Source organism: Modestobacter lapidis (genome assembly GCF_054780755.1).
Genome location: NZ_BAAGVS010000007.1, coordinates 1 through 56519 on the forward strand (window position 1 = coordinate 1; position 56519 = coordinate 56519).

General features: G+C 72.7%; 56 protein-coding genes and 1 riboswitch (1 of these 57 running past the window's edge). Of the genes, 31 read left to right on the forward strand and 25 right to left on the reverse strand.

What is annotated here, in order from left to right; translation table 11 throughout:
* The first annotated feature begins 922 nt into the window (after positions 1-922).
* Positions 923-2074: an RHS repeat-associated core domain-containing protein gene (locus ACYVG5_RS10000; protein ID WP_460683148.1), complete on the forward strand. Its 1152-nt coding sequence runs from the start codon at positions 923-925 to the stop codon at positions 2072-2074.
* Positions 2075-3410: 1336 nt separating this feature from the next.
* On the opposite strand, the gene ACYVG5_RS10005 is transcribed toward ACYVG5_RS10000, so the two are convergent.
* Genes ACYVG5_RS10005 through ACYVG5_RS10015 form a run of 3 tightly spaced genes read right to left on the reverse strand, consistent with a single transcriptional unit; the run spans position 3411 to position 5508 of the window.
* The gene (locus ACYVG5_RS10005) at positions 3411-3812 is read right to left on the reverse strand and encodes a hypothetical protein (protein ID WP_222048647.1); all 402 of its coding nucleotides are present in this window, start codon (positions 3810-3812) and stop codon (positions 3411-3413) included.
* Positions 3813-3832: 20 nt separating this feature from the next.
* A complete protein-coding gene (locus tag ACYVG5_RS10010) occupies positions 3833-5077 on the reverse strand; it encodes a glutathionylspermidine synthase family protein (RefSeq protein ID WP_222048649.1) in 1245 nt (414 codons plus the stop codon).
* Positions 5074-5508, reverse strand: a complete 435-nt coding sequence (locus tag ACYVG5_RS10015) for a hypothetical protein (protein WP_222048651.1) — start codon at positions 5506-5508, stop codon at positions 5074-5076. The genes ACYVG5_RS10010 and ACYVG5_RS10015 overlap by 4 nt, the downstream gene beginning before the upstream one ends.
* Positions 5509-5719: 211 nt before the next feature.
* On the opposite strand from ACYVG5_RS10015, the gene ACYVG5_RS10020 reads away from it, so the two are divergent.
* Together ACYVG5_RS10020 and ACYVG5_RS10025 are read left to right on the forward strand one after the other, a co-directional pair.
* Positions 5720-6712, forward strand: coding sequence for a transglycosylase domain-containing protein (locus tag ACYVG5_RS10020; protein WP_222048653.1), 993 nt, complete (start codon positions 5720-5722; stop codon positions 6710-6712).
* Between the two features lie 84 nt (positions 6713-6796).
* Positions 6797-7747 carry an EamA family transporter gene (locus tag ACYVG5_RS10025; protein WP_222048655.1) on the forward strand — a complete coding sequence of 317 codons (951 nt, stop codon included), beginning with the start codon at positions 6797-6799 and terminating at the stop codon, positions 7745-7747.
* 30 nt (positions 7748-7777) lie between these two features.
* Here ACYVG5_RS10025 and ACYVG5_RS10030 read toward each other — a convergent pair whose 3' ends face one another.
* Together ACYVG5_RS10030 and ACYVG5_RS10035 are read right to left on the reverse strand one after the other, a co-directional pair.
* Positions 7778-8272, reverse strand: a complete 495-nt coding sequence (locus ACYVG5_RS10030) for a glutathione peroxidase (protein WP_222048657.1) — start codon at positions 8270-8272, stop codon at positions 7778-7780.
* Positions 8273-8307: 35 nt separating this feature from the next.
* Positions 8308-8736: a DUF2237 family protein gene (locus ACYVG5_RS10035; RefSeq protein WP_460683149.1), complete on the reverse strand. Its 429-nt coding sequence runs from the start codon at positions 8734-8736 to the stop codon at positions 8308-8310.
* 128 nt (positions 8737-8864) lie between these two features.
* Between ACYVG5_RS10035 and ACYVG5_RS10040 the strand changes: the two genes are divergently transcribed.
* Both ACYVG5_RS10040 and ACYVG5_RS10045 read left to right on the forward strand, forming a co-directional pair.
* A complete protein-coding gene (locus ACYVG5_RS10040) occupies positions 8865-9803 on the forward strand; it encodes an NAD(P)H-binding protein (protein ID WP_222048662.1) in 939 nt (312 codons plus the stop codon).
* The gene (locus tag ACYVG5_RS10045) at positions 9800-10567 is read left to right on the forward strand and encodes a CPBP family intramembrane glutamic endopeptidase (RefSeq protein WP_222048664.1); all 768 of its coding nucleotides are present in this window, start codon (positions 9800-9802) and stop codon (positions 10565-10567) included. The genes ACYVG5_RS10040 and ACYVG5_RS10045 overlap by 4 nt, the downstream gene beginning before the upstream one ends.
* Positions 10568-10606: 39 nt before the next feature.
* Here ACYVG5_RS10045 and ACYVG5_RS10050 read toward each other — a convergent pair whose 3' ends face one another.
* From ACYVG5_RS10050 to ACYVG5_RS10090, 9 genes are all read right to left on the reverse strand, one after another.
* Positions 10607-11956: a glucose-6-phosphate dehydrogenase gene (locus ACYVG5_RS10050; RefSeq protein ID WP_222048666.1), complete on the reverse strand. Its 1350-nt coding sequence runs from the start codon at positions 11954-11956 to the stop codon at positions 10607-10609.
* A gap of 130 nt (positions 11957-12086) precedes the next feature.
* Entirely contained in the window at positions 12087-12716 is a 630-nt protein-coding gene (locus ACYVG5_RS10055; protein ID WP_222048668.1) for a TenA family protein, read from the reverse strand.
* The gene (locus ACYVG5_RS10060; RefSeq protein ID WP_222048670.1) at positions 12713-13303 is read right to left on the reverse strand and encodes a thiaminase II/PqqC family protein; all 591 of its coding nucleotides are present in this window, start codon (positions 13301-13303) and stop codon (positions 12713-12715) included. Before ACYVG5_RS10060 ends, ACYVG5_RS10055 begins: the two co-directional genes overlap by 4 nt.
* Entirely contained in the window at positions 13294-13920 is a 627-nt protein-coding gene (locus ACYVG5_RS10065) for a thiamine phosphate synthase (RefSeq protein WP_222048673.1), read from the reverse strand. Before ACYVG5_RS10065 ends, ACYVG5_RS10060 begins: the two co-directional genes overlap by 10 nt.
* Positions 13917-14744, reverse strand: coding sequence for a thiazole synthase (locus tag ACYVG5_RS10070; protein ID WP_222048675.1), 828 nt, complete (start codon positions 14742-14744; stop codon positions 13917-13919). Before ACYVG5_RS10070 ends, ACYVG5_RS10065 begins: the two co-directional genes overlap by 4 nt.
* 4 nt (positions 14745-14748) lie before the next feature.
* Entirely contained in the window at positions 14749-14949 is a 201-nt protein-coding gene (gene thiS / locus ACYVG5_RS10075; RefSeq protein WP_222048677.1) for a sulfur carrier protein ThiS, read from the reverse strand.
* Positions 14940-16085: a glycine oxidase ThiO gene (thiO, locus tag ACYVG5_RS10080; RefSeq protein WP_460683150.1), complete on the reverse strand. Its 1146-nt coding sequence runs from the start codon at positions 16083-16085 to the stop codon at positions 14940-14942. The genes thiS and thiO overlap by 10 nt, the downstream gene beginning before the upstream one ends.
* 35 nt (positions 16086-16120) lie before the next feature.
* Positions 16121-16762: a thiamine phosphate synthase gene (gene thiE / locus ACYVG5_RS10085; RefSeq protein ID WP_222048681.1), complete on the reverse strand. Its 642-nt coding sequence runs from the start codon at positions 16760-16762 to the stop codon at positions 16121-16123.
* Entirely contained in the window at positions 16759-18093 is a 1335-nt protein-coding gene (locus ACYVG5_RS10090) for a purine-cytosine permease family protein (protein ID WP_222048683.1), read from the reverse strand. The genes thiE and ACYVG5_RS10090 overlap by 4 nt, the downstream gene beginning before the upstream one ends.
* Positions 18083-18194: riboswitch (TPP riboswitch) on the reverse strand. (Overlaps the previous gene by 11 nt.)
* A gap of 89 nt (positions 18195-18283) precedes the next feature.
* Between ACYVG5_RS10090 and ACYVG5_RS10095 the strand changes: the two genes are divergently transcribed.
* Both ACYVG5_RS10095 and ACYVG5_RS10100 read left to right on the forward strand, forming a co-directional pair.
* Entirely contained in the window at positions 18284-20287 is a 2004-nt protein-coding gene (locus ACYVG5_RS10095) for an acetoacetate--CoA ligase (RefSeq protein ID WP_222048685.1), read from the forward strand.
* Positions 20284-21549: an amidase gene (locus ACYVG5_RS10100; RefSeq protein WP_222048686.1), complete on the forward strand. Its 1266-nt coding sequence runs from the start codon at positions 20284-20286 to the stop codon at positions 21547-21549. The genes ACYVG5_RS10095 and ACYVG5_RS10100 overlap by 4 nt, the downstream gene beginning before the upstream one ends.
* Before the next feature lie 100 nt (positions 21550-21649).
* Here the strand turns inward: ACYVG5_RS10100 and ACYVG5_RS10105 are convergent, their stop codons facing one another.
* The 3 genes from ACYVG5_RS10105 to ACYVG5_RS10115 all read right to left on the reverse strand — a co-directional run bounded on the left by ACYVG5_RS10105 (position 21650) and on the right by ACYVG5_RS10115 (position 25981).
* A complete protein-coding gene (locus tag ACYVG5_RS10105) occupies positions 21650-22756 on the reverse strand; it encodes an MFS transporter (protein WP_222048687.1) in 1107 nt (368 codons plus the stop codon).
* A gap of 126 nt (positions 22757-22882) precedes the next feature.
* Positions 22883-23263 (reverse strand): VOC family protein, encoded by a 381-nt coding sequence (locus tag ACYVG5_RS10110; RefSeq protein WP_222048688.1) that lies wholly within the window; start codon positions 23261-23263, stop codon positions 22883-22885.
* 39 nt (positions 23264-23302) lie between these two features.
* Entirely contained in the window at positions 23303-25981 is a 2679-nt protein-coding gene (locus ACYVG5_RS10115) for an ATP-binding protein (RefSeq protein WP_460683151.1), read from the reverse strand.
* A gap of 224 nt (positions 25982-26205) precedes the next feature.
* Here ACYVG5_RS10115 and ACYVG5_RS10120 point away from each other — a divergent pair, with 224 nt between their 5' ends.
* Positions 26206-26583 carry an FKBP-type peptidyl-prolyl cis-trans isomerase gene (locus ACYVG5_RS10120; protein WP_222048690.1) on the forward strand — a complete coding sequence of 126 codons (378 nt, stop codon included), beginning with the start codon at positions 26206-26208 and terminating at the stop codon, positions 26581-26583.
* A 59-nt stretch (positions 26584-26642) separates the two neighbouring features.
* Positions 26643-27308, forward strand: a complete 666-nt coding sequence (locus ACYVG5_RS10125; protein ID WP_222048881.1) for a DsbA family oxidoreductase — start codon at positions 26643-26645, stop codon at positions 27306-27308.
* Here the strand turns inward: ACYVG5_RS10125 and ACYVG5_RS10130 are convergent, their stop codons facing one another.
* The gene (locus tag ACYVG5_RS10130; RefSeq protein ID WP_222048692.1) at positions 27309-28271 is read right to left on the reverse strand and encodes an NAD(P)H-dependent flavin oxidoreductase; all 963 of its coding nucleotides are present in this window, start codon (positions 28269-28271) and stop codon (positions 27309-27311) included.
* A gap of 118 nt (positions 28272-28389) precedes the next feature.
* Positions 28390-28680 (reverse strand): hypothetical protein, encoded by a 291-nt coding sequence (locus ACYVG5_RS10135; protein ID WP_222048902.1) that lies wholly within the window; start codon positions 28678-28680, stop codon positions 28390-28392.
* Between the two features lie 86 nt (positions 28681-28766).
* Between ACYVG5_RS10135 and ACYVG5_RS10140 the strand changes: the two genes are divergently transcribed.
* From ACYVG5_RS10140 to ACYVG5_RS10160, 5 genes are all read left to right on the forward strand, one after another.
* Positions 28767-29096 carry an ArsR/SmtB family transcription factor gene (locus tag ACYVG5_RS10140; protein ID WP_222048694.1) on the forward strand — a complete coding sequence of 110 codons (330 nt, stop codon included), beginning with the start codon at positions 28767-28769 and terminating at the stop codon, positions 29094-29096.
* On the forward strand, positions 29093-29605 hold the full coding sequence (locus ACYVG5_RS10145; RefSeq protein WP_222048695.1) for an SRPBCC family protein: 513 nt from the start codon (positions 29093-29095) through the stop codon (positions 29603-29605). The genes ACYVG5_RS10140 and ACYVG5_RS10145 overlap by 4 nt, the downstream gene beginning before the upstream one ends.
* A gap of 9 nt (positions 29606-29614) precedes the next feature.
* Positions 29615-30010: a VOC family protein gene (locus ACYVG5_RS10150; RefSeq protein WP_222048696.1), complete on the forward strand. Its 396-nt coding sequence runs from the start codon at positions 29615-29617 to the stop codon at positions 30008-30010.
* A 224-nt stretch (positions 30011-30234) separates the two neighbouring features.
* A complete protein-coding gene (locus ACYVG5_RS10155) occupies positions 30235-32049 on the forward strand; it encodes a phosphoenolpyruvate carboxykinase (GTP) (RefSeq protein WP_222048698.1) in 1815 nt (604 codons plus the stop codon).
* A 158-nt stretch (positions 32050-32207) separates the two neighbouring features.
* On the forward strand, positions 32208-33422 hold the full coding sequence (locus ACYVG5_RS10160) for an MFS transporter (RefSeq protein ID WP_222048700.1): 1215 nt from the start codon (positions 32208-32210) through the stop codon (positions 33420-33422).
* 98 nt (positions 33423-33520) lie between these two features.
* Here ACYVG5_RS10160 and ACYVG5_RS10165 read toward each other — a convergent pair whose 3' ends face one another.
* Positions 33521-34282 (reverse strand): SDR family oxidoreductase, encoded by a 762-nt coding sequence (locus tag ACYVG5_RS10165; protein ID WP_246630287.1) that lies wholly within the window; start codon positions 34280-34282, stop codon positions 33521-33523.
* A gap of 276 nt (positions 34283-34558) precedes the next feature.
* A complete protein-coding gene (locus tag ACYVG5_RS10170; RefSeq protein WP_222048702.1) occupies positions 34559-35983 on the reverse strand; it encodes an aldehyde dehydrogenase family protein in 1425 nt (474 codons plus the stop codon).
* 406 nt (positions 35984-36389) lie between these two features.
* On the opposite strand from ACYVG5_RS10170, the gene ACYVG5_RS10175 reads away from it, so the two are divergent.
* The 14 genes from ACYVG5_RS10175 to ACYVG5_RS10240 all read left to right on the forward strand — a co-directional run bounded on the left by ACYVG5_RS10175 (position 36390) and on the right by ACYVG5_RS10240 (position 49248).
* A complete protein-coding gene (locus ACYVG5_RS10175) occupies positions 36390-37586 on the forward strand; it encodes a cytochrome P450 (protein ID WP_222048704.1) in 1197 nt (398 codons plus the stop codon).
* Between the two features lie 304 nt (positions 37587-37890).
* The gene (locus tag ACYVG5_RS10180; RefSeq protein ID WP_222048706.1) at positions 37891-38943 is read left to right on the forward strand and encodes a tripartite tricarboxylate transporter substrate-binding protein; all 1053 of its coding nucleotides are present in this window, start codon (positions 37891-37893) and stop codon (positions 38941-38943) included.
* A 140-nt stretch (positions 38944-39083) separates the two neighbouring features.
* Positions 39084-40592, forward strand: coding sequence for a tripartite tricarboxylate transporter permease (locus ACYVG5_RS10185; protein ID WP_460683152.1), 1509 nt, complete (start codon positions 39084-39086; stop codon positions 40590-40592).
* The gene (locus ACYVG5_RS10190) at positions 40589-41113 is read left to right on the forward strand and encodes a tripartite tricarboxylate transporter TctB family protein (RefSeq protein ID WP_222048710.1); all 525 of its coding nucleotides are present in this window, start codon (positions 40589-40591) and stop codon (positions 41111-41113) included. The genes ACYVG5_RS10185 and ACYVG5_RS10190 overlap by 4 nt, the downstream gene beginning before the upstream one ends.
* A gap of 10 nt (positions 41114-41123) precedes the next feature.
* Positions 41124-41687 (forward strand): GNAT family N-acetyltransferase, encoded by a 564-nt coding sequence (locus tag ACYVG5_RS10195; RefSeq protein WP_222048712.1) that lies wholly within the window; start codon positions 41124-41126, stop codon positions 41685-41687.
* A 152-nt stretch (positions 41688-41839) separates the two neighbouring features.
* A complete protein-coding gene (locus ACYVG5_RS10200) occupies positions 41840-43300 on the forward strand; it encodes a Rieske 2Fe-2S domain-containing protein (protein WP_222048714.1) in 1461 nt (486 codons plus the stop codon).
* Positions 43297-43938, forward strand: a complete 642-nt coding sequence (locus ACYVG5_RS10205) for a 3-phenylpropionate/cinnamic acid dioxygenase subunit beta (RefSeq protein WP_222048716.1) — start codon at positions 43297-43299, stop codon at positions 43936-43938. The genes ACYVG5_RS10200 and ACYVG5_RS10205 overlap by 4 nt, the downstream gene beginning before the upstream one ends.
* A 73-nt stretch (positions 43939-44011) precedes the next feature.
* Complete coding sequence (locus tag ACYVG5_RS10210) at positions 44012-44395, forward strand: hypothetical protein (protein WP_222048718.1); 384 nt, start codon at positions 44012-44014, stop codon at positions 44393-44395.
* On the forward strand, positions 44392-45207 hold the full coding sequence (gene hcaB / locus ACYVG5_RS10215) for a 3-(cis-5,6-dihydroxycyclohexa-1,3-dien-1-yl)propanoate dehydrogenase (protein ID WP_222048720.1): 816 nt from the start codon (positions 44392-44394) through the stop codon (positions 45205-45207). The genes ACYVG5_RS10210 and hcaB overlap by 4 nt, the downstream gene beginning before the upstream one ends.
* A gap of 17 nt (positions 45208-45224) precedes the next feature.
* Positions 45225-45422, forward strand: coding sequence for a ferredoxin (locus tag ACYVG5_RS10220; RefSeq protein WP_222048722.1), 198 nt, complete (start codon positions 45225-45227; stop codon positions 45420-45422).
* On the forward strand, positions 45419-46687 hold the full coding sequence (locus ACYVG5_RS10225) for an NAD(P)/FAD-dependent oxidoreductase (RefSeq protein WP_222048724.1): 1269 nt from the start codon (positions 45419-45421) through the stop codon (positions 46685-46687). Before ACYVG5_RS10220 ends, ACYVG5_RS10225 begins: the two co-directional genes overlap by 4 nt.
* Complete coding sequence (locus ACYVG5_RS10230) at positions 46687-47415, forward strand: class II aldolase/adducin family protein (protein WP_222048726.1); 729 nt, start codon at positions 46687-46689, stop codon at positions 47413-47415. The genes ACYVG5_RS10225 and ACYVG5_RS10230 overlap by 1 nt, the downstream gene beginning before the upstream one ends.
* A gap of 77 nt (positions 47416-47492) precedes the next feature.
* The gene (locus ACYVG5_RS10235; RefSeq protein ID WP_222048727.1) at positions 47493-48287 is read left to right on the forward strand and encodes an IclR family transcriptional regulator; all 795 of its coding nucleotides are present in this window, start codon (positions 47493-47495) and stop codon (positions 48285-48287) included.
* A gap of 46 nt (positions 48288-48333) precedes the next feature.
* On the forward strand, positions 48334-49248 hold the full coding sequence (locus ACYVG5_RS10240; protein WP_222048730.1) for an EamA family transporter: 915 nt from the start codon (positions 48334-48336) through the stop codon (positions 49246-49248).
* Between the two features lie 71 nt (positions 49249-49319).
* Here ACYVG5_RS10240 and ACYVG5_RS10245 read toward each other — a convergent pair whose 3' ends face one another.
* Positions 49320-49532: a hypothetical protein gene (locus ACYVG5_RS10245; RefSeq protein ID WP_222048731.1), complete on the reverse strand. Its 213-nt coding sequence runs from the start codon at positions 49530-49532 to the stop codon at positions 49320-49322.
* Positions 49533-50168: 636 nt separating this feature from the next.
* Positions 50169-51749, reverse strand: coding sequence for an FAD-dependent monooxygenase (locus ACYVG5_RS10250; RefSeq protein ID WP_222048733.1), 1581 nt, complete (start codon positions 51747-51749; stop codon positions 50169-50171).
* A 250-nt stretch (positions 51750-51999) separates the two neighbouring features.
* On the opposite strand from ACYVG5_RS10250, the gene ACYVG5_RS10255 reads away from it, so the two are divergent.
* The gene (locus ACYVG5_RS10255; RefSeq protein WP_246630325.1) at positions 52000-53295 is read left to right on the forward strand and encodes an ethanolamine ammonia-lyase reactivating factor EutA; all 1296 of its coding nucleotides are present in this window, start codon (positions 52000-52002) and stop codon (positions 53293-53295) included.
* 49 nt (positions 53296-53344) lie between these two features.
* Here the strand turns inward: ACYVG5_RS10255 and ACYVG5_RS10260 are convergent, their stop codons facing one another.
* Both ACYVG5_RS10260 and ACYVG5_RS10265 read right to left on the reverse strand, forming a co-directional pair.
* Positions 53345-54112 carry a FadR/GntR family transcriptional regulator gene (locus ACYVG5_RS10260; protein ID WP_246630326.1) on the reverse strand — a complete coding sequence of 256 codons (768 nt, stop codon included), beginning with the start codon at positions 54110-54112 and terminating at the stop codon, positions 53345-53347.
* 99 nt (positions 54113-54211) lie between these two features.
* A complete protein-coding gene (locus tag ACYVG5_RS10265) occupies positions 54212-54955 on the reverse strand; it encodes a 2,3-bisphosphoglycerate-dependent phosphoglycerate mutase (protein ID WP_460683153.1) in 744 nt (247 codons plus the stop codon).
* A 102-nt stretch (positions 54956-55057) separates the two neighbouring features.
* Here ACYVG5_RS10265 and ACYVG5_RS10270 point away from each other — a divergent pair, with 102 nt between their 5' ends.
* Together ACYVG5_RS10270 and ACYVG5_RS10275 are read left to right on the forward strand one after the other, a co-directional pair.
* Positions 55058-55381 carry a 2Fe-2S iron-sulfur cluster-binding protein gene (locus tag ACYVG5_RS10270; protein WP_460683154.1) on the forward strand — a complete coding sequence of 108 codons (324 nt, stop codon included), beginning with the start codon at positions 55058-55060 and terminating at the stop codon, positions 55379-55381.
* A gap of 98 nt (positions 55382-55479) precedes the next feature.
* A protein-coding gene (locus tag ACYVG5_RS10275; protein ID WP_222048740.1) for an aromatic ring-hydroxylating dioxygenase subunit alpha crosses the window boundary here: on the forward strand, positions 55480-56519 show its 5' portion. It continues 247 nt past the right edge of the window; only the first 1040 of its 1287 coding nucleotides appear in the window; it begins with the start codon at positions 55480-55482; the stop codon falls past the right edge of the window.

A 56519-nucleotide genomic window follows, 5' to 3' on the forward strand; every position in this document is an offset into this window, starting at 1 on the left:
GATCGCGTGACCGTCTGCCCACAACGGATCACCGCTATTGCCGCCGCCGCCCTTGTCCTGACTTCACTCGACCGCGGAACCAGGTGAGAAAACCTCAATGTCGGCCCGGTAGACGTCGGAGTCAGCACTGGCGGTGCCTACGCACAGACCGATGGCACCTTCACTGCTGGCGGAAAATGCTCGTTTGAGGGCAACCATACCTGGGTCTACTAAGAATCGTGCGGAGCTGAGGAGCATACAATGTCTAGCTTTCTCGCAGCGGCCAACACCACGGCCAACGACGGCAGCTACTGGTGGGTCTGGTTGATCGTGATCGCCGGAATAGTAGGTGTAGCGTACAAGTTTTACATCGACAAGATCAAAAAGAAGTAGTCAGAGTCGTCGACTCGGGGAGGGCGAGGCATTGTGACGTATCTGACCGTGCACGTTGCGGTTCTCGTCCTACTGTCGCTGGCGCACTGGCTAACGGACGCTCGAGCCGTTTCCGGAGAGCGCCTACTGCTCATGCCCTGGATAGCGTCGGCATACATGGCATCGTCCTTGGTCCTTTGGGTGATCATTGGGGCTTCGGCTGTCGTCCAGATTGTTTCGGCGGTGGAACTGCGGTCCACCAATCCGACCCTCGCGACTCTAGGAACTGTCGTTCTTGCTGGACACTTTGCGCTGGCTTATCATGTTAGTCGTAAGATCGAGGGACTTCTGGATCGTCCGCAGTCGGCGATCCAAAAGGTGTTCCGCTTGGTTCGCGTTTGTTATGGCGTAGCCATACTTTTCGCAGCGAGCAGCCTGCGGCGATCTAGCGCTTAATGCTGTCGATTCGAGACTGTGAGTAATCGATCTAGGCGGGCGTCACTCTCTCCACATCGACGGCTCCGGCCGCCCCGCCGACTACTGGGCCCAGGCCGGCAACGGCGCCGTGGTGATGGACTTCAACTACACCTACGCCCAGGGCGGCACCGACCAGTCGCTGGTGCAGACCCGCACCGACCGCCTCGTTCCCGGCGGCGCCGTGCAGACCTACAGCTACGACGGGCTCAACCGGCTCACCCGCGCCCTGGAGACCGTCGGCGGCACCCCGACGTCGCCGATCACCGCGTCGTGGTCCTACTGCTACGACGCCAACGGCAACCGCACCTACGACTCCACCTCCACCGCTCCCACCGTGGCCTGCCCCGGGCAGCCCGGCGGACCCGCCGCGACCTACACCTACGACCCCGCCGACGCCCTGATCGCCCGCGCCGGCACGCCGGCCGGGGCGTTCAGCTACGACGGGAACGGCGCCGAGCTCACCGGAGCCGGGGCGACCACTCGCACCGGCGCGTCCTGGAATCCCCGCGGGCAGCTCACCTCGCTGACCTCCAACGGGACCACGACGCCGTTCAGCTACGCCGGCGAAGGCAACAAGGAACGACTCACCGCCGGTGGCAGCGGCTACCAGAACACCCCACTGGGGGTCACCACCCAGACCGGCACGGGGGCGAGCACGGTGATCCGCGAACCAGGCGGAACCCCCGTCGCCCTGCGCATCGGCGGCGCCAGCTACTACTACATCGCCGACCGGCAGGGCAGCACCATCAGCCTCGTCGACGCCACCGGCGCCGAGGTCAACCACTACTCCTACGACCCCTACGGCAACGCCCGCGCCACAACCGAAACCGTTCCCAACCCCTGGCAGTACATCGGCGGCCAATACGACACCACCACCGGCCTCTACCACCTACAAGCCCGCTACTACGACCCCACCCTCGGCCGTTTCACCCAACCCGACCCCAGCGGCCAAGAAGCCAATGTGTATGCCTACGCGGCGTGTAACTCTGTTAACTCCAGTGACCCAACGGGCCTCGCGCCCAACTGCGGTCTTGCTGCAGCGGCGGGCGGAATCCTGGGAGGACTCGTCGGGGCTGGGCTTGGAGGGTTTGCGTCCGGGGGAAATCCAGTGGGCGCTGCCGTCGGCGCGGTGAAAGGAGCGGTTAGTGGGTATGAAGCGACTTCTGCTGTGTGCAACTCGGATGAATCGGCAGGTGGACGAGTTCTAGACGGAGTCAAGGCCTATTTGAACGTCGATGAACCGTGACCAAGCGCTACATGCCCTTAAGAGAGAGAGAGGAGAAAAATGACTCCCCGATTAGATCTGTTCTTGCGCCTTACTGGCGCCCTGGTTGGCCAGCAGCGACCGCCTACTTCTGGTCGACATCCGGTCCTCGGTTCGACATCCTATTCCTCGTGCTGAGGATTCGCTTGGCGTCGGCCGATCTGGGGTCCTCGTCGAGTTGGAGCCGTGGCGACAGTCAGAATAGGCGTTGCCGCTGACTACTCGAAGCTGGCATACGATACCTGTGTAGATGGATGGCTAGTACCCTAAATGCTGCCCATGGCCCGCCGCGGCAGTGGCCATGGATGCCCGACTCGGAGGAGAGACCGTGGGAGACAGGAACCCTGACTCGACCCCAGCGTCAGACGGAAAGGCGCGGAGGCCTGGCGAAGATCAGATGGTCCAACGTCATGGGAGTGGTTCGACAGCCTTGTGGGTCGCTCGAACTCTGGGCGTTGCGCTGTTCGCCGGTGTGATTGGTTACCTTATCGGGAAATGGTCGACAGCTGGCATCTTCTTCTTCGTGTGGGTCGGATGTGCGGTAGTTCTTCGCGTGTATGCGTTGAGATTGCGACACCGGCACGGTGGTGCATGATGCATGAAGGATTCGATCGGGACCATTCATTCTACGGTCAAGCACAGCGAGATAGTGGTGGACCTGGTGCGAACGGGCTCGGCATGGGTAGAGGCCATAGCCGCGGATTGGCTGATGAAGTCTTTGCCAGCCGGACCGACCAGTCCGGGGCCGCCGACTGGGGGAAGCGGCACGGGTGGGTACGTCCAAACCCCACAAGCCGCGAAGCGGATCGCCTGGAGCGGTTAGTGAAAGGCGCTCCGGTTCGAGTCAGTGATGACCATCATGTCCACCGCCCGATGATCGGCTCATTCAAGGGCGCAGACGCGGGGTTATTCGATGTAGCGCTTACTACTTCTAAGGGCCCGATCTCGGAGTGGGCGTGTACGATCACCGCCACCCCGCCCAATTCCCCCCCGTTTCGGCTTGCTCCAGCTCGAGTTTGGCTGCATAACCCCTTGCGGTGGGGGCGGGTGGAGAGCGGAGATGAGTCCTTCGACGCGCGTTGGCGCGTACTTGTAGGTGACGATCATCGCGCCGAACAGTTGGCTCGGGACCCCGTGGTTCGGCAGTCGCTCCTGAGCACCGACGACGGTGACGAAATCTGGACATCCAGCGGCTTTGTCGTCGCAGTACGGCCAGGAGGGCATCGACCAGAACTGATTGAGCACCACCTGAACCTACTGCATGTGATTTGCCGATCGCTGTCAGTTCTCTAGGCGTGCTTCCAGGGGAGTCACGTGCCTAGCCCGGCGGCAGGACGGTGAACCCGGTGGGGACGGCGCCGTCCGCGTGGTGCAGCCGGATCCCGGCGCCGCCGGGCCGGCTCTCATCCGGAACCGTGAACTGCAATGTCGCCGACCACCGTTCGCCGCGACCGGTGACCGTCCCCAGCGGCACCTCGACGCCGCCCTGCACGAAGGACACCGGGACATCGACCATCGCGGTCTCCTCGTCGGCGCCGGGATAGTCGTTGCAGCCTTCGCGCAGCCATTCGAACTCTGCGGTGACCGGCGTCCCGGGCGGGCCCTCAGTTGGGCTCAGCGTGACCTGGGGACCCACGCAGGCGGCGACGGCGCCGCCGCCCGCGCCGCAGCCGGCCAGCAGCAGCGCCACCAGCCCGGCTCCCAGCGCCCGTCCGCCCATGCGGGCGAGGATGGCCCGGCTCAGCGCTGGAAGTCGATGGTGTGCGGCACGAAGAAGGACAGGTCGTCGGTGATCAGCCCGTCGGACTCGCGGATGCCCAGCCCGGCCGCCTCACCGTCGACGACCCAGGTGCCCAGCACCGGGTGGTGCGGCCCGTCGGGGCCGGCGAAGTCGGGCAGCTCGGCGAGCTGCTGCACCACCCACCCCTCGGCGCCGTACCGGCCGCCGCGGGCAGTGAGCAGCTCCTGCCCGCCCGGGGCGATCAGCTCGACGTTGTTCCCCTCCCGACCCAGCAGGGGCTTGCGGGCGTAGCCGGCCTCGTTCAGCTCGGGCGCGCGGCGGTCGTCGGCGAAGTAGGCGGGCAGCAGCAGCCGGGAGATCACCGGGTCGTGCTCGTAGCGCTGCCACAGCACCGGCAGCAGGCCCTTGTTCGACCAAAGCATCTTCCAGATCGGCTCGACCCAGGTCGTGCCGCCGTCCGGCCGGCGCAGGTCGGCCAGCACCGACGGGCCGTACGGGTCGTCGAGCAGCCACTCCCAGGGGTACAGCTTGAAGACGACGTCGATCCGCCGGCCGTCCGGGTCGTAGAACCGGGCGTCGCCGGTGTCCAGCCCGATCTGCTCGGTGGTGATGATGCTGGCCTCGTAGCCGGCCCGGGTCACCGTCTCGGCGAGGTAGGCGACGGTCATCCAGTCCTCACCGGAGGCGTCGCCCGAGGTCCAGGCCAGATGCACCAGAGGCCGGTGCCCGTGCTCGGACTCCCAGCGGCTGAGCACCCGCTGCCAGGCCGCGACCAGCCGGTCGTCGAGCTGGTTCCACTGGTCGGTGCCCTGGCCGGTCTCCAGGTGCCAGGCCCACTGCACCACCGCGGCCTCGACCAGCGAGGTCGGGGTGTCGGCGTTGAACTCCAGCAATTTCGGCCAGCCGGTGCCGTCCCAGCGCAGGTCGAAGCGCCCGTACACGCTGGGCGGCTCGGCCTCCCAGGTGGCCCGGATGACGTCGCGGGCGTCCCGCGGCACGTGCATGCGGTCCAGCAGCCGGTCGTCGGCGAGCGCGACGTCCCCGGCCTCCACGCAGGCGGCGAACAGCTGATCGGTGGCGTCGGCCAGCTGGTCGATCTCGGTGCCGGGAAAGTCGTAGAAGACGTCCTCGCGCCAGTAGGAGCGAACCTCCCCACCCGGCACGGTCGTCTTGTTGTAGACCAGCCCCTGGCTCTCGATCTCGGCCTCCCAGCCGAGCCGGGCCTTGCCGTACAGCCGCCTCACGAACCGCCCGTCCCGACGCGCCCGCTGCCACCGGTGCCCAGGCCACCGGAGATCCGGGTACCGGAGGAGACCGTGCCGCTGCGCGGCAGGCCGGTGCGGGCCCGGGCCGCGCCGTCGGCGGGGTTCACCCGGGTCGCCGCGCCGGAGTACTGGGACGGGATCTGCTGACCGACGGAGTAGCGGTTCCCGCCGAAGCCCCCCACCAGGAAGAAGAACGGCACGCCACCGATGAAGCCGCCGTTGCGCTCGGCCTCCTCGCACTGCGCGTCGTCGACCACCTGGTCCTGCTCGTCGACGCAGTAGACGCGCTCGGCGTCCACGTCCTCGTTCGCCCCGCCGGCGCCGCAAGCGGCGAGGAAGCCCATCGCCGCGCCGGTCAGGGTGACCGTGCCGACCGCGGCACGTACCCGGTTGCCCCGCGACGTGGACATGTCTGGTCTCCCTGTGGTCAGCCGTCCGACGGGCACATGCTGTCGGACCGGATGCGTCGGCTCCACCCGGCCGGCGGCCCGGGCTCCCTCCAGTGTCGTCCATGCCGGTGACCGGGGGCCGGCGGTGACCCGGCTCCGGGCGCCGGGTGGGGGTGGGGGTTCACAGCTGCGAGGGCGATGATGGCCCTCCGCTCGAGGTGGGGAGGGCCGGATGGCCGCGAACGGACCGCAGCCGGATGCGGCCCCGTGGGGCCCGCCGGGCGCGCCGACGGCCGCCCCGCCGCTCGCGGACCCGCCGACCACCTGGCCGCCGCCCGCCGGCCCACCGCCCACGCCGCCGGGTCGCGGCGGTGCGGGGGAGCGGCCCGGCGGACGGCGGCCGCGGCGCTTGGTGCGGCGGGGGCTGCGCCGGATCGCGAAGCTGGTCGCCGTCCTCGTCGTCGTCCAGGGCCTGGCCATCGCGTCGCTGAACCTCTGGACGCCGGGCACCAGCCGGTTCATGGCCGCCAGCCAGCCGGGCGTCGTCCAGGAGCACGTGTCGATCGACAACGTGTCGCGCAACGTCATCGCCGCGGTGATCTACCACGAGGACCAGCACTTCCCGACCCGGGTGCAGGCCTTCAACTGGGGCGAGTTCGCCGACCGGGTGGACCGCCACCTCCGCGGTCTCCCCGACGAGAGCGGGTCGACCATCCACCAGCAGGTCGCCAAGAACCTGTTCCTCACCGGGGAGATGAGCGGCACCAGGAAGGGCGTGGAGGCGCTGCTGGCGATCGAGCTCGCGGCACTGGTCGACGACGTCCAGCTGCTGGAGATCTACCTCAACGTCGCCCAGTTCGGCCCCGACCTGTACGGCGTCTGCGCCGCGAGCTGGTACTACTTCGACCGGCCGCCGCACGACGTCGAGCAGGGGCAGGCCATCCAGCTCGCCGGGCTGCTGCCCTCCCCGGGCCACGTCGCCCGGGCCGCCGGCGGCGGCATCGAACGCATCGCGGACGGCAACCCGACCAGCTCGTACACGATCGCGAACGCCGAGGCCAAGCTGCCGCGGTGGTTCGCCGCGCACGGCCTGGACCCGGTCTGGGAGCTGGGCATCGAGGGCTACGCCGAGCCGGGGGACGGCGACGGCGACTCCTGCTCGACCATGCCCGCCCAGGTCGCCGACCGGATCGCGCAGGAGGAGCAGGAGAGCTCCGCCGGCTGAGTGGATCCACCCCGCCGTCCCGCAGCGGGCCCTCCCGGGACTCGGTAGGCGGCATGGCCGCTTTGACCCGCTACCGTGCGAGCCGTGCCCGTCGTCGCCCGTCCCGCCCTCGGCTACGCGTTCACCATCGCGGCCGCCGGCCTGCTCGCCGTCAACGGCGCGGTGTCCGCGCTGGCGCTGCAGGCCGGGATCTCGGCGACCCGGCTGACGGCGCTGCGCTGCACGGGGGCGGCGGTCGTGCTCGTCGTGGTGCTGGCCCTCGCGGCGCCTGGACACCTGCGGATCCGCTGGCGGGAGGTGCCGTTCATCGCGGTGTTCGGCATCGCCGGCATCGCGCTGACCCAGTTCCTCTACTACGTCGCCATCGGCCGGCTGCCGATCGGCATCGCGCTGGTGTTCGAGATGACCGCGCCGGTGTTCATCGCGCTCTACGTGTGGCTGGTCCGGCACGAGCGGGTGCGCAGCCGGCTGTGGCTGGCGCTGGTGCTCTCCCTGTCCGGCCTGGTGCTGGTCGCCCAGGTGTGGCAGGGCGGCGGGTCACTGGACCTGCTCGGGGTGGCCGCCGGGCTGGCGGCGGCGCTGTCGCTGGCCACCTACTACCTGATGGGTGAGCGCGGGACCGTCGACCGCCATCCGGTGGCCCTCACCGCGTGGGCCTTCGTCGCAGCCGCGGTGTTCTGGTCGGTGGTCGCGCCCTGGTGGGAGTTCGACATCGGCGTGTTCGGGGAGCGGGTGCCGATCTCGCTGGGCTCGGTGCAGGTGCCGGTGGGCCTGCTGATCGGGTGGGTCGTCGTGCTGGGCGCCGTCGTCCCGTTCTGGGTGTCGCTCGCCGCCCTCCGGCACGTTCCCCCGACGACGGCCGGCATCGTGGCCACGATCGAGCCGGTGTTCGCCTCGGTCGTCGCCTGGCTCTGGCTGGAGCAGGTGCTCACGCCCTGGCAGATCACCGGAGGCGTCGTCGTGCTGGCCGGGATCGTGCTGGCCCAGACCGCCCGCACCCAGGAACCGGCGCTGCCGGAGACGGGCCCCACCTGAGCGGGGCCCGGCACCGGCCGGGCCGACGGCTCAGGCGGGGAGGGCCGCCTCGATGGCGGTGCGGACCTCGGGGGAGTCGGGCTGGGTCCGCGGCCGGAACCGGGCCAGGACGGCGCCGTCGGCCGCGACCAGGAACTTCTCGAAGTTCCAGGCCACCGGGCCGGCCTCCCCGGCCAGGTCGGGAACCTGGGTGAGCTGCTGGTAGAGCGGGTCGGCGTCCTCGCCGTTGACCTCGACCTTCGCCGTCATCGGGAAGGTGATGCCGTAGGTCGCGGAGCAGAACCCCTCGATCTCCGCCGCGGTGCCCGGCTCCTGCCCGGCGAACTGGTTGCACGGCACGCCGAGCACGGTGAAGCCGCGGTCGGCGTACTCGCGCTGCAGCGCCTCCAGCTGGGTGTACTGCGGGGTCAGTCCGCACCGGCTGGCCACGTTGACGACCAGGGCCACCCGGCCGCCGGTCAGCTCGCCCAGCGTGGTCGCCTCACCCTGCAGGGTGGTGACGGGCAGATCCAGCAGGTCGCTCACGGCAGCTCCTTCGACGGGGACGACGGTCGGGAGCCTCAACCGCTCTGGCCGGGGGGCTGTTCCCCGAGCCCGGACAGGTCGTCGGGGACGTCGACCGCCTGCGACCGCAGCGCCTCCAACGGCACCACGTCCAGGGCGCGGACGTTGGTCGCGGCCAGCACCACCCCGGCCGGCACGCCCGCCCGGAACGCCTCCAGCCAGCGGACGGCGACCACGCACCAGCGGTCGCCGGGCCGCAGCCCCGGGAAGCCGTACGCCGGCCGCGGGGTGACCAGGTCGTTGCCCAGTTCCTGCTGCATCGCCAGGAACTCCGCCGACACCACCGTGCAGACGGTGTGGCTGCCCAGGTCGGACGGGCCGGTGCTGCAGCACCCGTCGCGGTAGAAGCCGGTGAGCGGCTCGGTGCCGCACGGTTCCAGCGGGCCGCCCAGCACGTTGCGTTCGGTCGCGGACTGGTCCGTCACGGTCGCTGCTCCCTCCTCCGTCCCCGACGCCGGGAACGTGTCGATCATGCCGCTCACCGCGGCGCGTCGCGCATCGACGGTCCGGTCATCCGGTCGCGCTCCCTCCGCCGAGCCACCAAGCTGACGCGGTGCGGGTACTCGTGACCGGAGCGTCGGGTTTCGTCGGCAGCCGACTGGGGGTGGCCCTGGAGGCGGCCGGCCACGAGGTGCGGGCGATGACCCGGCACCCCGAGCGGTACTCCGGGGCCGGTACGCCGGTCGCCGGGGACGTCGCCGACGAGGCCTCGCTGCGCTCGGCGCTCGAGGGCTGCACGGCGGCCTACTACCTCGTGCACTCCCTCGACGCCGCCGACTTCCAGGAGCGCGACGCCGCCGCGGCCCGGGCCTTCGCCCGGGCCGCGGCCGGCGCCGGGCTGCGCCGGATCGTCTACCTCGGCGGGCTCGGGGACGACTCCGACGACCTGTCCGCACACCTGCGCAGCCGCCGCCAGGTCGAGCGGCTGCTGGGCGGTGCCGGCGTGCCGGTGACCGTGCTGCGGGCCGGCATCGTGGTCGGCCACGGCGGCGTCTCCTGGGAGATGACCCGCCAGCTGGTCGCGCACCTGCCGGCCATGGTCACCCCGCGCTGGGTGCACACCCGCACCCAGCCGATCGCCGTCGCCGACGTCGTCCGCTACCTGGTCGGGGTGCTGGAGGCCCCGGCGGCCGAGGGCCGGGTGTTCGAGGTCGGCGGCCCCGAGGTGCTCGAGTACCTGAAGATGCTCACCCGGGTCGCGGAGCTGCAGGGCCGGCGGCTGCTCATCATCCCGGTTCCGCTGCTCACCCCCCAGCTGTCCTCGCGCTGGTTGACGCTGGTCACCGACGTGGACCTGCAGACCGGCCGGTCGCTGATCGACTCGATGGCCAACGAGGTGGTGGTCCGGGACGACGCGATCCGCCGCGTCGTCCCGTTCGAGCCGATGAGCTACGACGAGGCGGTGCTCACCGCCCTCGGCGAGCGCGCGCGAGAGCGGCGGGAGGCCCGGAAGAAGCGCACCCCGCGCCGGATCGGCCGGTACGTCGGATGACCCGGCTGCCCGACGCGCTGCGCACCGCGCTCGCCGCCCGCCTGCCCGCCTGGCTGGTCGACAAGGTGCCGCGCGACCACCGGGAGACCGACGCGGCGTTCCGCCGCCGCCGGCGGGTCACCGCGGGGGTGTCGGTGGCCGGGGCCGGGCTGCTGGGGGTGTCGCTGTCGCAGAAGCCGGCGTCCCCGCGGTTCTACGGTCTCACCCTCGCCGTGGCCGGCACCTGGCTGGCCGGCGGCGTCGCCTCGGGGCCGCTGCACCTGGGCTGGATGCGGTCACCGGCCGACACCCTGCGGCGCCCGGTGGTGACCCCGGTGGCCACCGGCGTCGGGGCGTTCGGCGCCTTCTACGCCATCGCGCTGGTGGCCCGGCGGCTGCCGGTCATCGGCCCGGCCATCACCCGGGTGCTGCGCTACGCGCACCAGGGCTCGCCGAGCCTCGTCCTCACCACGACGCTGGCCAACGGCGTCGCGGAGGAGGTCTTCTTCCGCGGGGCGCTGTACGCCGCGGTGGGCGCGCAGCACCCTGTGCTGAAGTCGACGGCGGTCTACGCGCTGGCCACCACCTCGACCCGCAACCCCGCGCTGGTGCTGGCCTCGATCGCGATGGGGCTGCTGTTCGGGCTGCAGCGGCGGGCCACCGGCGGCATCCAGGCCCCGGTGCTCACCCACCTGACCTGGTCGGTGCTGATGCTGCGGTTCCTGCCCCCGCTGTTCGCCGAGCAGCCCTCCATCGACGACCCGAGGCCGCAGGAGCAGGGCTGAAGGGGCCGGCGGCGCGGCTCCCGCGCGCCGGCACCGTGCTCAGGCCGGCCCGGCGGAGCCCGCGGGGTAGTCCTGCAGCGGGACCTCGTCCGCGGCCCACGCGGCGAGCACCGGCGCGACGATCCGCCAGCCCTCCTCGGCCTCGGCGCCGCTGATCGACAGCGTCGGGTCGCCGGTCAGGATCTCCTTGAGCAGCAGCCCGTAGGCGGGCAGCACCTGCGCCGGCGACGTCACCTCCAGCACGTCCCGCTCGAGGTCGAACGGGTCGCCGGCGCCGTTGAGGTTGAGCTCCAGGGCGATCGAGTCCGGCGACAGCCGGAACCGCAGGACATCGGGCTCGGGCTGCTCGTCGACGAACGCCAGGTGCGGCACCGGCCGGAACCGGATGACCACCTCCCGGCGCCCCGAGCCCAGCGCCTTGCCGGTGCGCAGCCGGAACGGCACCCCCGCCCACCGCCAGTTCTCGATGGTGACGGTGAACTCGGCGTAGGTCTCGGTGCCCCGGGCGGGGTCGACGCCGTCCTCGGAGACGTAGTCGGGCAGGTGCCGGCCCTCGACCGTGCCGGCGGTGTACCGGCCGCGGACGCTGCCGGCGCGCACGTCCGCCGGTGGCTGGACGGCACGCAGCACGTCGGCCTTGCGGGCCGGCAGCACCTCGTGGTCGATCGTCCGCGGCGGCTCCATCGCCACCAGCGCCAGGATCTGCAGCAGGTGGTTCTGCAGCATGTCCCGGAGCGCGCCGGCCCGGTCGTAGTAGCCGGCCCGGCCCTCCAGGCCGAGGGTCTCGTCGAAGACGATCTCCACGCTCTCCACGTGCGCGGCGTTCCACACCGGCTCGAACAGCCGATTGGCGAACCGCAGGCCGAGCACGTTCAGCACAGTCTGCTTGGCCAGGAAGTGGTCGATCCGGAAGACCGCGTCCTCCGGCACCAGCTCGCGGAGCACCGCGTTGAGCTCGCGGGCGTCGGCCTCGTCCCGGCCGAACGGCTTCTCCACCACGACGCGGGCCCCGTCCGGCAGGCCCACCTCCGCCAGCGCCCGCAGCGTCGGCAGGAAGATCGTGTTGGGCAGCGCCAGGTAGACCACGGGCGGGCCCACCACCCGGTCCAGCGCCACGCGCAGGTCACCGGCCGAGGTGACGTCGCCGCGGGCGTGCCCGAGCCGGCCGACGAGCTGCTCCCGCACCTGCTCGTCGAGGTCCGGGGCGTGCGCGGTCAGCCGCCGGCGGGCCCAGTCCCGGTACGCCGCGTCGTCCCACTCCTCGCGGCTCACGGCGAGCACCTGCACGTCCTCGTCGAGCGCCCCGGTGCCGTACAGCTGGGCCAGCGACGGCAGCAGCAGCCGGCCGGTCAGGTCGCCGGAACCGCCGAGCACCACGAACGTCGTCACGACCGCCTCCGATCTCCCAGATGCCGTGGTCGAGCGTCGTCCAGTTCTCGATCGCGCTCTCGGTACCCCCTCCGGCGTGCCCGGATCCCGGCGGCGGCAACCACCGTCATCGGATCGTCGTGCTGCGGGCTCAGCCGGCCCAGGCGGCGGTGAAGAAGCCGACCTCCAGCTGCATGGCCCGCCGGTAGGCACCCCGGACGGCAGCGGTGTCGGCTCTGGGGGCGTCGGCGCCGGTTGCGTCCAGCAGGCGTTCCAGCGTGCCGGCCAGCTCCTCGAAGGCGCCGTCGGCGTACGTGTCCACCCACTCGGTGTAGTCGCCGGTGGCCCGGCCGGCGAGCGATCGGCCGAGGTGGGCGTACAGCCGCATGCACGGGACCATGGCCGCACAGGTCACCGCGACCCCGCCCAGCGAGGCCGTGGCCAGCAGGAAGTCGGTGTAGGCCAGCGTCGCCGGGGCCGGGGTCACCGCCGCCAGGTCGATGCCCCAGCGCTCCGCGTAGCCGGCGTGCAGGCGCAGCTCCGCCCGCACCCCGGCCAGCAGATCGGCGAACACGTCGAGGGTCGCCCGGTCGGGGCTGTGCGCCACGCCCAGGGCGTAGCCGCGGGCGAAGGCCTCCAGGAAGAAGGCGTCCTGGGCGACGTACCCGGCGAACCGCTCGCGCGGCAGCGTGCCGTCGGCGATGCCGGTGACGAACGGATGGGCCAGCGCCTCGGCGGCGAGGTCGGCGCTGGCCGCCCACAGCGACGCGGACAGGCTCACGGTGCCACCGCCATGTCCCAGAACGCGATCTCGGCCGCGACCACCTCGGCGAACACCGCCTCGTCGGGCGGGCCGACCCCGTCGGCGGCGGCCGCCAGGTCGGCCACGTAGCCGGCGAAGCCGGGCACCGTCCAGTGCTCGACGAACTCCCGGAGGGCCGGGGCGCCCGGCGCGGCGTACGACCAGGCGTCGAGGTAGCTGCGCTCGACGGTCCACAGCGCGGTCAGCGCGCTGCCGACGCCGGCGGTGTCGAGCCGCCGCAGCAGCGCCGCGTACGCCGCGGTGGCCGGCCGCGGCGCAGCGGCCAGGTCCAGCCCGCGCGCGGCGGCCTGGTCGGCGAACCAGTCCAGCTCGGCCACCAGCGAGACCGCACCGGCGGCCAGCACCGCCTGCGCCGGCCGCGGGGTCCGGGCCAGCAGCCGGGCCTGGCAGGCGAGCAGCTCGGTGACGAACAGCGAGTCCTGCACCAGCCAGGTGTCGAAGGCGCCGTCGGGCAGCGCGCCGTCGCGGACGGCGGCCAGGAACGGGTGCCGGGTGGCGCGCACCCACTCGCCGGCATGGGAGTGCAGCAGGTCGGTCACCGGCACGGGGCGGGCTCCTCGGGATCGTCGGGCAGGGCGGCCAGGTACGCGGCGGCCAGGGTGGGATCACGCATGACGGGCCCCATCACCGCGACGCCGTGCGCGCCGGCAGCGAGGCAGGCCGGGACGTCGTCCGGCAGGACGCCGCCCAGCGCGTAGGCCGGCGGGCCGCCGGCCAGCAGCGCGGCCAGCCCGCCCGGACCGAGGGCGGGTCCGTACCCGGGCTTGGAGGCGGTTTCGTCGAACGGGGAGACCAGCACCCAGTTGCAGCCCTCCTCCCGGGCCCGGGCCACCTCGGCGGCGTCGTGGCAGGAGCGGCCGACCAGCGCCGGCCGGGGGGCGGGGAACGGGTCGGCGGCCGCCAGGTGCACGGCGCCCCGGAGGGCCATTATCGCGATTTCGGCCCCGTCGGGGGCGGGACCGGCGACGACGAGCAGCCCGCCGACCGGCGCGAGCAGCGCCCGCAGCTGCGCGGCCAGCGCGGCGCGCTCGCCGGCGGGCAGGTCCTTCTCCCGCAGCACGACGGCGCGCGCCCCGGCGTCCACGGCTGCCGCCACCGTGCCGACCAGCGGCCCCGCGCACTGGGTCCGGTCGGTGAGCACCAGCAGCCGGGGCAGCCTCACAGCTCGGGCAGCCCCTGCATCGGGGTGGAGGCGGCCGCGGAGAACCGGCGGGGGATCCGCCCGGCGCCGCGGGCCAGCCGGCCGGCCTCCACGGCCTGCCGCATGGCCAGCGCCATCCGCTCGGGCTCGCGGGCCAGGGTGACGGCGGAGGCCAGCAGCACCCCGTCGCAGCCCAGCTCCATCGCCAGCGCGGCGTCGGACGCCGTCCCGATGCCGGCGTCCAGGATCACCGGGACGTCGACCATCTCCCGCAGCAACGCGATGGCGTGCGGGTTGCGGATGCCCAGCCCGCTGCCGATCGGCGCGCCCAGCGGCATGACCGCGGCACACCCGACGTCGGTCAGCCGGCGGCCGACCACCGGGTCGTCGCCGGTGTAGGGCAGCACGGTGAACCCGTCGGCGACCAGCTGCTCGGCGGCGTCCAGCAGCTCGATCGGATCGGGCAGCAGGGTGTGCTCGTCGCCGATCACCTCGAGCTTGACCCAGGAGGTGTCGAACGCCTCGCGGGCGAGCTGGGCGGTGCGCACGGCCTCCCGCGCGGTGGAGCAGCCGGCGGTGTTGGGCAGCAGCCGCACCCCGCAGCGGTCGAGCACCTCCATCATCGCGCCGCTGCTGGAGGCCTCCACCCGGCGCAGCGCCACGGTGACCAGCTGGGTGCCCGAGGCGCGCACCGCCCGTTCCAGCACCTCCAGGCTGGGCGCACCGCCGGTGCCCAGCAGCAGCCGGGAGGTGAACGTCTCCCCACCGAGGGAGAAGGGGTCCGCGGCCTCCTCGCGGGCGAGCGCCGGAGCGAGGGTGGGGGTCAGCGGGTCGGTGGTGGTCATCTCATCAACCTCCTGCGGTGGGGGCGAGCACCTCGACGGCGTCCCCGGCGGCCAGGGCGGTGGCCTCCCAGGAGCTGCGGGGCACGACGCCGCCGTTGACGGCAACCGCCACCCGGCGGTGCCCCTCGGTGCGTTCGGCGACCAGGGCGGCCACGGTCGTCGGGTCGGGGACGTCGGTCGGGACGCCGTTGACGGTCAGCTGCACTGCGCCTCCTGGTGGGGGAACCGGTCGAGGGTGAACGGGGCGGCGAGCTCGGGCAGCGCGCCGGTCACCAGCAGCTCGGTGACCAGGTCGGCGGTGACCGGGGTGAGCAGCGCGCCGTTGCGGTGGTGCCCGGTGGCCAGCACCAGCCCCGGAACGCCGGCAGGGCCGAGCACCGGCGCGTTGTCCGGGGTGCCTGGGCGCCACCGGGCGAGGGTCTCGACCAGTTCCAGCTCGGTCACGCCGGGGACGACCTCGATCGCGTCGCGCAGCAGGTCGTGCACCCCGCCGGCGGTCACCCGGGCGTCGAAGCCGCGGTCCTCCACGGTGGCGCCGACGACCAGCCGGTCGCCGGCGTAGGGCACCAGGTAGACGTGCCGGCCGCGGACCAGCGCCCGCACCGTGCCCTCGAGCAGCCCCGCGGCGCCGGCCAGCCGCAGGATCTGCCCCTTCACCGGCCGCACCGGTACGTCGGGGGCGCCGGGCAGCCGCCCGCCGTGCGCGCCCAGGGCCAGGACGACGGTGCCCGCGGCCAGCGCCGACCCATCGTCCAGCTGCACGCCGGTGGCCCGGCCGCCCTCGACCCGCACCCCGGCGACGCGCCCCCGGACCAGCACCACCCCGGCGGCCGCCGCGGCGGCCAGCAGGCCGGCGTGCACCGCCCGGGGGTCCACCGAGTGGTCGCCGGCCACCTGCAGCGCGCCGCGCAGCCGGGGGGTGAGCGAGGGCTCCCGGCGCCGCGCCTCCCGCGGGGTCAGCCGTTCGACGGCCAGGCCGAGCTCCCGCTGGTAGGCCAGCAGCGCATCCAGGGCCCGCTGGTCGTCGGCGTCGAAGCCGACCACCAGGGTGCCGGCCGTGCGCAGCCCGACCGGCACGCCGCCGGCCTCCTCCAGCTCGGCGGCGAACGCCGGCCAGCGCTGCAGCGAGGCCAGGCACAGCCGTAGCAGCGCCTCCTCGCCGTAGGAGGCCTCGGTGACCGGCGCGAGCATCCCGGCGGCGGCCCGGGACGCCCCGGCGCCGGGGGCGTCGTCCACCACGGTCACCGACAGCCCGCGCTGCGCCGCCCGCCAGGCGATCGACAGCCCGATCAGCCCACCCCCCGCGACGACGACCTCGCGCGCTTTTTCGGGATGAAGCACGCGCGCTTCATCCCGAAAATGCGCGCTGGGGGCGGTCATCGGGAGCCGGCCAGGGCGCGGGCCAGGGCGTCGAGCAGCTCCCGGGTGGCGGCCGCCGGGTCGGGTGCGGCGCTGACCGCCGAGACCACCGCCACCCCGGCGGCGCCGACGGCGACGAGCTCGGCGACCCGGTCGGCGGTCACCCCGCCGATGGCGATGACCGGCACCGCGACGGCGGCGGCCACCGCGCCGATCCGGGCCGCGCCCAGCGCGTCGGGCAGGCCGGTCTTCGTCGTGGTCGGCCAGGCCGGGCCGACCCCCAGGTAGTCCGCGCCCTGGGCGACCAGCGCCGCGGCGCGCTCCGGGTCACGGGCGGTGCCGCCCAGCAGGTGGCCGGGGCCGGCGACCCGGCGGGCGGCGTCCAGCGGCAGGTCCTCGGCGCCCAGGTGGGTGCCGTCGGCGCCCACCGCGAGCGCCACGTCGACGCGGTCGTTGACCAGGCAGGTGGCGCCGGCCGGCGCGCAGATCTCCACCACCCGGCGGGCGAAGTCGTGCAGCACCCGGTCGGTGCAGTCCTTGGCCCGGACCTGCACCACCGGCGCGCCCGCGGACACCGCCGCGGCGACGGCGTCCAGCGCCGCCCGGCCGCCGCGGGCGTCGGTCAGCACGTGCAGCGGGCCCAGCGCCCGGGCGCTCACCGGGCGGCCCGGGAACGGAGCGTGCCGGGCAGGGTCACGACGAGGGTGAGCAGGCCGGCGACGGCGAGGCTGACCAGCGACGCCGACCACCCGTTGGCCGGGTCGATGCCCAGGTCGGCCTGGCGCGCGGCCCACCACGCGGTCCAGCCGGCGCCCGGCCCGGCGAAGGAGGTGGGCAGCGTGAGCTGGTAGGCCACGAAGCCGGCTGCCCACGGCAGCAGCAGCAGCGGCCGGGCCGGCGCGGTGTCCGAGACGTTCCACGCGCCCCTCGGCAGCACGAAGTAGACCAGCACGAACACCGCGACCAGCGGCACGAACACCGCGCCGATGAGGAAGAGGAACGGCTCGTAGGCCGCGACGTCCAGCACCAGGGCCACTCCGGTGGCGACCGTGCCGACCCCCAGCGCGAGCACCCGGCGGTCCAGCCGGGCGACGAGGTTCTGCGCCGACACCGCCGTGGAGTAGACGTTGGCGAAGGCCTCGTCCACCTCCACCACCAGCAGCACCAGGACGGCGAGCAGCCCCAGCGGCACGGCCAGCAGGGCGTCGATGACGTCCAGCCCCGCGCGGCCGTAGGCGACCAGCGCAACCGCGCCGAGGGTGAACATCGCGACGGTGGCCAGGCCGTACCCGACCGTGGCCCCGGCGAAGGCGACCCGGCCGCTGCGCACGTGCCGGGTGTAGTCGGCCACCAGCGGGAACCAGGAGACCGGCAGGGCGATGACGACGTCGGCCGCCGTCCAGAACGACGTCGCGACCCCGTCGGTGACCGGCGGCAGCGGCTCGGCGAGCACCTGGACGAAGAGGTAGGCGACCGCGGCGAGCGCCAGCCACACGGCGTAGCGGGCCAGCAGCCGGACGACGCCCAGCGGCCGCAGCGCCATCAGCGTGGCCAGCACGCCGGCGCCGAGAACGAACGGCCAGCGCGGCGCGTCCAGCGCCCGGGAGGCCGCCTCGGCGATGATCACGATCTCGAACGTCGCCCAGCCGGTGCACTGCACCAGGTTCAACACGGTGGGCAGCGCCGAGCCGTGCCGGCCGAGCAGCCCGCGCAGCAGCACCATCCCCGGAACCCCCTCCCGGGCGCCGGCGGCCGCGCCCAGGCCCAGCAGCAGCGAGCCGATCACCGCGCCGACGGTGATCGCCGCGACCGTGACGCCCAGCGACCGGTCGGGCAGGACGACGAAGGTCGCCGCGACCGGGAGCAGCAGGCTGATCCCGAGGTTGCCCCACAGGCCCAGGGAATCGCGCAGGCCCAGGGTGCGCGCCGGCGCCTGGTCCAGGGTGATCGGCGCGTCGGCGCCGGTGGGTGCGGCTGTGCTGCTGCTCATGATCGCTCCCTACGCCGGCATTACCCGGACAGGTTCCAGCGGTCGGCGGCGCTGTCAGCCGCCCTCTCAGCCCGGTGACCCGAGCTCCCGCACACGTGCGTCGCCGACTCTAGGTCCTGGCCGGTCGACCGTGCACGGCGGCCCGCCGCCGACGCTCCCGCCCGCGCGCCGGCCGTGGCAGGGTGCCCCCGTGACCCCCGACACCTCTTCCGGGCCCGAGGTGCTGTGGCGGCCGACGCCGGAGTCGATCACCGCCAGCCGGCTCGGCCGGTTCGCCGCCTGGGTCGGCGGGCGCCGGGGCCTGGACCTCGGCAGCCCGCCCGACTACAACGCGGTCTGGCGCTGGTCGGTCGAGCACCTGGACCAGTTCTGGGCCGACCTCGCGACCTGGACCGACGTGCTCCCCGACGTCCCCGACGACCGGGTGCTGACCCGCCGCGGGATGCCCGGCGCCGCATGGTTCCCCGGCAGCACGCTGAACTACGCCGAGCAGGCGCTGCGGCACGCGACCGACGCCCGTCCCGCGCTGATCGCGGTGGCCGAGCGTTGCGCATCGAACAGCGGCGAGCCGGTGGAGATCGGCTGGGCCACGCTGCGCGGGCAGGTCGGCGCCTTCGCCGGCACGCTGCGCCGGCTGGGCGTGCAGCGCGGCGACCGGGTGGCCGGCTACCTGCCCAACGTGCCCGAGGCGGTGGTCGCCTTCCTCGGCGCCGCCTCGATCGGCGCCGTCTGGTCGTCGGTCGCGCCCGATTTCGGCACCCGCAGCGTGCTGGACCGCTTCGCCCAGATCGAGCCGGTGGTGCTGGTCGCCGTCGACGGCTACCGGTGGGGCGGCAGGCCGCACGACCGGCGGGACGTCGTCGCGGAGCTGCGGGCCGCGCTGCCCAGCGTGCGGACGACGATCGCCGTCCCGAGGCTGTTCCCGGAGGAGATCCCCGACGGCGCGCTGCCGTGGGCCCAGGCGGTCGCCGACAGCTGCGACCCGGAGTTCGAGCCGCTGCCCTTCGACCATCCGCTGTGGATCGTCTACTCCTCGGGCACCACCGGGCTGCCCAAGGGCATCGTGCACGGGCACGGCGGGATCGTGCTCGAGCAGCGCAAGCAGGCCGACCTGCATCTCGACGTCGGGCCCGGCGACCGCTTCTACTGGTACGCCTCCACCGCCTGGATCATGTGGAACATCGCCACCTCGGCGCTGCTGACCGGCGCCACCGTGGTCGTGTACGACGGCGCCCCGGCGTACCCGGCCGTGGACGCGCAGTTCGCCCTCGCCGCCCGTGTCGGCGTCACCTACCTGGGCACCAGCGCCGGCTACCTGTCCGCCTGCGAGAAGGCCGGGGTCCGGCCCGGCGACACCCACGACCTGTCGGTGCTGCGGGGCATCGGCTCCACCGGGTCGCCGCTGCCGGCCTCGACCTACCGCTGGGTGTACGACGCGGTCGCCCCGGACGTCCTGCTCGGCTCGCTGTCCGGGGGGACCGACGTCGCCACCGGGTTCATCGGCAGCTCGCCGCTGCTGCCGGTCACCGCCGGCGAGCTGCAGCGGCCGATGCTCGGCGTGGCCGCCGCCGCCTGGGACACCCACGGCCGGCCGGTGGTCGGTGAGCTCGGCGAGCTGGTGGTCACCGAGCCGATGCCGTCGATGCCGCTGCACTTCTGGAACGACCCCGACGGCGCCCGGTACCGCGAGGCCTACTTCGAGACCTGGCCCGGGGTGTGGCGGCACGGCGACTGGCTGGAGGTCACCGGGCGCGGCACCTGCCTGATCACCGGCCGGTCGGACGCCACGCTCAACCGCGGCGGCGTCCGGCTGGGCACGGCGGACATCTACGCCGCGGTCGAGGCGATCCCGGCCGTCGTCGACTGCGTGGTGCTCGGTGTCGAGCAGCCCGAGGGCGGCTACTGGATGCCGTTGTTCGTGCAGCTGGCGCCGGGGTACGAGCTCACCGACGCGCTGGTCGCCGAGATCCGTGCGGCGATCCGGGCGAACGCCAGCCCGCGGCACGTTCCCGACGAGGTCGTCGCCGTACCCGGCGTGCCGCACACCCGCACCGGCAAGCGGCTGGAGGTGCCGCTCAAGCGGCTGTTCCAGGGCGTGCCGGCGGAGAAGGCGCTGAACCCCGGTGCGGTGGACGACGCCGCGGTGGTCGCCCACTACGTCCGGCTGGCCCGGGAACGGACGCCGGGCCCGTGAAGGGCCGGTCCGGCGCGGACGGCGACGCCGACGTCGCCGTTCGCCGCCGCCAGGTGGCCGCCGCGATCAACGCCGTCGTGACCCCGATCGAGCCGCCGCTGCCGCACGCCGCGGACGGGCCGCTGGCCGGCGTGCGGGTGGGCGTCAAGGACAACATCGACACCGCCGGGGTGCGCACCACCTGCGGGTCGGCGTTCTTCTCCCAGCGGGTGCCCGATGCCGATGCGGTGGTGGTCACCCGGCTGGTCGAGGCCGGCGCCCAGGTGGTGGCCAAGCTGAACCTTTCCGAGTTCGGGGTGGGCATGACCTCGCAGAACTCGGCGTCCGGGCCCTGCCGGAACCCCTGGGACCTCGGCCGCATCCCCGGCGGGTCCAGCGGTGGTGCGGGGGCGGCGGTCGCCGCCGGGCTGGTCGACCTGGCGCTGGGCACCGACACCGGCGGGTCGGTGCGGCTGCCGGCGGCCGCCTGCGGGGTCACCGGGCTGCGGCCGGGGCTGGGCACCGTGCCCGACGCGGGCACCTTCCCGATGTGCGAGCTGGTCGACACGGTGGGGCCGCTGGCCCGCACGGTGGAGCTGGTCGCCCGGGCGTTCGCCGTCCTGGCCGGCCGGGCGGTGCGCGAGCCCTCGCCGGCTCCGCCCCGCCGGATCGGGCTGCCCCTGCCCGCGGCCGACGAGGTGGACGACGGCGTCGCGGCGGTGGTCGAGCGGGCCGCCCGGGTGTTCGCCGACGCCGGGTCGGAGCTGGTGCCGGTGGAGGTTCCGGGGCTCGGTGCGGCGCAGAGCGTGCTCTACACGATCATCTACGCGGGGCTGCCCGACGTGCACCGGGAGCGGCTGCAGCACCCGGAGCTCTTCCACCCCGACACGCTCACCCGGGTGCTGCTGGGCAGCGGGCTGACCGACGGCCACCGCGACGAGGCGATGGCCGCGCGGGCCGAGTACCAGCAGGCCATGGAGGAGGTCTTCGACTCCGTCGACGTGCTGCTGACCCCCACCCTGCCGGTCGACGTCCCCCGGATCGACGCCGACGGGGACGTGCTGGCCCTCACCCGGCGGCTCGCTTCGTCCACCGCCCCCTGGTCGCTGCACGCCGGCCCGACCCTGGCCCTGCCCGTCGGCCGGCATCCCGTCTCGGGCATGCCGGTGGGCGCGCAGCTCACCGCGGCGGTCGGCGGGGAGAACCTGCTGCTGGACGCCGGCGCCTTCTTCCAGGCCCGCACCTGCTGGCACCAGGCCCGGCCGCCCTGCTCGGTGGACTGAGCCCCCGCCCTCCCCGACGATCATGGAGCTGGGGGGTGGACGCGCCGTCCCGCGTCGGCGTGTCGCTCCCGAGGCGCCATGATCGTCGAGAGGCGGGGCCTCAGCGGGGGAGCAGGCGGGGGAGGGCAGCGGCCAGCAGCAGCGACAGGACGGCGACCGCCGCCAGCCCGCCGAGCGCGTAGCCGGCGAACACCGCCAGCGCGGCCAGCTCGACGCCGACCCCGGACACCGAGGTCACCGTCGCCCGGGCCGGCCCCTCGATCGCCGCCTGCAACCGGCTCTCGGCGACCACCAGCACCAGCCGGTAGAGCGCGTACCCGACGGCGACGGCGACCAGCCCGGCCGCCGCGGCCAGCGCTGCGGCGACGACGAGCGCGGCCCCCGAGCAGCCCAGCGCGACGGTCAGCGTGCGTGGCCGCCACGCCGTCGCCCGGCCACCGAGGGCCGCCCCGGCGGCGCCGGCGAGCGGGATCCCGAGCACGGCCAGCGGGGTGACCGCCACGGGGACGCCCCAGTCGCGGGCCAGCAGCGGGAAGTACTCCTCCACCGCGTCCAGCCCGCCGAGCAGCACGACCAGCAGCACCGCCGCCCGCACTGCCGGGCGGTGCACCGCCTCGGTGACCCCGCTGCGCAGCACCGCCCACCAGCCCGGCTCGTCGTCCGGGCCGGTCGCCGGTGGGCGGGGCGCCTCGGGCAGCCGGGCGGCCAGGCCGGCGGCGACCAGGCAGCCGGCCACGCTCGCCCAGCCCACCAGGGGGAAGCCGCCCAGGGCGTACAGGCCCGCGGCCAGCAGCGCGGTGGGCAGCTGGGACAGCAGCTCCATGGCGCTGACCCAGCCGTAGACCCGGCCGAACTGGTCGGCGGCCCCCGCGGCGGCCAGGCCGTCGTGCAGCAGGGCCTCCAGCGCGCCGGACACCAGCGCGGCACCCAGCGCCCAGACGACGAAGCCGGCCGCGAAGCCGGGCGTCCCGGGCCACGCCGTCCACAGCACGTAGGCCAGCGCCTGCAGCACTCCGGCGGCGACCAGGGCGGCGCGCCGGGAGAAGCGGTCGGCCAGCGCGCCCGAGGGCACCTCGGCCAGCACCGCGGTGACCGACCAGAGCGCGAGCAGCGCGGAGACGTCGGCGTCGCTCAGCCCGGTGCCGGCGAACAGCAGGGCGTACAGCGGGTAGAGCGGCACGACGTCGGCGACCAGCGTCCACACCACCGTGCGGCGGGCCAGCGTCCGGGCGGCGGGCGGCAGTGCGTGGGTCCGGTGGGTGCATCAATCAGGAGGCATGCCGGGACGGTAGTCCGCCGACCGCGCCGGCGCAGCCGACATTCCCCGCGGTGCTCAGAACGTGTGGTGCACGGCCTCGACGTTGTTCCCGTCCGGGTCGCGGAGGAAGACGGCGTAGTAGCCGGGGTGGTACTCCGGCCAGACGCGGGGGGCGTGCAGCACCTCGGCGCCGGCGGCGAGGGCAGCGGTGTGGACGGCGTCGACCGCCTCCCGGGACGGCGCGGTGAGGGCCAGGTGGACGGGCCGGGACCCGGGCGCCTCCCGCGGCGCCAGCCACAGGTCGGGGAAGCCCTCGGGCCCGCAGAGGCCGACGACGTCGCCGGCCGGGGTCTCGTGGCGCACGGCCTCGCGCAGGCCGACCGCGGCGAAGACCTGGCAGTAGAAGGTGGTGGCGGCCCCGACATCGGCGGCCTGCAGGCCCAGGTGATCCAGCACGATCGCGAACCTAGCGTGGGGCGCCGGTGTCCGGGAGGTCTATCCGCCCCCGGAGCGAGGAGCGCGGATGACCACGGTGGTGCCCTGGGGGCTGGGTGTGGCGGTGATGTCGGCGAACGCGCTCATCAGCGTCGAGCCGCGGCCGCGGTCCATGCTGGGCACCCGCTCGCGCCACTGCCCGTAGTCGCGCACGGTGATGGTGACCGAGCCGGGATCGATCTCGGCGCTCACGTCGAAGAACGGCTCGGTCGGGTCCTGCGCGTGCTCGATGGCGTTGGTCGCCGCCTCGCAGGCCGCGAGCAGCAGGTCGTAGGCCTGGTCCTCGTCGAGACCGGCGGAGTCGAGCAGCCGGCGCAGCGCCCGGCGCAGCGCCGCGATGGTCTGCGGCGCGGAGGTGAAGCGCCACCGTTCGCGCAGCGCGGTCTCCTCGGCCGCCGCGGGCGGCGGCACCGCGACGGGGCCGGCGGCCTCCGCCGGGCGGCTCGTCGGCACCAGCGACCGCACGTCCGGCGAGGGCACCACCGGCACGGTCGCCGACGCGGCCCGGCCGGCGGAGGGGGCGGTGCCGGGCGCACCTCCGGTGGCCCGGTTCCGCGCGGCGCGCTCGACGGCGACCCGCACCCGGGCGACCAGTTCGGCGGCCCGGAACGGCTTGGCCAGGTAGTCGTCGACGCCGGCGTCGAAGCCCTCGACGGCGGCCTCCTGACCGGCCCGGGCGGTGAGCATGATGACCTGCACGGCCCGGGTGGCCGGGTCGGCCCGGAGCCGCCGCAGCAGTTCGAACCCGTCGACCCGCGGCATCATCACATCGGTCACCACGACGTCGGGCACCTCGACGGCGACGGCCTCGAGCGCCTCCGCGCCGTTGGCCACGGCGCGCACGGTGCAGGTCAGGGCCAGCAGGCGGGTGACGTAGCCGCGCATGTCGGCGTTGTCGTCGACCACGAGCACCGTCGGTGCGCCCGGGACGGCCACGGGGTCCTGCTGCACCGCGACGTCGGTCTCCCAGGCATCGGCGGTGCCCAGCGCCGCTGCCGACGGCGTGACCGGCTCGGCCGCCGGCGCGTCGGGCCGGCCGAACGGCACGGTGACGGTGAACGTGCTGCCCCGGCCGGCCACGCTGGTCACCGAGACCGCACCGCCGTGCAGGGCGACGAGCTCGCGCACCAGGGCCAGGCCGATACCGGTGCCCTCGCGGTTGCGCGCCGCCGAACCCGGGACCCGGTGGAACCGTTCGAAGACCCGGGGCAGCTCGTCGGTGGGGATGCCGATGCCGGTGTCGGCGACGGTCAGGGCGATGTCGTCGCCGGCGGCCCGCAGGCTGACCGCGATGCTGCCCACGAAGGTGTACTTCACCGCGTTGGACAGCAGGTTGAGGACGATCTTCTCCCACAGCCGCGGATCGACGTACGCGGGCCGGCCCAGCGGCGGGCAGTCGACGGTGAGCTGCAGCCCGGCGCGTTCGGCCGCGGCCCGCAGCACCCCGGCGAGGTCGGCGGTGAACGCTGCGACGTCGGTCTCCACCCGGACGGCGCTGGCCCGGCCGGCCTCGATGCCGGCGAAGTCCATCAGGTCGTTGACCAGTCGCTGCAGGCGCTGGCCGTTGCGCATGGCGAGGGTCAGCTGCTCGCGGACGGCGAGGGCCAGCGGCTCGGCCGGGTCGTCGAGCACGTCGCTGATCGGGCCCAGCAGCAGCGTCAGCGGGGTGCGCAGCTCGTGGCTCACGTCGGAGAAGAACGCCGTCTTCGCCCGGTCGAGCTCGGCCAGCGACTCCGCCCGGCGCCGCTCGGCCTCGAAGGCCCGGGCGTTGGCCAGCGCACCGGCGAGCTGGGCGGCCAGCAGCTCGTGGAACGTCCGGTACCCGTCGTCCAGCGCCCGGTTGGGGCTGACCGCGGCGAGCAGCACGCCGATCGGCTCGTCGCCGGCGGTCACCGGCAGCACGACGGCGTCCCGGACGACGTCGTCCCAGACCCCGCCGCGCAGCTGCAGCGACGTCACGTCGCGGGGCAGCTCGTCGGCGGTGGCGCAGGCGGCGGGGAGGAGGTCGGCGGGACAGCCGACGGTGTGCACCCGGTGCAGCCGGCGGTCCGCCCCGTCGAGCAGGTACACCGCGGCGAAGGGGACGTCGAGAGGGTCGGTGGCCAGCGCGGCGCCGAGGGCGGCCACCACCGCGCGCTCGTTCCCCAGCCGGCCGCCGGCGACCGACAGGTCGTGCAGCAGTTGCTGCCGGCGGTCGCCGAGGACCTCGCCGGTGGATTCGGTGAGCACCGCGTGCATGCCCGCGACCTGCCCGTCGTCGCCGTAGGCGGGGGCGTGGGAGACGGTGAAGTAGGTTTCCTCGCGGTACCCGGCGCGCTCGAGCAGCAGCGGCAAGCGGGGCAGCCAGGACGTCTGCCGGTCGTGGATCGCGGCGTCGACCGGGCCGGCCAGGACGGCCCAGCCCTCGGCCAGGGTGACCCGGATGTCCTCGCCGATCGCCGGGTGCTTCGCGCCGATGCAGGGGGCGTAGGCGTCGTTGTAGAACTGCCGGTACTCCGGGCCCCAGGTCAGCACCATGGGGAAGCGCGAGGCGAGCACCGTGCGAACGGCGAAGCGCAGGCCCATCGGCCAGGTCGGGACCGGCCCGAGGGGCGTGGCGGCCCAGTCCAGCTCGGCCATCAGCCGGCCGCACTCCCCGCCGTCGGCGAACAGGGACGGGTCCGGGGGCTCGGGGGCCACACACACCTCCTGCCGCGGGACCAGGGAGAACGGGGACCGCCCTGGCTTCGGCGGTGAGGCGCAGGACACGGGCCCGCCGTGATCGGCGCGCCCCTGCGTGCACGGTACCGGCCGGGCGTGGCCGGGGCGCACACGAGGCCGCGTTGGCCGCGTCCGCCGGCGGCGGCTTGGATGGGGGCAGTGCCGCCGGGAGAGCCCCGGCGCCGAGCCCGAGGAGCGCACCCGTGGCAGACCTCACCCGCCCCGACGTCGAACCCCCCACCGGCCCCGCGCCCGACGACCTCGTCATCGACGAGCTGGTGGTCGGCGACGGCCCCGAGGCCACCCGCGGCAGCCTGGTGCAGGCCCACTACGTCGGCGTCACCCACGACGGCGGCGAGCAGTTCGACGCCTCCTGGGACCGCGGCGAGCCGCTGGAGTTCCAGCTGGGCGTGGGCATGGTCATCCAGGGCTGGGACGAGGGCATCGAGGGCATGAAGGTCGGCGGCCGGCGCCGGCTCACCATCCCCGCGCACAAGGCCTACGGCGAGCGTGGCGCCGGCGGCGTGATCAAGCCCGGCGCCACGCTGGTCTTCGTCGTCGACCTGGTCGGGGTGCGCTGAGCCGAGCGGAGCGGGGCCGGTGGGGAATGCCCGCCGGTCACCCTCCGTTGCCGCCGGTCATGCAGGTCGAGGTGTGGTCCGACGTCGTGTGCCCGTGGTGCTACATCGGCAAGCGCCGGCTGGAGGCCGCCCTGTCGCGGTTCCCGCACGCCGCCGGCGTCGAGGTGGTCTGGCGGTCCTTCCAGCTCGACCCCGGCGTCCCCGAGGGGCAGACGCACCCCACGCTCCCCGGGCTCGCCGCCAAGTACGGCCGCAGCGTCGAGGAGATGCGGAGCCAGCTCGCGCACGTCGAGGGCATCGCCGCCGAGGAGGGCCTGCGCTACGACCTCGCCACTGGCGTCAGCGGCAACACCCTGCTCGCCCACCAGCTGATCCACCTGGCCGCCGAGCGTGGGCTGGCCGGGGTGGTCAAGGAGCGGTTGCTGCACGCCCACTTCGAGGAGCAGCGGTCGGTCTTCGACGTCGACGCGCTGGTGGCGCTCGGCGCGGAGGCCGGGCTGGACGCCGGTGAGGCGCGCGCCGCGCTCACCGACCGCCGGTACGCCCCGGCCGTCGCCGAGGACGTCGCCACCGCCCGCACCCTGGGGGCGACCGGGGTGCCGTTCTTCGTCGTCGACCGCACCTACGGCGTCGCCGGGGCGCAGCCGGTCGAGGTGCTCCTGGAGCTGCTGGAGCGGGCCTGGGCGGACAGCCACCCGCTGCGCACCGGAACCGCCGCCGACTAGCTAGCCGAGCAGCTTCGGCACGGCCCGCAGGGCGGCCTCGGCGTCCGCGGCCAGCCGGCGGACGACGTCGGTCGCCGACGCCTCGCCGGTGACCAGCCCCACCGACTCCCCGGCGTAGACGGGTGCCTGGTCGAGGTCGCCGTCCCGCCGGGCGGCGCGCACCCGCTCCGCCGCCGCTGCGTCGCCGCGTAGCTCGTCCTCCCGGCCGTGCCAGGTCTCGGTGAACTCGTTGACCAGGGCGCGGCCCGGCCAGCGCTCGGGCCAGGCGAACCCCTGGGCGACGTCGAAGGCCCGGGTCAGCACGGTGTGGTCGCCCCCGGCGGCGCGGACGCGCGCCCGGGCCGCCGGGGTGTTCAGGCCCTCGGGGCAGGACAGCAGTGGCGTGCCGATCCAGGCGCCGGCCGCCCCGGCCACCAGGACGGCGGCCAGCCCGCCGCCGGTGGCGACGCCGCCGGCGGCCAGCACCGGCCGGTCGGTGGCGGCCAGCACCTCCTGCAGCAGCGGCAGGGTGGCCCGGTGCCCGGTGTGCCCGCCGGCCTCGGTGCCCTGGGCGACCAGCACGTCGACGCCCGCGTCGTTCGCCCGGTCGACGTCCGCGTGGCTGTTGACGGCACTGGCGACGGCGATCCCCGCGTCGTGCAGCGGCCCCACGTAGGGGCCGGGGTCGCCGAAGGACACCGAGACCAGCGCCGGCTGGACGGCGATCGTGGCCGCCAGCAGCTCCGGGTGGTCGGCGAGCACCCAGGCCATCAGCCCGATCCCGAAGGAGACGTCGGACTCCGCGGGCAGCCGGGCCTGCTCGGCGATCCAGCCGGGCTCGGTGGCGTTGCCGACCCCGATCATCCCGAGCCCGCCGCCGAGGGAGACGGCGCGGGCCATCGCACCACCGGCGACGCCGGCCATCGGCGCACCGAAGACGGGCGAGTCCAGGTCGAACCACCGGGTGAGCGGCGTCTTGATCATGACGCCATCGTGCGCCGTCGGGCTCAGCGGCGCAGCACGTCGGCGGGAAACGCCCGCAGGCGCTGCCGCAGGCCGGCCGCCTGCTCCCCGGCCGCCACCGACTTCCACGAACCTCCGGCTACGTGCCGGCGATGCCGCCGGTGACGTCGTCACCGGTGAGGTCGTCGGGTGCGGCGTCGGCGGCTGCCATCGGGTCGCCCGGGAGTGCTCCGCCGGTGCTTCCGTCGGTTCTGTCGTCGGCGGGTTCACCGGCCCCGGCCGACGGGGCGGCCAGCTCCTCCTCGCCGGTCGTCGTCGCGTCGTCCTCGGTGGAGGCGAGGTCCTCGCCCTCGGCGACGGCGCCGGGGTCGGCCTGGAGGGTGCGGGGGTCGTTCAGCGGGTCCGGGACGTCGGGGTCGGTGACGGTCATGCGGCCGGGGTGCCCGGCCGGTGGTCGGCCCAATCGCGCACAACCGTAACTGGACAGTTACGTAAGCTCTTTGTTACACATCCTCCGTGGAGGCACTGGCCGCACTGGCGGACCCGACGCGGCGGGAGATCGTCGCGCTGCTCGCCGGTGGCGAGGTCGCCGCCGGGGAGCTCGCCGCGCACTTCCCGGTCAGCCGCCCGGCGGTCAGCCGGCACCTGCGGGTGCTCCGGGAGGCGGGGCTGGTCCGGGTACGGGCGGAGGGGCAGCGGCGGCTCTACGTGCTGGACCCGCGGCCGCTGTCGGACCTGGACGCCTGGCTGGCCCCCTACCGGTGGCTGTGGGCCCAGCGGCTGGACGCTCTGGACACCGAGATCGCCCGCGGACGGCGGGCCCGACCGACGGGAGAGGACCGATGAGCGGAGACCAGCGGTACGGCGTGGTGACCGAGGGGCCGGGGGGCGCCCGGCGGCTGCAGTTCCGGCGCTCCTGGCCCGACCCGATCGCGGACGTCTGGGCCGCGCTCACCGAACCCGAGCGGCTGGCCCGGTGGATCGGCACCTACGACGGCGAGCGCGGGGCCGGCGGTGCGGGCACCTTCACCATGACCCAGGAGGCCGAGCCGGTCGGTGAGGCGATGGTGATCGTCGAGTGCGAGCCCCCGCGCCGGCTGGTGGTCGAGTGGACCGCCGAGGAGCACTGGCGGGTCGAGCTGGACCTCGATGTCGAGGACGGCCGCACGGTGCTGGTGTTCACCCAGGCGTTCGCGACCGCCGACGCCGTCGGGGACGTCGCCACCGGCTGGCACTGGTACCTCGAGAAGTTCGAGGCGGAGCTGACCGGCGGGCAGCAGCCGGCCGACTGGGACGCCTTCCTGGCCGACGTGGGCCCCGGCTACACCCGTCCAGAACCGGGCAGCACGCTCTAGCCTGCCACCATGCCGGAGCAGGTGACCCCCTTCCTGATGTTCACGGGCGACGCGGAGCGCGCGATCGAGCTCTACACGTCGCTGTTCGACGACGCCCGCCTCCTGACCCTCACCCGGTTCGGGGCGGACGGGACGGGCGTGGAGGGGACGGTGGAGCAGGCCACCTTCTCCATCGCCGACCAGGTGTTCCGCTGCTTCGACAGCCCTCCGGTGCACGCCTTCACCTTCACGCCGTCCTTCTCGATCTTCGTCGACGTCGCATCGGCCGAGGAGCTCGACCGGCTGTTCGCGGGCCTCTCCGACGGCGGCGCCGTCCTGATGCCGCTGGACGGCTACGGGTTCAGCCGCCGTTTCGGCTGGGTGAACGACCGCTTCGGCGTCTCCTGGCAGCTGAACCTCGCCTAGCGGCGAGGAGGAGCGGCGGGCTGTCCGGCGGCGCTCGGGAGCGACGTAGCTCACGCTCGAGGTAGACGTCCTATACGTACACTTTCGGGTGTACCGGGGGGCCTGCCCCGTCGGTAGCCTGACCCGATCTCCCTGGTCCCGACGCCGCGGCCGGGGATCGACCGCCCCCAGCACCAGTGCCGGTGACATCCCGCAGCCCGGCTGACCCACAGGATGGAGACGCCGTGACCACCGTGGCGATTCAAGGCCTCGACAACGCCCCGACCACGCACGCCCCCCTGCTCGCCTGGGTGCGGGAGATGGCCGAGCTGGCGACGCCGGACCGGGTGGTGTGGGTCGACGGCACCGACGAGGAGTGGGAACGCCTCACCGAGCAGCTCGTCGACGCCGGCACGTTCCGGCGGCTGGACAAGAAGCCCAACTCCTTCTGGTGCGCCTCCGACCCCCGTGACGTCGCCCGGGTGGAGGACCGCACCTACATCTGCTCGGTCGACGAGGCCGACGCCGGCCCGACCAACAACTGGATGGACCCGGCCGAGATGAAGTCGGTCATGAGCGAGCTGTACCGGGGGTGCATGCGCGGCCGGACGATGTACGTCATCCCGTTCTGCATGGGGCCGGTCGAGGCCGAGAACCCGATGTTCGGCGTCGAGCTCACCGACTCCGAGTACGTCGTCGTCTCGATGCGCGTGATGGCCCGCATCGGCAGCCACATCCTCGAGGCGATGGGCACCGACCGGCCCTTCGTGCCGGCCATGCACTCCCTCGGCGCCCCGCTGGCCGACGGCCAGGCCGACGTGCCGTGGCCGTGCAGCGACACCAAGTACATCGTGCACTTCCCCGAGGAGCGGACCATCTGGTCCTACGGCTCCGGGTACGGCGGCAACGCCCTGCTGGGCAAGAAGTGCTACTCGCTGCGGATCGCCTCGGTGATGGCCCGGGACGGGGGCTGGCTCGCCGAGCACATGCTCATCCTCAAGCTGACCAGCCCGCAGCAGAAGATCTACTACGTCGCCGCGGCCTTCCCCTCCGCCTGCGGCAAGACGAACCTGGCCATGCTCGAGCCGACCATCCCGGGCTGGAAGGTCGAGACCCTCGGCGACGACATCGCCTGGATGCGCTTCGGCGAGGACGGCCGGCTCTACGCGCTCAACCCCGAGTACGGGCTGTTCGGCGTCGCGCCCGGCACCGGCTGGGACACCAACCCGAACGCGATGCGCACCATCGAGGCGGGCAACTCGGTGTTCACCAACGTCGCGCTGACCGACGACGGGGACATCTGGTGGGAGGGCATGACCGACGAGCCGCCGGCCCACCTGACCAGCTGGAAGGGCGAGGACTGGACGCCGGACTCCGCGGAGCCCTCCAGCCACCCGAACAGCCGCTTCTGCACGCCGATCACCCAGTGCCCGATCCTGGCGCCGGAGTACGGCGACCCGAAGGGCGTGCCGATCTCGGCCATCCTCTTCGGTGGCCGCCGCAAGACCACGATCCCGCTGATCAGCGAGGCCCGGGACTGGAACCACGGCGTGTTCATGGGCGCGACGCTCTCCTCGGAGACCACCGCCGCGGCCACCGGTGCGGTGGGCGTCGTCCGCCGCGACCCGTTCGCGATGCTGCCGTTCATCGGCTACAACGCGGGTGACTACGTCGACCACTGGGTGCAGACCGGCAAGCAGCACGATGCCACCAAGCTGCCCCGGATCTTCTACGTGAACTGGTTCCGCCGGGACGCCGACGGCGGCTTCCTGTGGCCGGGCTTCGGGGAGAACTCCCGCGTGCTCAAGTGGGTCGTCGAACGCCTCGAGGGCACCGCCGCCGCCGTCGAGACCCCCGTGGGCCACGTGCCGACGCCGGACTCCCTCGACGTCTCCGGTCTGGGCCTGACCCGCGAGCAGGTCGAGCAGGCCCTCGCCGTCCGGCCCGAGGAGTGGCGCGCGGAGGTTCCGCAGATCACCGAGTGGTTCGAGAAGTTCGGCGACAAGCTGCCCACGACCATGTGGGACGAGCTGGAGACCCTCAAGAGCCGTCTCGCCTAGCAGTTCTCGGCCCTCTCCGTACGTGGCCTGAGCCTGCGAAGGGCTCGGGGAGAGGGTCCTGATACCGGGGTCCCGCAGTCCTCTTCCGCAGGAGGGCTGCGGGACCTCGTCGGTTAGCGTGGCGGGGGCGCCCACCCCGGACGGAGGACGGTCCGCTCGTGCCCAACCCGTACCTCCACGTGCTCGGCACCCCCCATGCGGTGCCGATGGTGCTGGCTGCCTTCATCGGCCGGTTGCCGCTGTCGATGGTGGGCCTGGGCAGCGTGCTGCTGGTCCAGTCCGAGACCGGCAGCTACGGACTGGGCGGTGCGGTGGCCGCGGCCGGCGCGGTCGCCACCGCCGTCGCGGGGCCGGTCATCGGCCGGCTCGCCGACACCCACGCCCAGCGGCGCGTGCTGCTGGCGGTGCTCGCGGTCTTCGTCGGGTCGGGGGTCGCCTTCCTGTTCTCCGTGCGCGGCGGCTGGCCGCTGTGGACGGTGTTCCTCAGCGCCGCGGTGGCCGGGGCGACCATCCCGCCGGTCTCCTCGATGGTCCGGGTGCGCTGGACCCACCTGCTGCGCGGCACCCCGTCGCTGCCCACCGCGCTGGCGATGGAGTCGGTGGTCGACGAGTTCGTCTTCATCGTCGGGCCGGTGCTGGTGACCTTCCTGTCCACCACCGGGCACACCACTTCCGGCGTCGTCACCGCCTTCGCGCTGGCCGCCGTCGGCAGCCTGCTGTTCGCGGCCCAGCGCCGCACCGAGCCGCCGCCGGCCGAGCACGAGCACCGTCGCGGGCCCTCGGCCATGCGCAGCCGCGGGCTGCGGGTGCTCTTCGTCGTCGGGCTGGCGGTGGGCGCCGTCCTGGGCACCCTCGAGATCGCCCTGGTGGCCTTCGCCGACGAGCAGGACGCCTGGTCGCTGTCCGGGCTGCTCATCGCGGCGCTGGCCGCCGGGTCGATGGTCTCGGGCATCGGCTGGGGCGCGGTGCACTGGCAGGTGCCGCTGCGCCGCCGGCTGGCCGGGGCGCTGGCGGTGCTCGCCGTGCTCACCGTCCCGCTCCTGCTGGTGGGCGAGGTCTGGGTGATGGTGCCGTTCGTCCTGGTGGCCGGCATCGCCGTCTCGCCGTCGCTGATCAGCGCCTTCACCCTGGCCGAGCTGCTGGTGCCGCGGTCGGCGGTCACCGAGGCGTTCACCTGGATCGGCACCGCCCTGGCCCTGGGCGTGGCGGTCGGCGCGTCGGCGGCCGGGAAGATCGTCGACGTCGCCGGGGCCAGCACCAGCTTCCTGGTGGCCACCGGAGCGGCCGCGCTCGCCGCGGTCGTCGTGGCCCTGGGGCAGGCGCACCTGCACGTCCCGGCCGAGCGCGCGGCCACCCCGGCGCTGGCGGGCTGAGCCGGACGGTTCCGTGGTGCGGACCTGTCGGCTCTGTTCCGCTGCCACCCCCTCACCCGGGGTCGGGCGGCACCGGCGCCGCCCGACCCCGGTCTCCATCAGTAGAAGATGGTTCCGCCGTCCACGTTGAGGTTCTGCCCGGTGACGAACCCACTGGCCTCCGAGGAGAGGAACAGCACCGCCCCGACGAGGTCCTTCTCGTGCATCTCCCGGGGAAGGCTGCGCTCCCGCGTCCGCTGGGCGGCCCGCTCCGCGAATTCCGCTTCCCTGCCCTCCCGGCTCGCCTCGTTGCTCACGAGCCCCGGGGTGATGCAGTTGACCCGGATCCCGGCGGCGCCGACCTCGCGCGCCACGGCCCGGGTCATGGCGAGGACCGCACCCTTGGACGCGACGTAGTGCAGCGCGCCGGCCGTGCCCTTGAGAACCGTTCCCGACGAGATGTTCACGATCGAGCCGGATCCCTGGGCCCGCATCGCGGGCAGGACCGCGGCCGTCGCGTTCCACACCCCTCGCACGTTGACCGCCATCACGTCGTCCCACTCCTGCTGCGGGATGTCCTCGAGGGCGCCGCGGTACAGCCCGGCGTACCGGGCTGCGTTGTTCACCAGCACGTCGATGCGGCCCCACTGGTCGGTTGCCGCGTTTCCCATGGCTTCGGCGTCGGCCCGGGAACTCAGGTCGGCGTGCACCGCCACGCATTCCGCTCCGGCGACGCGGATCCTCTCCGCGGTCTCATCCATCGGGGCTACGTCCGCGATCACCACCCGGCAGCCGCGAGCAGCGAAGGCCAGGGCGTACTCGGCCCCGATGCCGCGCGCCGCGCCGGTCACGATGACGACCTTGCCGACCATGTCTTCCATGTCGGGAGAGTACCGCAGACCACCTCTCTCGAAAGGGCCGCTACCTGGCGGGATCGCCACTTCTCACATGGTGGGACATCGATACGGAGAGGGTTACCGGAAAGGCCGCTACGACAACGGACGCGCGTGCCACGAAATGGTCGGACCGGGCCGGCGCAGTCGGCCGCGGCGGCCGAAGGTGGCTCTACGTCCGGCGTTGACTGTGTCTGGATCTGCGGAGACGCGCTGCGAGAGAGGGCGCGGGGCAGGTCCGCCACCCCCTCCGGGGAATGGCTCTCAGCCGCGGGGTCGACTGATCCCCTTCAATTGCAGGTATCCGGAGAGGCCCGGGTCGCCGCCGACTCCACTGTCCTTATAGCCGAACGCAGGGGTGGCGTCACTGCGATCCCGACCATTGACGGAGACGTTCCCGGTCTCCATTCGGCGCGCCACTGCGGTGGCGCGTTCGATGTCCTGGCTGAAGACGCTCCCGCCGAGGCCGTAGGAGGAATCGTTGGCAATCCGCACCCCGTCGGCGTCGTCGTCGAACGGGACGACGACCACGACCGGTCCGAAGATCTCCTCGCGGAAGACGCGCATCCCCCGGTGTACGTCGACGAGCACCGTCGGCTCCACGTAGTACCCGGTGGAGGCGCCCGCCGGGCGCCCGCCCCCGAGGGCTACCCGGGCACCCTCGGCGATGGCCGACTCGATGTAGCCCTCGACCCGTTGGCGCTGGGCCTCGGATACCAGGGGGCCGAAGTCGCTCGCCGGGTCCGTGGGGTCGCCGAGGACGGCGGTGCCGAGGGTCTGGACGACGAGGTCCGTGACCTCGGCGAACCGCGAACGGGGAGCGAGGATGCGGGTGGACGAATAGCAGACCTGCCCGGTGTTCGGCAGGCAGGTGGAGATCAGGTTGGCGGCGAGCACGTCCAGGTCGGCATCGTCCAGAACCACGGCTGCCGACTTGCCACCGAGTTCCGCGGTCACCGACTTCAGCATCTCGCCACAGGCCGCCGCGATCACCCGGCCGGCCGCCGTCGAGCCGGTGAAGGAGATCTTGTCGACGCCGGGGTGCCGGACGAGGGCGGCACCGGTCTCCCGGCCCCCCGTCACCACGTTCACCACACCCGGCGGTAATCCGACCTCGGCGAGCATCTCGACCAGCATGAAGCTGTCCAGCGAGGTTTCCGGTGACGGCTTGACCACGACGGTGCAGCCCGCTGCCAGGGCAGGGCCCAGCTTGGCGGCCAACAGGGCCTGCGGGGCGTTCCACGGAACGATCGCACCCACGACTCCGAGGGCCTCGCGGCGGACCAGGGAGGGGTCGTCCGGGGCCAGCGCCGCCTCGACCTCGAGCGCGTCGGCCAGCCGGGCGTTGTAGCGGTAGGCCGCCACGGGACGCGTGCCGTTGGTCCGGCGAGAGCGCTTGATCACCGAGCCGTTCTGGTGTGTCACCAGGGCGGCCATCGTCTCGCTGCGATCCTCGAAGACGTCCGCCAGTGCGCGGAGGTGGTCCGCCCGCTCCTGCGGCGACGTCTCCCGCCAGCCGGGCAGCGCCGCGCGCGCCGCGGCCACCGCCCGGGAGACATCGGCGTCGTTGCTGTCGGCGATGCTCCCGATCACCATTTCGGTGGCCGGGTCGACAACCGGCAGGTGGTCCGACGTGCTCGTCGGCTGGAACCTGCCGTCGACGAACATCTCGCGGCGGTCCTGGGTCATGCGGAGAGCCTCCACTCGGGCGTCGACGTCGCGCTGGCGTGCTGGCTCACGGCCCCTCCAGGCATCGACCGGCATGGCCGGTGCGGCTGCGCCTGGCTCGCGCTCCCGCTGGCTTCCCGCGGCAACAACGCTGCCGACGAACATTGGTCCTATGTTCATACCGGTGACTGGCCGGACGGCGCAAGGGCGCGCTCGCCGGCGGGGACGACGGCGCCTGGTGGCGTCGGTGCGCGGCTCGTGCTCGGGCTCGACGCTGTCCCGCGACTCTGCACACAGGTACGGTGCTCTGCACAGCAGCAGTCCGCCCTGATGTGCGACATGTGTCCGGCATGGACCTGCGCCGGCGAGCGGTAGATGTCGGATTCCGGATCCTGGTCTCCGACGTCCTGACGATGGAGGTGCCGCGGTGGTGTCCGTAGTGATCCCGGAGTGCGACGTCGATCTCTTCGACGAGGAGGTGCTCCACGACCCCTATCCGACGTATGCGGAGATGCGGCGGATGGGTCCGGTGGTGCGGGTGCCCAGGTACGACTTCCTGGCGGTGACCCGGTACGCCGAGGTGCGGGCCGTGCTGCTGGACGCCGAGCACTTCGTCTCCGGTCGTGGCGTCGGTTTCAACGCCGGGTTCAACGAGGTCCGGTCCAGCAGCATCATCGCGTCGGACCAGCCGCGGCACGGCATGCTCCGCTCGGTCCTCGAGCCGCGGCTCGGTCCGCGGGCGCTCAAGGACGTCGAGAAGACCATCCGCGCCCGCGCCGCGGAACTGGTCGCCGAGGTTGCGCGGCGCGACTCCTTCGACGCAGTGAGGGACTTCGCCGAGATCTTCCCCGTCCAGGTCGTCGGCGAATTGATCGGGTTGCCCGAGGACAAGCGCAGTCAGCTCCTGTTGTGGGCCAACGGCGCCTTCAACGCCTTCGGCCCGCCCAACGAGCGCACCGAGGCCGGCCTGGAGGCTATCGGCGAGCAATTCGAGTACATCCGGACGGTGGCCACCCGTGAGCAGCTGGCCCCCGGCAGCATGGGCGCCGCGGTGTACGAGGCGGCGGACGCCGGCCTCATCCCCGAGCAGTACTGCCTGCACCTGCTCTCGGCCTACCTGACCGCGGGCATGGACACCACCGTCAACGCCCTGGGCGCCATGATCCAGCTGCTGGGCACCCACCCGGACGCGTACCGCGAACTGCGTGACGACCCGACCCTCGCGCCCTCGGCCATCAACGAGGTGTTCCGGATCGAGGCCCCGGCCCAGCTGTTCTCCCGCGTCGCCGCGGCGCGGGTTGAGCTGGCCGGCGTGCCGATCGAGGAGGGGCAGCGAGTGGCCGTTCTGTACGCCAGTGCCAACCGGGACGAGCGGCAGTACCCGGACCCGGACCGGTTCGACGTCCACCGGAACCCGGCCGGTCATCTCACCTTCGGGATGGGACCGCACGCCTGTGCCGGCCAGGCGCTCGCCAGGATCGAGCTGCGCGCGGTCCTGGACGCACTCCTGGCCCAGGTCGGCGGCATCGCCGTGGGCGAACCCATCCGCAAGATCAACAATGTGCTCCGCGGTATCTCCCGCCTCCCCACCACCTTCACCGCGGAGGCCGCGGCAGCACGCTGATCGACAGCGTGACGGGGCCATCCGGCCGGGTGGCCCCGTCACGCACCCGTCGCCGCCACCGCGTGGGCGTGCTGCCTGGTGTGACCGGCTTCGCGTGGACGACGCCGGAACGGCCACGCCACCGGCCAGGTCCCCCGGCCTCGCTTTCCCCCGCCTCGGTGGTCGAGGACTCTGCAAGGCAGAGCCCGGCACTGGACACAGGAAATGTCATCCCTTACGGTCTAGCGGCTGTGTGTCCCCCGTCACGGCACCACCGCGCGTCGGTCGTCGGGGCACAGACCCATCCGTACAGAGGAGTGCGCTAGTGGTGGTCAAGTCCGGAACGAAGATCCGTACGGTGGCGAGTCGGGCGGGAGTGGCCGCCGCGCTGCTGGTCTCGGTCGTGGGTTGCTCCGATGGTGGTGGAGGAGAGGCGACCGGGGCGGATGCGGGCAGCGTCTTCGAGGGCGAGACGATCGACTTCGTCGTCCCCTTCGACCCGGGCGGCGGGTACGACACCTACGCGCGGCTGATCGCCCCGTATCTGGCCGGGTGTCTGGGCGCCGAGGTGGTCGTGCTGAACGAGCCGGGGGCGGGCAGCCTGCTGGCGACCGGCCGGACTGCGGCGGCCGATCCGGACGGCCTGCGGATCCAGATCATGAACATGCCGGGTGTGCTCAGCTCGCAGATCGCCGGGGCCGAAGGCGTCCGCTACGACCTGAGCGAGTTCTCCTGGATCGGCCGGATCGCCGCCCCGCCGGAGGTGGTGCTCGTCCAGTCCGGTGGCGAGCTCCAGAGCTTCGAGGACCTGACCGGAGCGAGCGACACGGTCCAGTTCGTGGCCACGGGGCCGGGGGCCAGCGACTACGTCAACGCGGCCGTCCTGGCTCAGGCCTACGGCATCCCGTACGAGATCACCACCGGCTTCGCCGGCTCGCAGGAGGCGACCACCGCCGTGATCGCCGGCAACGCCGACGTGCACGTGATGCCCTTCGACACCGTGCTGCCGGTGATCGAGAGCGACCAGGCCACCCCGGTCGCGGTCCTCGCCGAGGAGCTGCCGGAGTACATGCCGGAGGCGCCGCTGATCGGCGATCTCCCGCCGGCGCCCGGTGACGGCCAGGAGCTGATGGAGAGCCTGGAGAACCTCTCGGCGGCGGGGCGCGCGGTGGCGGCGCCTCCCGGCGTCCCCGAGGCAGAGCTGACCGCGCTGCGGGAGGGCTTCAGCTGCGCCATGGAGGACCAGGCGCTGCTCGACGAGCTCGCAGAGCAGGAGCGGCCGGTGGACTTCCTGGACGGCGAGGAGACCGCCGCCCTCGTCCAGGAGGTGCTCGACTCGCCCGAGGAGTTCCAGCAGGTCGTCAGGGACTCCTTCTGAGTTCCGCGCCCCGGACTGCCGGCCGGGCCAAGGCCGGCAGTTCGGGGCGTCCGGCGGCCCGGCGCAGTCGTACCGCGTAGCCGCACTCCGTGGCCGCACCCCCGCAGTCGCCCTTCGGTGCGACCCCCTCAGAGGTGGAAATGTTCGACGCATTCTTCGGCAGTCTGGTCGAGGTCCTGCAGCCGGGGACCATGGCGCTGCTGGTCACCGGTGTGGTGGTCGGCTTCGTGGTGGGTATCCTGCCCGGCCTCGGCGGGCCGGTCACGTTGGCACTCATGCTGCCTTTCACCTTCAGCATGGAGCCGATCCAGGCCTTCGCCTTCCTGCTGGGCATGCTGGTCGTGACGTCCACGACCGGCGACATCACGTCGGTGCTCTTCGGGATCCCCGGCGAGGCGACGTCGGCGGCCGCCGCGCTGGATGGCTATCCGCTGACCCGTCGCGGTCAGGGCGGCCGCGCGCTGGGCGCGGTCCTCTTCGCCTCGCTGCTCGGGTCCTTGTTCGGCGCCGCTGTGCTGGCGCTCGCCGTGCCGGTGATCCGGCCGGTGGTCCTGGCGCTGGGGGCCCCGGAGTTCTTCGTCCTCACCATGCTCGGTCTGACCTTCGTCGTGGCGCTGTCGGGGAGTCAGATCCTCAAGGGCTTCCTGATGGCCGCAGCCGGCCTGCTGGTGGCGGTGATCGGCGTCGACTCGCAGGACGGCGTGCCGCGCTACACGTTCGACCAGCTCTACCTGTTCGAGGGCATCGGGCTCGTCCCGCTGGTGATCGGCCTGTTCGGCGGCGCGGAGGTCCTCCAGCTGATGCTGAGCCGGCAGAGCATCGCCGGCGGTGCGGAGGCCCCCGCGAAGGTGACCGGGGTGGGTCAGGGAATCCGCGACACCCTCATGCACTGGTCCGTCGTGATCCGGTCCAGTGCGATCGGCGTGACGGTGGGCATGATCCCCGGGCTGGGCGGCTCGGTGGCGCAGTTCATCGCCTACGGATCGGCCAAGCAGTCGTCGAAGAACCCGGAGATGTTCGGCAAGGGTGCCATCGACGGGGTCATCGCCAGCGGTGCGAACAACAACGCCCGGGACAGCGGGAGCCTGATCCCCACCATCGCCTTCGGGATCCCCGGCGGGGCGAACACCGCCGTCCTGCTGAGCGCCTTCCTCATCGTCGGGCTCAACCCGGGCCCGGAGATGCTGACCACCAACGTCGACGTCACCTTCTCGATGGTCTGGATCACCGTCATCGCCAACGCGATCGCCGTCGCCGCGGCCTTCCTGGTGCTCAAGCCGCTGACCCGGCTCACCTTCATCTCCGGTCCGCTGCTGGTGCCCTTCCTGATCCTGTTGATGGTCCTGGGCGCCTACAGCTCGACCAACTCCTACGGCGACGTCATGGTGATGGTCGCGGCGGCCGCGATCGGGGTGGCCTGCATCCGGTGGAACTGGCCGCGGGTCCCCTTCCTGCTCGCCGTCGTCCTCGGGGGCCTGGCCGAGCGCTACCTGTTCGTCTCCTACGGCCTTTTCGGCTGGTCGTGGATCACCCGGCCGGTCGTGCTCGGCCTGCTGGCCGTGATGGCCCTCGTCCTGTTCGCGCCGCTGTTCCGGTACTTGCGCACGCGCAGCCGGGACCGATCCGAGAATGAGGTGACCGTGCCGTGAGCACGTCGAACAGCGCCCCCACGACCAGCCCTCCGGCGCGGCGGGTGTCGCGGGGCGACCTGGCCCTCACCCTCGGCCTGCTGGGCGTCTTCGTCCTTGCGTTCGTCACGGCGCTGGGCTGGTCGTTCAACACCGGGGTGTTCCCGCGGCTGATCACCGGGCTAGGGGTTGCACTCGCCGTGCTGCACCTCGTCGTCCTGCTGGTGCGCCGGCCGGCCCCGGACGTCCAGCCGCACGGCGAGGACGGGGACATCGAGGCGATGGACGTCGAGTACGCCTTCGAACACGCCGAGCCGAAGCAGTGGGCCTGGACCCTGGGATGGGTGGCCGGGTTCTTCCTGCTGCTCTACCTCGGCGGCATCTTCATCGCCGCACCGGTGTTCACGGTGGCCTACCTCCGGTTCTCCGCTCGTGCCTCCTGGCTGTTCAGCGCCGTCTACGCCGTCGTCGTCGGTCTCGTGCTGTACGCCGCCTTCGTCGTGTTCCTCGAAATCCCCACCCCGCCGGGGATCTTCGAGTGACCGGTCGGGGATGAACGGCGCGGATGCCGGCCCGGCGGGTGTGCCAGAGGCGCACGGCGGCGTCGTCCTCAGCACGGCACGGCTGGAGATGCGCCCGCTCAGCCCCGCGTACCTCCCGCACATGCGCGCGCTGTACGAGGACCCGCGGGTGACGGAGTTCCTGGTGGCACTGGACGAGGCCGGCCACCTGCGTCGGCTCATCGAGGCCGAGGAGATGTGGGCCTCGCGAGGCCTGGGCCGGGTCGCGATCCACGAGCGCGGCAGTGGGCGGTTCCTCGGGCGCGGCGGCCTGCACCACTGGCCGCAGTTCGACGAAGTGGAGGTCGGCTGGGCGCTGCGCGCCGACGCCTGGGGGCGCGGATTCGCCACCGAGGCCGCCCGGGCATGGCTGGAGTGGGGCTTCGCGAACCTCGACGTGCCCTACTTCACCGCCTACATCGCACCGGACAACGCGGCGTCTCGCTCCGTGGCTGCCCGGCTCGGCATGTCGGTGCTGCGCACGGACACGTTCCACGGACGGGACGTCCTCGCCTACGCGCTGCACCGTGGCCGGCCCCGCCGGCAGACGTCCTGACCTGCCGGACGGGGCTCCGGACGGGGAGGTGGCCGGTCCGTGGCCCGAGGTTGACGCGATCCTCACCATCCGCTCTACTGAGCAGAGAAGCAGTCTGGATAACAGAACTAGCCATGGGCGTCCGCCGCGGGCGTCTGGAGGGGGCGAACACCATGACCGATCAGTCCGGAGTCCTGACGGACGTGCGGCGGGGCATGATCCCGGCGCACATCTACAACGACCGGGAGCTCTTCGAGCTGGAGCGGGAGCGGATCTTCGGCCGGGCGTGGATCTTCGTCGCGCACGAGTCGGAGATCGCCAAGCCCGGCGACTACGTCGTGCGCCGCGTCCTGGAGGATTCCTTCATCGTCGCCCGCGACGAGAAGGGTGAGATCAAGGCGCACTTCAACATGTGCCTGCACCGGGGCATGCAGATCTGCCGCGCCGAGATGGGTAATGCGTCGCACTTCCGCTGCCCGTACCACGGCTGGTCCTACCGCAACGACGGCCGCATCGTCGGTCTGCCGTTCCACCAGGACGCCTACGGGGGCGAGGCGGGCTTCAAGCGCAAGGGGCAGCGGCTGCTGCCGGCGCCGAACCTGGCGAGCTATAACGGACTAATCTTCATCTCCATGGACCCGGACGCGGAGCCGCTGGAGGACTTCCTGGGCGACTTCCGCTTCTACCTCGACTACTACACCAAGCAGAGCAAGAGCGGCATCCAGCTCATGGGCCCGCAGCGCTGGCGTGTCAAGGCGAACTGGAAGATCGGCGCGGAGAACTTCGCCGGCGACATGTACCACACCCCGCAGACCCACACGTCCGTCGTCGAGATCGGGCTGTTCCGCGAGCCGAAGGCGGAGAAGCGCAAGGACGGCTGCACCTACTGGGCCGGTGCCGGCGGCGGGACGACGTACAAGCTCCCCGAGGGAAACCTGGACGAGCGGCTGCGCTATGTCGGGTATCCGCAGGAGATGGTCGACCGGATGAAGCAGTCGCTGTCCGAGGACCAGCTGAAGGTCGTCGGGGAGGACGGCTTCATGATCTCCGCGGCCTCCGCTTTCCCGAACCTCTCGTTCGTGCACAACTGGCCGAGGGTGGCCGAGTCCGACGACGTGCTGCCCTTCATCTCCATCCGGCAGTGGCAGCCGATCAGCGAGAACGAGACCGAGGTCCTGTCCTGGTTCGCCGTCGACGCGGAGGCCCCGGAGGAGTTCAAGGCGCTGTCCTACAAGGCCTACCTGATGTGCTTCGGCTCGACCGGCATGTTCGAGCAGGACGACGTCGAGAACTGGGTCTCCCTGACCAACACCGCGGCCGGGTCGATGGCCCGCCGGCTCCTGCTCAACAGCCGGATGGGCATCCTCGAGGACGACACCGAGGTCGTCCCCGCGCTCACCGACGAGCAGTTCCACGGACCAGGCGTCGCGCACACCGGCTACGGCGAGTACAACCAGCGCGAGCTGCTCAACCGGTGGGCCGACCACCTCGAGGAGCCGGTGACGGCCGTGTCCACCGTCGAGGTCGGCGGCCCGGGCGCCCGCCCGGCGGTCGGCCAGGAACCGGCCGGCGCTGCTACGGCCGGCGGCACCGCGACGTCGACCGCCGCAGACCAGGTGGGGGCGCAGGCATGAGCACGCCGACGACCGCCCGGACGACGCCCGGCACCACCCCGGCCGGGCCTGAGGTGACGCCGGTGGAGACCGCCTCGACGCGCTCGGTGCTGGGCGGCCACGCCTCGCGGCTGCAGCGGGTGGGCATGACGCTGCCCTTCGGCGACGAGCGGCACCTGGCCGCGCACCAGTGGCTGGTCGACGAGGCCTGGCTGCTGGACGCGCAGGCGTACTCCGACTGGCTGGCGCTGCTCACCGAGGACATCCACTACGTGATGCCGGTGCGGGTGACCACGGCGCTGGGCGCCGGCTTCGACACCTCACCGGGGATGGCGCACTTCGACGAGGACTGGTACTCGCTGTCCCGCCGGGTGGCCCGCTTCCTCACCGAGCACGCCTGGACCGAGGACCCGCCGTCCCGGCTGCGCCACCACCTGTCCAACGTGCGAACCTTCGCCACCGAGGACGCCGACCACCTGATCGTGGACTCGGCCACGCTGCTGTTCCGCAACCGCGGGGACGTGCACGAGGGGTCGCTGGTCTCCGCCGGCCGGGAGGACCTGCTGCGCCACACGCCGGAGGGCTGGAAGCTCGCCCGCCGGACGATCATGGTCGACGACTCGGTCATGCGGATGCAGAACCTGGCGATCTTCCTGTGACGAGGCTTGCGAGGTCACACATGAGCACAGCGGCCCGACGAACGTGGCCGACGAGCGGGAGCGAGGAGGACCGGTGAGTTTGCACTGGGAGGGCGAGGAGCAGGATGCGCAGGCCGCCCGCCGGGCGGCGGCCGAGCACGAGGAACTGCTCGCCGGCGCCCGCGGGGACGCGATCACCATCGCCAACGAGTTCGCCGAGGTGCGGGTGGTCCGCGTCGACACGCGCAACGGCTCACGGCTGCTCGTCGAGTCACCGAAGTCGGGGCAGTGGGTCTCGCTGGATCCGCTGGAGCTGGAGTCGCTGACCTGGCAGAACACGGCCACCTTCTCGGCGATGATCGGCAACCCGTTCGGTCCGCTCGTCCCCGAGGCAACCGGCGGCATCGTCGAGGGCGGTGACCTCACCGAGGGCGGGAACGAGCCGGGGCGGCAGCTGCCGGAGGGCGGCAGCCAGTGAGTGAGCCGGCGAGCGGCTGGCTGGCGGGCCGGCGGGCGCTGGTCGTCGGCGCCGGATCCGGCATCGGCAGAGCCGTCGTCGACGCCTTCCTCGCCGAGGGTGCCCGGGTCGCCGTGCTGGAACGGGACCCGGACAAGTGCGCCGCGCTGGCCGATGCGTTGCCCGAGGTTCCGGTGACCGTAGGGGACGCAACCAGCCGGGCAGCCAACGAGGAGGCGGTAGCGACGGCCGTCGCCACCTTCGGCGGGCTGGACGTGCTGGTGAGCTGCGTCGGCATCTTCGACTACTACCGCAGCATCACCGACCTCGACGCCGACGTCCTCGACACCGCGTTCGACGAGATCTTCCACCCGAACGTGAAGTCGATGCTCCACTCGGTGAAGGCCGCGCTGCCCGCACTGCAGGAGGCAGGCCGGGCGTCGATCCTGCTGACCGAGTCGACGTCGGCGTACTACCCGGGCCGGGGCGGCGTCCTCTACCTGGCTTCCAAATTCGCCGTCCGGGGGCTGGTCACCGCGCTGGCCCACGACCTGGCCCCCGAGGTGCGGGTCAACGGGGTGGCGCCCGGTGGCACCCTCAACACCGATCTGCGTGGGCTGCCCAGCCTGGGTCTGGCCGACCGCAGGCTGGGCAGCACGCCCAACCGGGCCGAGGAGATGGCCGCCCGGGTGCCGCTGCGGGTGGCGCTGTCCGCGGAGGACATGGCCTGGAGCTACGTGTTCCTCGCCTCCGAGCGGTCCCGCGGCATCACCGGGACCACCGTCCACCCAGACGGCGGAGCCGGGGTCTCCGCCGCCAAGAAACGATCCTGAGCGAGAGGAATGCCGCCATGCCCGTCCTGAAGGCCGACTTCGCCGCGTGCCAAGGCTACGCCAACTGCGTGGACGCCGCGCCCACCGTGTACGACATCGACGACGACGGCGTCGTCGTGCTGCTCCGGGAGCGCATCTCCGAGGAGGAGCGGCCGCACATCGAGGAGGCCGCCCGCAGCTGCCCGGTCAGCGCCCTCACCATCGAGGACGAGTGAGCGGGGGCCGCACCGTCGTCGTCGTCGGGTCCTCGATCGGCGGTGTCCGCACCGCCCAGGCGCTGCGCAGCGAGGGATTCGACGGGCGCGTCGTCCTGGTGGGGGAGGAGGCGGAGCTGCCCTACGACAAGCCGCCGCTGTCCAAGCAGTTCCTGTCGGGGCAGTGGGACGCCGACCGGACGGTGCTGCTGACCCCGGAGGCGGCCGAGCGTGAGGGCATCGAGTTGCGGATCGGCGTCCCGGCGACCCGACTGGACGTCGCGGCCAAGGAGGTGCACCTGGCCGACGGCACCTCCCTGGCCTACGACAGCGCGGTGATCGCCACCGGCGCCTCGGCCCGGCCGTCCCCGTGGCGTCCGGAGTCCGGCGTGCACGTCGTTCGCACGATGGCCGACAGCCGCGCCCTGCACGAGGACCTGCGCCGGGAGGGGCCGGTTGTCGTGGTCGGGGGCGGGTTCATCGGCGCCGAGGTCGCCGCCACCGCCAGCGGTCTGGGTCGTGAGGTGACCGTCGTCGACCCGATGCCCACGCCCATCGGCCGGGTCGTCGGCCCGGAGATCGGGCAGTACTTCACCGAGCTGCACCACCGGCACGGGGTGGCGACCCGGTTCGGCGTCGGGGTCGAGGGGATCGAGGGCTCCGCCGGGGACCTCCGCGTCCGCCTGACCGACGGCACCGAGCTGGCTGCCGCCACCGTCGTCGTCGGCATCGGGGCGGTGCCCAACGACGGATGGCTGGCCGACTCCGGCCTGCCCATCGAGAACGGCGTCATGTGCGACGAGTACAGCCGAGCGCTCGATGCCCCCGACGTCTACGCGATCGGGGACGTCGCGCGGTGGTTCCACCCCGGGCACCGGGAGTACCTGCGGGTCGAGCACTGGACCAACGCCGTGGAGCAGGGCGTGTGTGCCGCGCACAACATCGCCCATCCCGACGACCTGCGCTCCTACCGGCCCGTGGAGTACGTCTGGAGCGACCAGTACGACTGGAAGGTCCAGATCGTCGGCCGGCCCACGCGGGGCACCCGCCACGAGCTCGTCGGCGAGCTCACCGGCGTGAAGCCGCGTGCCGCCGTGCTGTACACCGACGAGGACGGGCACCTGCTCGGCGTGGTCACGGTCAACTGGCCCAAGGCGCTGGTGCAGTGCCGACGCATGGTCACCGAACAGGCCTCGTTCGACGAGGCGCTGGGCAAGGTGAAGGAGCTGGCCGCCGCCGCCCCGCCCCGCCGGGCCGCTTCGACCGACACGGGCGGTGGTCGCTGATGAACTCCGTGGACACCGGCCTCGCGGAGCTGCGCGAGGACCTGGCCGTGGCCTGCCGGGTTCTCGCGGCCCGCGGCCTGGCAGAGGGGTATCTCGGGCACATCAGCCTGCGGATCGACGAGAACCGCCTGCTGGTGCGCTGCCGCGGGCCGCAGGAACGCGGTCTGGCCTGGACGACGGCGGAGGACATCCGGCTGGTCACCCTGGACGGGGAGCCCGGTGCCGACGGGGAGCTGGAAGGGTGGATGGCGCCCAACGAGCTGCCGCTGCACACCGAGGTGCTGCGCCACCGTCCCGATGTGTCGGCCGTCGTCCACGCACACCCGCCGGCCGTCGTGGCGGCCGACCTGGCCGGCCTCGGGATCCGACCGATCGTGGGTGCCTACGACATGCCGGGCACGAAGCTCGCGGCCGGTGGAATACCGGTCTACCCACGGGGTGTCCTGGTGCGGGACCGCGGGTTGGCTGCCGAGATGGTGGATGCCATGGGAGAGCGGCCCGTCGTCCTGCTGCGGGGGCACGGGCTCACCAGTTCGGGCACCAGCGTCGCGGAGGCGGTCCTGCGGGCGATCTCGGTCGACCAGTTGGCCCGCCTCTCGCTGACCATCGCCTCGGCAGGGGGGACGCTGCGCGACCTGCCGGCGGAGGACATGGCCCAGTTGCCCGACCTGGGTGGCGGGTTCAACCTCGCGACCGCGTGGCGGCATGAACGCGCCCGACTCCCGTGACCGGGGCCTCGCGGCCTCTACAGAGAGGACGCACAGGCGCGGTTCTCTGCACAGCAGATGCTCTGTATTCTCACGTCGTGACTTCGGCCGAAGCGATGCCGCCGGCGCCCGCCTACGGCAACGTCCCCCAGTACCCGATCGAGTCCGTGGACAACGCCCTGCGAGTGCTCCTCCTGCTCGGCGAAAGGCCGAAACTGCGGCTCACGGACGTCAGCCAGTACCTGGGTGTGGCTTCCTCGACCGCGCACCGGCTGCTGGCGATGCTGCAGTACCGCGGCTTCGTCCGACAGGACGCCGCTACCCGCAGCTACGTCCCGGGCCCGACGCTCGACGGCCTGGCGTTCGGTGTGCTCCGCCGGCTGGACGTGCGTACCCGGGCCCGACCTGTGCTGGAGCGGCTGAACGCCGACCTGCAGGAAACCGTCCACCTCGGCCGGCTCGAGGGCAACGACGTCCACTTCATCGAGTCCCTGGAGAGCTCACGAGCGCTGCGGGTCGGCGGCCGACTCGGCCTGTCGATGCCCGCACACTGCACGTCGACGGGCAAGGCGCTGCTGGCCGAGCTGTCTACGGAGGAGCTGTACCGGCTCTATCCCGAGGAGAAGCTGCCCCCGCTCACGCGAAACTCGATCACCACCCGGACCGCACTGGCCAGGGCGCTGGCCGAGGTGCGGGCCCACGGTTTCGCCCGGAGCCGGGAGGAGAGCGAGGAAGGCGTTTCGTCGATGGCCGTCGCGCTGCACTCCACGCGGTCCCCACGGCTGGCGGTCAACGTGTCGGTGCCGGCGAACCGGATGGGCGAGGACATCGAGCAGGCGGTGCTGGGGCGGCTGATGGAGGCCGCGGAGGAGCTCGATCACCTGTTGCTGTAGCCCCGGCGCGGCCAGTGCGTGGTGCAGTTCCGCGGCGAGGGGCCCGGTGAACCTGCTCGGCGAGCTGCTGGCGGTCGCGTCCCTGCTGCTGTTCAGTGCCAACGTCCTGCTGGTGGGCCCGGCGACCCGGCGGCTGCCGCGGGACCTCGGGTTCTTGCTGGTACTCGCCAGCAACGTCGGCTTCGCCGCTGTGGTCGTGCTGGGCCAGTACCTCCTCGGCAATCTGGACGGGTCGCTGGAGTGGGACGCCCTGGGGCTGTTCGCGGCCGGCGGTCTCCTCACGTCCTACCTCGGCCGCTGGTTCTTCCTACGGGCGGTGACCACGATCGGTCCCACCCGCGCCAGCGCCCTGCAGATCACGAACCCCGTCTTCGCCGCGGTGGCCGCCTGGCTGCTCCTCGGCGAGGCCTTGCCACCGATCGCCGTCCTGTGCGGGTTCGCCGTGCTGGCCGGCCTGTACCTGACCTCGCGGAGTTCCGGCCGGTCCACCAGGCAGGCGCCGTCGGATTCCGGAAACCGGTCGATCCCGGTCGCCGAGATCGGGCTCAGCCTGCTGGGGGCAGCCGCCTACGGGCTCGGGAACGTCGCGCGGGGTGCGGGGGTACGCGACTGGGAGGCGCCGGTCGTGGGCAGCCTCGTGGGGGCGGCGGCGGGTCTACTGGTCTACGGGCTGGTGAACACCGACGTGCGGAAGTTGGGTAGTGCGCTGCGCGGCGCCGACGCCACGGGCCGGCGCATGTGGCTGCTCGCGGGTGTGCTCACCATCGGTGCCCAGACCTGCTTGATCGCCGCGAGCCTCTACATCCCCGTGGCCATCGCCGTGGTGATCTCCGCGGCGGTCCCGCTCGTCGTGCTCCCGGTGAGCGTCCTGTTCCTGCGCCGCACCGAGGCCGTCGGTGTGTCCACCGGGATCGGCGCGCTGTTGATCCTCGCCGGTGTGGCCGGGCTCGTCCTGAGCTGAGAGTCCTCCGACTGCTCGGCCTCGCCGTGGTGCTGTACGCGAGTGCCGGCCGCGGAGCCAGGAACTTACGGTCAGCGGATCTCGGTGGCGAAGCGCTGCAGCACGGTATGGCGAGCCGACGGGCCCTGGGCGCTCTCGTAGTCGCGGGCCGCCGTCAGGGAGCGGCGGACCATCGTTGCTGTGCCGGCCGCAGTGCGCCGCAGCCGGGACATCGGCGACCAGTTCAGCGAGATGGTGATGAGCGGAATGGATGAGCCTGGCTGGAATCCGGTGGTGCTCGTCACGGTGTTCTCTTTCCTGCTCGGTGAAGCTTTCCCTTTCCAACTATAGGTTGGCAAGAAGGGCCGGGAGCGGCGTATCGCCATTCGGCGATGTGAGTACGACCACGAATCGTCACCCTGTCATTACCTGGCTCACATTCCCGACGCGAGGTGACGTCAGGAGCGGGTTGCCTCACTTCGATCGTCCGCCCGGGAGGGTGGCCGGGTTAGCGGCAGGAGAAGTCCGTGCTGGTCGGGGGAGGCGAGCGTGGTGTGGGGCACGCCACGCACAGTGCCGGAGATCGGCCGTTCCACGGACAGATCCCACCCGTGCGCGGCGGGCCCCCGACCCGTCAGCCTGGAATGGTCCGGGAGATTGCCGCGGTGGGAATGGATCGACCATCCGAACGTGGAAGTGGATGCGTCCCGAGCCGGGGAAGGAGTGGGCGTCGCCACCATCAGCCGCGTGGCGCGACCCATTCCGATGGCCATTCTGATGCCCGTACCGGACCGGGTTCTCGTGCGCCGGCAGTTGGCGCGCGCAGCCACCCGGCTACCTGCCAGAGGGTGCGCCCGGGAGCAGGGGAATGGCGCGACCCGGCGCCGTCGATGCGGATGCCGCGGTGCTCGGGAGGGCGGGCGCGTTCGCCGGGCGGGTGGTCAGGTGCGCCCGGTGACCGTCCGTAGCACGTGGCCCGGGTCCGCCGGGGCCACGTCGCCGGTCCAGACCACGTACTGGTCGGGCCGCACGAGGACCAGGCGCGCCCCGTAGGCCGCCCGCTCTCCGGCGGCGGTGTCCCGGACGACGGTCAACGGGACACCGGCCACCTCGGCCGACTCCCGGAAGGCCTCCACGGCGGAGCTCTCCGCGTCGAAAGCGAGCAGGGTGAACCCTGTGCCGAGCTCCTCGAAGACGTTGCTGCCCCAGGACAGCGGCTGTGGCGGCAGATGGTGCCCGGCCTGGGCCGTGAAGGTGTGCTCACCGTGGGCGCTGATGACACCGCCTGGCGGGCCCAGCACGACCGGGGACCCCTCGTACCGGGGTTCGAAGTTCCGCAGCCGCTTGCCGAAGCCCTTCGCGGCCTCCTCGAACCGGCGCTCGAACTCCGCCCGGTCCACCGAGGGGCTGTACTGCTCGAGGAAGGCCCGGTCGTCCCGGATCCAGCCGCCGATGATGTCCTCGCCGACGTCGCGGAAGATCGCCTGCCGCTCGACGCTGTAGGAGTCGAGCAGCGCGTCCCCGCCCCAGCCCGCCAGCACCGCGGCCAGCTTCCAGCTGAGGTTGACCGCGTCCTCGAGTCCGTTGTTGAGGCCGAAGCCCCCGTAGGGCGGGTGGGTGTGCGCGGCGTCCCCGGCGATGAACGCCCGGCCCGAGCGGTACACGTCGGCGACCTGCACGCGCAGGTCCCAGAAGCCCACGTGGTCGATCTCGCAGTCGAAGGCGAACCCGGCGGCCTGGTGGAGCAGGCCGGCGAAGTCGAAGTTCTCCACGGTGCTCCCGGCGGGCACCGGTGCGTGGAAGAAGAACTCCTCACCCACGTCGACACGGCCGAAGAACTTCCAGTAACCCTTGAGGTCCGGGTGCATGACGCGGTAGGTCGACCGGTCCGGGAACCGCTTGAGCGCCTCGTGCAGCTCGGGGGACCGGAACACGACCAGCGCGACCAGCTCGTCGAAGTCGGTGCCGCTGCGGGCGATGTCGGCCTGCTCCCGGACCAGTGAGTGGCCGCCGTCGCAGCCGACGACGAATTCGCCCTCCAGCTCCTCCTGGACGCCGTCCTTCTCCATGACCACCCGGACACCGTCCGGGTCCTGCTCGACGCTGATGGCCTTCCAGCCGACGTGCATGTCCACGTTCGGGAGGTCGGCCAGCCGCTGCCGCAGCACCGCCTCGGTGCGGTACTGCGGCAGCCGCTCGTTCGCCTGGAAGTAGAATGGGGCGACGAGCTCGCGGGCCGGGGGCGCGTGCCAGAAGTCGCTCAGCAGGTTCTCGTAGATCGTGACCTGGCCGATGGGGTGACCGGTCGGCATGGCCCGCGCCGCGCGCAGCTCGTCCACGAGGCCCCAGGACCAGAAGTGCTCGACCGTCCGCTGGGATAGGCCCTGGCCTTTCGGAATGCTCGACAGCTGGGGCCGCCGCTCGATCACCGCACACGACACCCCGCGGAGCCCCAGGTCGAGGGCGAGCCCCACGCCCACCGGACCTCCACCGACGATGACGACCTGGTGCCGTGGGGTCATGACCATCCTCGTGAACTCGACCGGACGAAACGGCCGCGGGGGTAGCGGCAGCTAATGGTATGACCAAGACTAGTGGAGTGACCTGGAGCGAGCGAGTGACCGGACGTCCGCGCCCCCGATGGCGCCCGGGCGTCGGCGCCTGGCCCGGCCGTCCGCCGGTGACCGGGCGGGCAGGGCAGGGCAGGACGGGATCGTGACCAGGGCGCTGCGCGAGGGCGACCCGGTCGTCGGGATCGTGTCCCCGGGGGAGATGGGCGGCGCGCTCGGTGCAGCCCTGGGTCGGGGTGGCGCGCGGGTGGTCGCCACCACGACCGGGCGCAGCGGACGGCACCGTGGAACTGACCGGGCGGGCTGGGCTCGACCTTGTGGACGACCTCGACGAGGTCGTCCGGCGATCGTCGGTGCTGCTGTCGGTGGTCCCACCTCAGCACGCCCGCGCCGTCGCCGAGGATCTGGTGGCCCGGGCGCGACGGCTCGGCGTCCGCCCGACCCTGGTCGACCTCAACGCGGTGACCCCGGCCGAGGTGTCGGGCATCGCAGCGCTCGCCCGCGACGCGCAGATGGATGTCGTCGACGGGTGCTGGACCGGGGCCGGGTCGTGGCTACCGCAGCGGTGCACGTGGGTGGCCGGCTCCAGGTCGTGGACGAGGCCGGGAGGATCGTCCGGCTCGACCCGGCCGGCAGTGGGCACGCCGCCCGGGCCGGCTACGCGTGGGAGCTGGGTGACACCGCCACCGAGGAGGAGTTGACGCAGGTCGCGGAGACGATGGCCGACGCGCTCGTGGCCGCGGTCACCGGCGACCCGCCGCCCGCGGACGTGCTCTCCCTGTACCTGACCGATCCGCTCGTCGAGGTCGGCCCCATTGACGGTGTCATGTTCTCCGGTGGTGTGGCCGAGTACGTCTACGACCGCGAGACCGAGCGGTTCGGCGACCTCGGCCGGCCGCTCGGCCGGGCGATCCGGGCCCGGGTCGACTCCGGTGCGCTGCCATACCCACTACTGCCGGCGGGCGAGTGCATCCGCGCGACCGCCCTGGGAGCGTCCGAGTACAGCGTCCAGCTGAGCGGCAACACCGGCTGCATCTCCGACCCGGACGCACTGCTGCCGCGGCGCAACCTGCAGGTGCTCCGGCCCAGCTACGAACTCGGGGACACCGTGGACCCGGTCACGGTGGCCACGGCCATCCGGCGCCACCTCGTCGCCCTGGACGCCGCCCACGCCGACGCCGACATCGCGCTCGCGATGTCGTGGACCGGGCTGCCCAGTCACGCCCGGCTGCTCGCCTTCGCCCAGGGGGTCCGCGACGGTCTGGCCGAACGGATCGCGCTGGGCAAGCCGGTCTACGTGATGCTGGACGGCGACGTCGCGATGACCCTGGGCCGGCTCCTGCGACAGGAGCTCGGCGTGCTCACCGGCCTGCTGGTCGTCGACGGGCTCGCCCTGCGCGACTTCGACTGGATCGACATCGGCCGGATGCGATACCCGTCGAACACCGTGCCCGTGACGATCAAGTCCCTCGTCTTCAGCCAGAGCCCCGGAGTCTGACCCGGCGCGGCGGTCGCCCACTCCCCGAGCCGGGCAGGGCGCCCCCGGATCAGTCGTGCGCGACGGCCGTCGCCCCGACGCGGTCGGCGGTCCGGCGGAGGTGCGTGTTCATCAGCGCGGTCGCTGCCTCGACATCCCGCTGCGTGATGGCACCGACCAGGGCGCGGTGTTCCTCCACGCCGTGCCGGCCATGCGCCGGTGCTGCTTCGCGTGCGCGCTCGAGCGATCGGAGCAACGGGGCGTGCAGCGACTCGACGAACATGGTGACCGCACGGTTGTGCGCCGAGCCCGCGAACCGCGTGTGCCATTCGGCGGACAGTTCGAGCGGGTAGGCCTCGGACGTCAGTGCGGCATCGCTGCGGTCGCAGATGTCGTACAGCGCAGCGATATCCTCCTCGGTCGCACGCTCGCACACCAGCGGGACGACCCCGAGTTCGAACACCATGCGCGCCTCGGTGACCTCCACGGCGGTGATCGACGCCAGCGAGATCAGGTCGACGATGCCCTCGCCGACGAGACGGCTGCTCGGTGCCGTCACGAAGGCCCCGCCCCGCGCACCGACGCGGATCTCGACCAATCCGTTGGCCTCGAGGACGCGCAGTGCCTCGCGGACGGTCACCCGGCTCACGCCGAACCGCTCGCACAGCTCCCGCTCGGAGGGCAGCCGGTCCCCGGCGACGAGCCGGCCCTGCCGGATCAGCAGCCGCACCTGGTCGACGATCACCTCGGAGATGCGCCCGATGCTGACGCGGCTCAGCAGGTCGCCGGTGCCCGCAGTTGCGACTCCGTGTGCAGCAGCGGGAGGCGTTCCTGGCATGGTCACCCGGTCATCCTAAGGTCAGACCACGGCGTACGGGCGCTATGTCCCGCATGGCGGAAGCTCGATCGGCAGAGCCGGATCCCGGTGGGGCATCATCTAGCGCCCCTGGTCGGCGACCTCGGCCGCCGCGGTGGCCGCGGCCTCCGGTTCCAGGTACTCGCCGCCGCGTCTGCGCGGGTCGAGTCCGGGGCCCAGCTCGTAGCGCAGGGGCATGCCGGTGGGGATGTTCAGCTCCAGGACCTCGTCGGCGGACAACTCGTCCACGTGGGCCACCAGGGCCCGCAGCGAGTTGGAGTGCGCTGTGACGAGCACCGTGCGCCCGGCCCGAAGATCCGGGGCGATGGCGTCCAGCCAGTAGGGCAGCAGCCGGTTCTGGACGTCGCGGAGGCTCTCCGTCCGCGGGCGGAGTTCGTGGTCGACGATCCCGTAGCGGGGGTCCGTCGTCACGTCCCACTGGCTGCCGGGCTCGATCGGGGGCGGCTTCAGGTCGTAGGACCGCCGCCACTGCTGGAACAACTCGTCGCCATAGCGCCTCCGGGCGGTTCTCCGGTCCATGCCCTGCAGTGCGCCGTAGTGCCGCTCGTTGAGCCGCCAGGTGCGGTGTGCCGGGATGTCCTCCCGGCCGGCTGCCGCCAGTGCCAGCATGCCGGTGCGCACCGCGCGGGTCAGCATCGAGGTGTGCAGCACGGCGGGCAGGACGCCGGCGGAGCGCAGGAGTGCGCCGCTGCGCCGCGCCTGCTCGACCCCTCGGGACGTGAGCTCGACGTCCACCCAGCCGGTGAAGAGGTTGCGGGAATTCCACTCGCTCTCACCGTGGCGGAGGAGTACCAGCGTCGGCACGCGCAGACCCTAGCGGCCGGGAAGGGCATGTGGTCAAATGGACTAACCAAAAGCGCTCGCTGATGCCGCAGCGGGTCCGTCGCCGGAGAGGACTCGAGAACCGTGCCAAAGGTGATCTATGTGGGCGACGCCGGCCAGGAGCACGCCGTCGACGCGGTGCCGGGCGAGTCGGTCATGGTGACGGCGGTGAAGAACGGTGTTCCCGGAATCATCGGCGAGTGCGGGGGAAACGCGTCCTGCGCGACCTGCCACGTGTGGGTCCGGGACGAGTTCCTGCCCCTCGTCGGACACCCTGACGACATGGAGGAGGACCTCCTCGACATGGCGGTTTCCGAGCGGCGTGAGGGGAGCCGACTGTCCTGTCAGATCCGCGTCGCCGCAGAACTCGACGGACTGACGGTCGACGTCCCCCCGGAGCAGCCCTGACCGTCCCTCGCGGTTGACGCCAGACCTGCTAAGGAATGACCATTAGCCCTACCCGCTGATGCCGGTGCCGGCGGCGGGGCCGGACAGAGGAGACGCTCGTGCTTCGTCAGGAAATCAACGAACTGCTGACCCAGACCGGACCGAGGACGCCGATGGGCGAGCTGTTCCGGCAGTACTGGATGCCCGCCTGTCTGGCCGAGGAGCTCCCGGAGGACGGCTGCCCGCCGATCCGGCTCAAGCTGCTGTCCGAGCGTCTGGTGGCCTTCCGGGACAGCAAGGGCCAGTACGGGCTGATCGACGAATTTTGCGCACACCGCGGCGTCTCGCTCTGGTTCGGCCGGAACGAGGAGGGCGGGCTGCGCTGCCCTTACCACGGCTGGAAGTACGACACGACGGGCCAGTGCCTCGACGTCCCGTCCGAGGCCGACAACAGCAGCTTCGCCGAGAACGTGAAGCTCACCTCCTACCCGCTGGTCAAGATCGGCGACGTCCTGTGGACGTACATGGGCGACCCGGCCACGCAGCCGCCGCTGCCGGAGTTCGAGTTCGCCCAGGTGGCCCCCGAGCAGACCTACACGTCCAAGCGCTGGCAGCAGTCCAACTGGATGCAGGCCTTCGAGGGCGGCATCGACTCCAGTCACGTGACGTTCCTGCACTCCGGCGGTCTCAAGACCGATCCGCTGTTCAAGGGTGCGAAGGGCAACGAGTACAACCTCAACGACACCAAGCCGTTCTTCGAGGTCGCCGACAGCGAGGGGGGCCTGTTCGTCGGCGCACGACGCAACGCCGAGGACGGCAAGTACTACTGGCGGATCACGCCGTGGGTCATGCCCTGCTTCACGATGGTCCCGCCGCGCGGTGACCACCCGATCCACGGCCACTTCTGGATTCCGATCGACGACGAGAACTGCTGGGCGTACAGCTTCGACTACCACCCGGTCCGGGCCCTGACGCCCGAGGAGCGGCAGGCCATGATCGACGGCCACGGCGTGCACAGCGAGAACATCCCGGGCACCTACCGGCCGACGGCGAACATGGACAACGACTACCTGATGGACCGCGAGGCGCAGCAGCGCGGCGAGTACTACTCCGGCGTCAAGGGCATCGCGATCCAGGACTCCTCCCTGCAGGAGAGCAT

Bases quoted from the DNA above. Each gene is read 5' to 3' on its own strand.
- ACYVG5_RS10250 (WP_222048733.1), bottom strand. From the start codon at position 51,749: ATGACCCCACGGCACCAGGTCGTCATCGTCGGTGGAGGTCCGGTGGGC.
- ACYVG5_RS10230 (WP_222048726.1), top strand. From the start codon at position 46,687: ATGAACTCCGTGGACACCGGCCTCGCGGAGCTGCGCGAGGACCTGGCC.
- ACYVG5_RS10070 (WP_222048675.1), bottom strand. From the start codon at position 14,744: ATGACCACCACCGACCCGCTGACCCCCACCCTCGCTCCGGCGCTCGCC.
- ACYVG5_RS10260 (WP_246630326.1), bottom strand. From the start codon at position 54,112: ATGCCAGGAACGCCTCCCGCTGCTGCACACGGAGTCGCAACTGCGGGC.
- ACYVG5_RS10150 (WP_222048696.1), top strand. From the start codon at position 29,615: ATGCCGGAGCAGGTGACCCCCTTCCTGATGTTCACGGGCGACGCGGAG.
- ACYVG5_RS10015 (WP_222048651.1), bottom strand. From the start codon at position 5,508: ATGTCCACGTCGCGGGGCAACCGGGTACGTGCCGCGGTCGGCACGGTC.
- ACYVG5_RS10005 (WP_222048647.1), bottom strand. From the start codon at position 3,812: ATGGGCGGACGGGCGCTGGGAGCCGGGCTGGTGGCGCTGCTGCTGGCC.
- ACYVG5_RS10000 (WP_460683148.1), top strand. From the start codon at position 923: ATGGACTTCAACTACACCTACGCCCAGGGCGGCACCGACCAGTCGCTG.
- ACYVG5_RS10145 (WP_222048695.1), top strand. From the start codon at position 29,093: ATGAGCGGAGACCAGCGGTACGGCGTGGTGACCGAGGGGCCGGGGGGC.
- ACYVG5_RS10255 (WP_246630325.1), top strand. From the start codon at position 52,000: ATGGGCGGCGCGCTCGGTGCAGCCCTGGGTCGGGGTGGCGCGCGGGTG.
- ACYVG5_RS10045 (WP_222048664.1), top strand. From the start codon at position 9,800: ATGACCCGGCTGCCCGACGCGCTGCGCACCGCGCTCGCCGCCCGCCTG.
- ACYVG5_RS10170 (WP_222048702.1), bottom strand. From the start codon at position 35,983: ATGACCCAGGACCGCCGCGAGATGTTCGTCGACGGCAGGTTCCAGCCG.
- ACYVG5_RS10020 (WP_222048653.1), top strand. From the start codon at position 5,720: ATGGCCGCGAACGGACCGCAGCCGGATGCGGCCCCGTGGGGCCCGCCG.
- ACYVG5_RS10130 (WP_222048692.1), bottom strand. From the start codon at position 28,271: ATGATCAAGACGCCGCTCACCCGGTGGTTCGACCTGGACTCGCCCGTC.
- ACYVG5_RS10195 (WP_222048712.1), top strand. From the start codon at position 41,124: ATGAACGGCGCGGATGCCGGCCCGGCGGGTGTGCCAGAGGCGCACGGC.
- ACYVG5_RS10200 (WP_222048714.1), top strand. From the start codon at position 41,840: ATGACCGATCAGTCCGGAGTCCTGACGGACGTGCGGCGGGGCATGATC.
- ACYVG5_RS10185 (WP_460683152.1), top strand. From the start codon at position 39,084: ATGTTCGACGCATTCTTCGGCAGTCTGGTCGAGGTCCTGCAGCCGGGG.
- ACYVG5_RS10125 (WP_222048881.1), top strand. From the start codon at position 26,643: ATGCAGGTCGAGGTGTGGTCCGACGTCGTGTGCCCGTGGTGCTACATC.
- ACYVG5_RS10135 (WP_222048902.1), bottom strand. From the start codon at position 28,680: ATGACCGTCACCGACCCCGACGTCCCGGACCCGCTGAACGACCCCCGC.
- ACYVG5_RS10205 (WP_222048716.1), top strand. From the start codon at position 43,297: ATGAGCACGCCGACGACCGCCCGGACGACGCCCGGCACCACCCCGGCC.
- ACYVG5_RS10220 (WP_222048722.1), top strand. From the start codon at position 45,225: ATGCCCGTCCTGAAGGCCGACTTCGCCGCGTGCCAAGGCTACGCCAAC.
- ACYVG5_RS10090 (WP_222048683.1), bottom strand. From the start codon at position 18,093: ATGAGCAGCAGCACAGCCGCACCCACCGGCGCCGACGCGCCGATCACC.
- ACYVG5_RS10165 (WP_246630287.1), bottom strand. From the start codon at position 34,282: ATGGAAGACATGGTCGGCAAGGTCGTCATCGTGACCGGCGCGGCGCGC.